We start from the raw sequence: 57671 nt of genomic DNA, 5'->3' as shown, positions 1-57671 counted from the left end.
GGCGATAAATCGGTCATTCCTGTACTGAAACAAATGGCCAAAGGGCAGCAGGGGGCGTTGCCAAAACGCCCTTCGGCGTTGGGCCAGCTTCATGCTTTGTGGACCTTAGAGGGCCTAAACGCCATTGACAAAGAAGTGATTTACACCGCCATGAAAGACCCTGACCCACAAATCAGACGGGCGGCCATCTGGATTGGCGAAATGTATCAAAAACAAAACGACGAGGAGTATATCGCAAAACTAAGCGAGCTTGCTTCCGACGCCGATTATGATGTCAAAACGCAGTTGATTCTGTCGTTGGGAGCGAGCAAAAACGAAAGTGCGAAGCGCATTGTGAAAGGTATTTTGGAACAACACGCCGACAAACAAATGTTGGTCAGCGCCAAAGCGAGCATTGATAAAAACGAAGACATTAAAACCTACGGTAGCCGATTGGGGCGGTTGTCGGTGGGCGACCGGAAATTAGTGATGGAAGGATCCCAAATCTACAAGGCTATGTGCGCGGTATGCCACGGGAATGACGGAAAAGGCTTGTCTTCCAATATCGCCCCACCGCTGCTGGGGGCCAAGCACCTAATTGCTGATAAAGAAACCTCCATCCGAATTTTGCTCCACGGCCTGAAAGGTCCGATTGAGGGGAAAGCGTACCCAACCGAAATGCCCGCAATGAAAGACAACACCGATGAGTGGATTGCGGCGGTACTGAGTTATGCCCGGCATGAGTTTGGGGCCAATCGCCCAAGAGAGTATCGAGGCTTTCCCTATCCAGCGGTCTATCCAGCCGATGTTAAGAAAATGCGAGAGCAACATGCTATATTCAATGAAGCGTGGACGATTGAAGGGTTGGAAAAACTTGCTCCTCCACTGCCCGTCAACCGGTAGATGTGTATTGCGTGACAGTGCCCTCGGCGGTGCGCGCACCGCCAAGCTCCTTTGCTTCAATTTATGCCTTTGAGTGAGTATTTTAAACGCTTTTTATGCTTAGTAGAATAATTTTCTCAATAACGGTATCCATTCCAAATGACCCTACATTCGGATTCTATTCTTCAGGTTCACGGTCTTTCCAAATCGTTTTCGGGTGTCAAAGCGCTTGATGAGGTGCAGTTAAACCTGCGCAGGGGAGAGGTTCATGCGTTGATGGGAGAAAACGGGGCGGGTAAGTCGACCTTCATGAAAATTCTGATTGGCCTGCTTACGCCCGACGATGGTGAGATTTTGTTTGAAGGAAACGTGTTGAAAAACAACGATGTCAACAATATCCTGAAACAAGGAATTTCGATGATTCATCAGGAAATTCTGATTGTCCCTGAGTTGACCGTTGCCCAAAATATTTTTCTGGGACGAGAGTCTACCCAATGGTTTTCGAGCTGGTTAAACGACCGTGACATCAATCAGCAAGCAGAAACCCTGTTGCAGCAAATAGGGCTAGAGGTAAGTCCCAAGACTAAAATGAAATACCTCAGCGTGGCCGAAATGCAGATGGTAGAAATTGCCAAAGCCATTTCGAACAACGCCAAGGTCATCATCATGGATGAGCCCACATCTGCGATTTCGGACAAGGAAGTAGCAACGCTGTTTACCATCATCAAAGACCTGAAAGCCAAAGGCGTATCGGTAATTTACATCTCGCACAAAATGGATGAAATCTACCAAATCGCGGATACGATTACGGTGTTGAGAGATGGGAAATACATCGGCACCAAATCAGCCGCCGAACTTGACCGTAAAAGCCTGATAACGATGATGGTCGGGCGGGAAATCAACACACTTTTTCCCGAGAAATCTTCCTCAAAAGGAGAAGTAGTTTTATCCGTAAAAAATCTTAGTCAGCGCGGTAAATTCGACAATATTAGTTTTGATGTACACGCTGGAGAAGTGGTCGGCATCGCAGGATTGATGGGCGCTGGTCGGACAGAAATAGCGCGGGCTATATTTGGATTGGATACATTCAGCAGCGGCGAAATTGTACTCAAAGGCCATAAAATAAACATTAAATCGCCGCGCGACGCCATCAAGAATGGCATTGGGTACGTGAGCGAAGACCGAAAAGGCGTAGGATTTATACCCGCACTGTCGGTCAAACATAACATTACATTGGCGAGCCTGTCTAATCATACCAAATGGGGGATGATTCAGGACAAAAGCGAAAGCGCAGTAGCCACTCAGATGATAAACGACCTGAAAATCAAAGCGTCGGGTATGGACCAAAAAGTAACTCATTTGAGCGGCGGTAATCAACAAAAAGTGGTCATTGGGAAAGTATTGCTTGCCACTCCCGAAATCGTCATCTTGGATGAGCCCACTCGGGGAATTGATATTGGGGCCAAATTTGAAATTTATAAGTTAATCAACGAGTTGACAATCAAGGGAATAGCCGTTTTGGTGATTTCGTCAGAACTGCCCGAGATACTCGGCATGAGCGACCGCATTGTCGTATTATCAAAAGGAAAACAAACGGCCCTGCTCTCTAAAGAAGAAGCTACGCAAGAAACGATAATGAAATACGCAATGCAGCATTAACCCTTTGGGTAAAACCTTTGTGTTCTTTGCGGTTAAGTTTTGTTAGCCGCTCCAGCGGCCCAGCGCAATGGACGCAAGGATTTATAAAAACCGTGGCGGAGGTTGCTCACAACCGTCGCCCTTACGGACGAAATAGGAACGAGAACCCAAATACTTTAGAATGAATAATTATTTTACGCAATTAGGGAATTCCACCAAACAACGGGCCCGTGGCATGGGGCAATACGGGATTTTTATCGCTTTTGTGGTGATTTGTCTCATCCTGTCGCTCATTACTCCCAAATTCTTGACTGTTTCCAACTGGACCATCATTGTCACGCAGGTGTCTATCAATGCGTTGCTGGCATTTGGGGTTACGTTTGTCATCATCACGGGCGGGATTGACCTTTCGCTGGGTTCAATGGTGGCCGTAACGGGGATTGTGGCATCGTTATTGGCCCATCCCGACGACTACCCCGTCATTGTGCCCGTTCTGGCGGGTTTGTTGGCGGGCGTTTTCATGGGAGCGTTCAACGGAACCATCATCACCAAAAGTAAAGTGCCGCCGTTTATTGTTACGCTCGGCACCATGACCATCGGGCGGGGCTTGGCCCTGATTCTGAGCAAGGGTCGTCCTGTTTCCAATCTTTCCGACTCTTTTAATTTTATTGGTGGAGGAAGTATTTTTGGGGTTCCCTTTCCCATCATCGTGCTTATTGTGGCGTTTGTGGTGTGTTCGGTAGTTTTGAAAAAGACGATTTTGGGACGTTACATTTATGCCGTTGGGGGTAACGAACAGGCCGCAAAAGCATCGGGAATTCGAGTAAATAAAGTCAAAATGGCCGTTTATACGATATGTGGCGGATTGGCGGCTTTAGCGGGCATTTTGCTGACCTCCCGAATCACCACTGGACAGCCAAACGCGGGTGCCAGTTTTGAACTTGACGCCATTGCGGCCGCCATCATCGGTGGCACAAGTACCTCAGGAGGAACAGGAACCATGACGGGGACTCTCATCGGTGCTTTGCTGATTGGCGTGATTAGCAACGGGTTAGACTTGCTCAATGTCACTTCCTATTACCAGCAAGTCGTGATGGGGGCTATCATTATCGGAGCCGTGGTACTAGATGGTTGGAATCAGTCGGCCGCGCAGCGATAATTAAGCTGGCAGTCTCTTCTAACTCCTTGCTTTAGCTTGGGCAGTGAAAATAAAACGCTGTCCAAAAGGGCTTTAGCCCTGACTGTTTTGTAGTAACAAACTGAACTATATTAACTAAAAATGAAAAGAATATACCTTGGATTGATTGCTTTGGCGACGTTGGCAGGATGTAACCAAACAAGTGAAAAAGAGAGCGGCGAAAAGAAAATGGTCATTGGCGTTACGATGCTGAGTATGCAGAATGAGTTCATTGTCAATGTCAGCGATGAAATGGATAAAAAGGCGCAGGAGTTGGGTATTGAACTAATCACCGTCGATGCCGAGCGTTCGGCGTTGAAACAGATTGAGCAAGTCGAGAGCTTCATTGCTCAAAAAGTAGACGCTATAGTGATGAATCCTTGCGAAGTGGAGGCCAGTTCGCCTGCGGTGACCAAAGCCTTGGCGGCCAAGATTCCCATTATCAATGTTAATTCAGAAACCAGCACAAAACCTTCGGCATTTGTGGGTTCTGACGACGTGGAGTCGGGCCGAATTGCCATGAAATTTATCGCCGAAAAACTGAGCGGTAAAGGAAACGTGGTCATGATGCACGGCTACATGGGACAAGCCGCGCAAATCAAACGCGAGCAGGGCGCGCGTGAAATTTTGAAACAATACCCTGACCTAAAACTGATTGCGCATCAAACGGGCGAATGGGACCGCGCTAAGTCAATGTCGCTGATGGAAAACTGGATTCAATCTTATGGCAAAGATATTAATGCCGTATTTGCCCAAAACGATGAAATGGGCATGGGAGCTGTCAATGCCCTGACGGCGGCAGGCATGAAAGATAAAGTGATTGTTGTCAGTATTGATGCGATTCCTGATGCATTGCAAGCGGTAAAAAAGGGCACTTTGGACGCGACCGTTTTTCAAAATGCGCAACAACAGGGTGCCAAAGCCATAGAAACTGCCGTGAAGCTATACAAAGGAGAACCCGTTGAAAAAGAGGTGCTTATTCCTTTTCAGTTGGTTACCAAAGACAACGTAGCAACCTTTATTAAATAAGAAAATTAAGGAAGATTTTTTTTAAGTTATTGCCCTTATTTACTTTAAAAAAACACTTCTTTTAGAAGTTTTCGAAAAACTTTGTATCACAAAAATATCCAATTCACTAGGGGCAGGTATTTCGGTTTTAAGTAAAAAAAACTTAAAATAATTAGTGTAATATATTGATATTCAGCTTAGTGTGGAAGAGTTCGCTTTTCTACATTGAGCTTTTTTATTTTAGGTACGCTCCAATGGGGTTTTAAATCCAATTTGAGTGACGACAACTTCTTCCTCATTCGTTCCCAACTGGCTTCAAAGTAGTATAACACTAGGATAATTTCAGGGTATGTTTTGACTTTGGCAGGATGGCATAGGATAGTTCTTTTAGCGGACTTTTAAATATTTGTACAATAAAGGGGATTTATATTTCTATTTTATGAATCCTTTTTACTATTATCTATCTACTTAACATTTAAATTATTTTCAAATGAAAAGAAAATTTATTCTATCTAAGAGTAAATTCCGGACGCTTTATTCCCTGCTGGCGCTGGTTTTACTTTTTACATCTTCCTCGTTTGCGCAACAATCAATTACGGGTAAAGTAACTTCTGCCGACGGAGAAACGTTGGTTGGGGTGAACGTAAGCGTTAAAGGAACCACGAGAGGTACCACAACCGACGCAAACGGTACGTACAAAATTGAGGCGGCGAGCAGTGCAACGTTGGTATTCAGTTACATTGGCTATCTGACCAAAGAGGTTGTTGTGGGAAACCAACAGACCATTAATGTAAGTTTAGCCGTTAATGACAAAACCCTCAGTGAGATTGTTGTAGTGGGTTATGGTAGCCAGGTAAAGAAGGAAGTGACTGGTGCCGTGCAGACGATTACAGCTAAAGAAATAAAAGACTTGCCAGTTTCTCAAATTGCCCAGAAGCTTCAGGGGCAAGTGGCTGGGGTACAAATTAACCAAACGACAGGCCGGCCAGGACAAGGGATGAACGTCCGTATCAGAGGTCAACTTTCGGTATCGGGCGGTAGTGAGCCACTCTACGTCGTGGATGGTTTTCCAATCACGGGTAACATCGGTGCGCTGAACCCTGATGAAATTGAAGATATTTCTATATTGAAAGATGCTGCTTCTACTTCGCTGTATGGTTCGCGGGCAGCCAACGGGGTAGTGCTAATTACCACCAAAAGAGGCAAGTCAGGTCAAACTAACGTGAGTTTTAACGTATTCACGGGTACACAAGTAGTGCCAAAGAAAGGACGTTTTGAAATGATGGATGCGGTTGAGTTTGCCCAGTTTAAAAAAGAATACTACGAAGATGCCAAACAGCCCGTTCCTGCCGAATTCCAAAACCCTTCTATTTATGAGGGCAAAAACAACGACTGGTACGATGCCGTGCTTCGTCGTGCTCCCCTGCAAAGCTACAACTTGACCGTGACTTCAAACAAAGACCGGGTAAGCACTTCATTGGTAGCAGGGGTATTCAACCAAGAGGGGATTGTAATCAATACTAAATACCAACGCTATTCACTTCGTTTGAACAGTGAATACAAAGTTTCGGACAAAGTAACGATTGGGTTGAACATCGCTCCCCAGTATGTGTTTGACAATACGCCACGTACAGACGGTGACCGTGGTACAGGTATTTTGTTTAACGCCATCCACACATGGCCAGTGATGCCTATTCGCGACGATAAAGGAGAACTCACGTTATTCAACCGTTTTCCTTCTAGTACGGGTAATATCTTTGCCTATCCTAACTGGGTGCGGGCGGCAAATGAGTTGGTCAACGAAACCAAGCAAACCAATATTCTCTCAAACGCCTACATTTCATACAGCCCAATTAAGGGTTTAACTTTAAAATCAACGTTCAACGTCGAGTTGTTGAATCAGAAGTTCTTCTTCTTTAACCCTTCTACGGCTACCAGTGCCATCAATACTGCGGTACCTGTTACGGCGGTTTCGATACGAGAAGCCACCGACAATTTGGGCTGGTTGAACGAGAACTTGGCTACGTATGTCAAATCATTCAACAACCACAACTTTGAGCTATTGGCAGGTTATACCAACCAAAGTTTCCGGAGTGAATCAAGCCGTATTCAGGCAGATACTTATTCAGACGACCGCCTTCCAACGATACAGGGTGCCATTAACATCGCCCGTGGTGGAACTAGTAGCAACGTGCAAGAATGGACATTGACTTCATTGCTTTCGCGTTTGGCGTACAACTACAAAGGCAAATACCTCCTCACAGCCTCTATCCGTCGCGACGGTTCTTCTCGCTTTGGTTCTAACAACCGTTGGGGTACTTTCCCTTCATTATCAGCTGGTTGGGTAGTGTCAGATGAAGATTTTATGAAGAATTTTAGCAAAGTCTCTTTTGCAAAATTGAGAGCGAGTTTAGGGGTGACTGGTAACAACAACATCGGTAACTACACACAGTACGCGTTGATTAACAATACGGTGAATGCCGTTTTTGGAAATAACGTAGCTCCTGGTGCCGCTGTAACATCCCTTGCCAACCCCAATCTTGGCTGGGAAACAACCCGTCAGTTGGATATTGGTTTTGACCTTGGTTTCCTCAATGACCGTTTCCAATTTACTTACGACTATTACACTAAAAATACCACCAACTTGTTGTTTGCTGTCCAAATCCCCCAAGAATCAGGCTTTACCAACTTCAACGACAACATTGGTGAGATTAAATTCTGGGGACACGAGTTCTCGCTTAACACTCGCATCGTTGACCGTGGTAAGTTGAAGTGGAGTGTGAACTCAAACATCTCGTTCAACCGTAACAAAGTGTTAGCCCTTGCCGATGGTATTGACCGTGTGTATGGTTTACACCATATTACAAAGGTAGGTGAGCCGTTTGGACAATTCTATGGCCACCTTGCCAATGGGGTATATATGAATGCTGAAGACCTCAAAAACTCTCCTGTTGTGCCTGGGCGTTCATTTGTTGGTACAATTAAACTCGTGGATGTCAACGGCGATGGTGTAATTACTAACGGTGGAGATAGAGATGACCGTACGATCTTGGGTAATCCATTCCCTAAATTTACTTACGGAATAACCACAAACTTAACATACGGTAACTTTGACTTTAGCGTAATAGGCTCGGGCTCGCAGGGCAACCAATTGTGGGTACGTCACTTGTACAGTACTGCCAACCTTGATGGGGTGTTTAACCTGCACAGAGAAGTAAAATATCGCTTCCGCTCTGAAGCCAATCCTGGCAAAGGGTTCTACGGAACAACCGTGGGTGGTGGTACTGCAACAGGTATAGAGCGTGACTGGCAAAACAGTCGCTTTGTAGCGGATGCTTCGTTCTTTACCATCAAGAATATTACGGTAGGTTATACCATCAATAAGCGCAATAAGCTTTTCCGCTCGGCACGTGTGTATGCTTCTATTCAGCAGGCGTTGGTGTTTACTAAATACTGGGGTGGCTCAAACCCCGAGACTAGCGCGCAGCAAAACGGACAAGGTGATGGTGGAAACCTGAGCCCAGGGGTTGATTTGTTCAACTATCCAGTACCACGTACGTCGACGATTGGGGTAAACTTTAATTTCTAGCAAAGTAGATTTAGTTGATTTGGAGGGTGTAAATCCGTTTACACTGTGGTTGCACTCCTCCAAATCGCATAAAATCAACTTAAAAACACTGAATAAAACATGAAAAAATCAATCATATTTTCTATTGCGTTAAGTCTAGGGGCATTTAGTTGTAGTGACGACTTTCTGACCGTTACGCCAGAAACGGCGTTGAGTTCAGTTACTTTCTTTAAGACAGAATCTGACTTCATACAGGCCGTCAATAGTGCTTACGTGCCTCTACGCACGCTTCACAACATCAACTCGCATTTGCTTACCGAGCAACATTCGGATAATGCGCGCTACGTACGTAACGTTTTGTTTGGTGCAACTGAAAACCAATCTAACTTGGCGGATTTTAACGTTCCTACGGCCAATGGAATCACTACAAACGGTAACGTTTTGACGGCGTATCGTCAAAATTACTTGATGATAGCCCGTGCTAACCAAGTATTGGCGTTGATTGATGCTGCTACAATCCCAGATGCGACCAAAAAGAATGTAAAAGGACAGGCATTGTTTCTGAGAGCGTTGGGCTATCTGGATTTGGTACGTTATTTCAATAAAGCGCCGTTGCAATTAACGCCCGTAGGTAACCGTTCGGAAGCCGCCGCCGCTCTCGGTACAGCCGACCAGTTGTACGCTCAAATCATTAAGGATGCCACCGATGCCGTGGGTTTATTGCCCGCAAAATCAGTTCAGGAAGCAGGCCGTGCCACATCGGGAGCCGCTCGTGCGTTGTTGGCCAACGTCTACATGATTCAGAAAAAATGGGCTGATGCCGAAACCCAGCTTCGGGCCATTGTATCAAGCGGTGAGTATAGCTTGATGCCCAACTATGCCGATGCGTTTTCTAACAGTACCAGCAACAAAAACACCAGAGAATCGGTCTTTGAAGTGCAGTATTTGGAAGGCTCGGCAGGGCTCAACGGAAACTTTTTGTACAGTATGCTTCCTTTTCCTATCGCGGCCAATGAGTTGGTAACGATTACAGGAACCTCTAATCCCCAGCCTTTATCTGGCGAAGGCAACAATATCCCTACGCCCGATTTGATAGAGGCCTATGAAACAGGTGATAAGCGTAAAGATGCCACGATTGGCTACATCACATTGGGAGGGGCACTGCATGCCAACAAAACTTTTCCTTACATCAAAAAGTACGCAAGACCACACGCATTGCACAATAACCACGGCATGAACTGGCCCATTTATCGCTATTCTGAAGTGCTGTTGTTCTTGGCAGAAGCATTGATTGAGCAAAACAAATTGGCGGATGCAGCTCCATTCCTCAATCAAGTTCGTACGCGTGCGGGATTGGCCAATACGACTGCCACTACCCAAGCTGCCCTGCGCGATGCCGTATATCAGGAGCGCCGAGTTGAGTTGGCTTTCGAATCAAAGCGTCTGCATGATTTAGTCCGTACGGGCCGCCTTGAAACCGTGATCAAAGCCTACGGCGACCGGGTCAAAGCTGATAAATTTAGATATTATTTCCCATCTGAAGGCTTTGTGCCAAGCGACGCTTTCACTAACATCACCCCTTACTACGGTCTTCCTGCTGCCGAGGCAGACTTAAGTCCTAATTTCTAACGTATACCCCAAAACGAGCCGGTTTCTTCAATAGAGACTGGCTCATTTTTGATTTTTACCGTGATGAAATTAGAAAAGGATGGCCCATTTTGTGAACGATAGGGTAAAACATACTGACCGATTAGCTTTTGTTACAATAGAAAAATTCATACTAATTACATTTAAAAGCATACACTTTTATGTATCCTAAACACCAGTCTATCCCTAAATTGTTGGCAGTGGGAGCCTTATTCGTACTGGGAGCTTCCTTTACGATTTTAAATAAAACCGAGCCCGCCGTCAATGGCCGGGACAACCCCAAAACGGAGAAATTAAAACTTCAACCTGGCTTTAAAGCCGAACACCTTTACAGTCCTTCCGACAATAAACAGGGCTCGTGGGTTGCGATGACTTTCGACAACAAAGGTCGAATGATTACATCAGACCAATACGGAACATTATACCGGTTAGAACTTCCGCCTATTGGAACGGAGGGAAAACCAAAAGTGGAAGCCTTAAAAATTGAAAAAGGAGCTGCTACTGATACGGTAGGTATGGGATATGCCAATGGCTTGCTGTATGCTTTCAATAGCTTGTATGTAATGATTAACAACAGCAAGAACAATAAAATTTTTACGCGCAAAAGTGGTCTCTATCGCTTACAAGATACCGACAATGATGACCAATACGATAAAGTTACACTGTTGAAAGAACTTGCGGGCGATGGCGAACACGGTCCTCACAGTATTCTTTTATCCCCCGACAAACAGTCTCTTTATGTGATTTCAGGAAACCATACGGATGTGCCTAAAATGGATGCGCACCGTTTGCCTACGACCTGGCAAGAAGATAACTTATTCCCACTTATCAAAGACCCTCGCGGCCACGCCAACGACCGCATGGCTCCAGGGGGGTGGATTGCCAACGTGGACCCAGAAGGTAAACGTTGGGAGCTGATCAGTGCGGGTTATCGCAACGCTTTTGATATGGCCTTCAACGAAGTGGGTGATTTATTTGTGTATGATGCCGATATGGAATGGGACTTCGGCCTTCCTTGGTATCGCCCTACACGCATTTGCCACGCAACAAGTGCAAGTGAATTTGGCTGGAGAACAGGGAATAGCAAGTGGTCACCTACTTGGCCTGACAACCTCCCACCTATCATGAACATAGGCCAAGGCTCGCCCACTAACCTTATCTATTTGAGGGATGCCAAATTTCCCGCTAAATACAAAAAAACGTTATTAGCATTTGACTGGAGTTTTGGTATCATGCATGCGATTCACCTCAAGCCTTCAGGCTCAACCTACACATCAGAGCATGAAGAATTCCTGTCGGGTATTCCATTGCCATTGACCGATGGTGTGGTTGGCCCAGATGGTGCATTGTACTTCATGACAGGCGGTCGTCGCCTTGAGTCTGACGTGTATCGTGTCTATTATGCGGGCTCAGAAAGTACCGCTCCCACCGCTCCCATTACGCTAACCAAGGAAAATGAACTCCGTCGTAGCTTAGAGAAATTCCATGGTGATCCAAACCCTCAGGCTGTTGCTACCGCTTGGCCTTATCTGAAACACCCTGACCGTTTCATTCGTTATGCGGCTCGTTTGGCGGTAGAACATCAGCCAGTAGCTGAATGGAAAGACAAGGCTTTGAATGAAAAAGACCCCATCACTTCTATTAATGCTATAATCGCGTTAGCACGTCAGACGAAGCCAGAACTTAAAGGGGTAATGCTCAATTCGTTGTTGAATATCAACTTTAAATCTCTTACTGAGCCTCAACAAATCGACTTACTTCGGGCTTATGAGTTGGTATTCTTGCGTACAGGCGCGCCAGATGCCGCTACGAATTCAAAAATTGTAGCCGCGTTGAATCCATCTTTCCCCGCCAATGTGAATAGTTCGGATTTAAATCGTGCATTAAGCAAAATCCTAATTTACTTAGAGGCTCCTGGTATAATCCCTAAAACGTTGGCTTTATTGGAAGCAAAAGAGCAACCCACCAACCTTACTGCTGGCGGAAATACCGCAACTGCTTCTGCGGAGTTGATCATGCGTAACCCGCAGTATGGTTTGGACATTGCTGATATGTTGAAAAGCATGCCACCTGCTCAACAAACTTACTATGCCAACATGTTGAGCTTGGCAAGCAAAAACTGGACGCCCGAGTTGCATGAGCGTTATTTCAAATGGTTCTACAATGCCTTTAGTTACAAAGGAGGCCGTAGCTACGTTGGTTTCATTGACCGGGCCCGCAAGTTAGCTTTGAAGCACGTTCCTGAAAATAAGGTTGCTTATTACGACAAACTTTCGGGGGGTGAGTTGCTGAGCAAAAATGGCAATGACTTGGTCAAACTGACTTATCCCAAAGGTCCAGGCAGAAACTGGAAACTGGAGAATGCACTTCCGTTGGTGGAAGCGGGATTGTCGGGCCGGAACTTTGAACAAGGCAAAAACATGTACAACGCCATCACCTGCAACCGTTGCCACAGTATGCGTGGAGAAGGCGGAAGTATCGGTCCTGATTTGACGCAGTTAGCCACTCGTTTTTCCGCAAAAGATATGTTGGAGGCCATTATAGAGCCTAACAAAACCATTTCTGACCAATATGCTGCAACGCACTTTACGCTCAAAAACGGACAAACGGTCGTTGGGCGATTGACCAACGAAGACGCCAATAACTACTATGTTTCTCAGAACCCATACGAGCCTGAGACTGTCATGAAGTTGGCGAAAAAGAACGTGGCATCGCACAAGTATTCACCAGTTTCTATCATGTATGGTAACTTAATCAATAGCCTTAGCGAAGAAGAATTGAAGGATTTGATGGCTTATTTGATGGCCGGAGGAAACGAAAAGAGCCCGATGTTTTCGGCAAAACAATAAGGCAGAACTAGGCGAAAAATAAATAAAAACAGTTTGATAAGAAAAGATGGCACATTGATGTGCCATCTTTTTTTTGTAGCAACCTTTGCTTGTAAGTATCCCAAAGACTATGGGAGGTACTTTGAAGATTCGGTCACACTTGTAAAAATGTACGATGCTGGTAGAAGGATTAAACAGGTAGTGCCGCAATCAGTCAGAAATGCACTACAAACGGATTACGGCTATAAACCAGACGCTCACTATGTCAGGATTGAAAACCATTACAAAAAGCCCAAATTCGTTTTAAACAAACCCCTCTTTTGGTTGCTGATTTATTGAGTCCTGATTTTGGCGAACGATGTAAATTTGATTTATTCACCACATACGAAAGTATTATGCAAAGTGTCTACCAAATACCAACGGATAAAAAAGACCTTTCAGCTTCTAATCTCTATTTGCTTGCTCTCAAACAGGCCGAAGGACGTTTTGGCTTCAATGCTGAAGACTTGATTTTGTTATTGCTCAAAACAATTCCTGAAGATGTATTGACAAAAGAAGACAGGAAGAAACGTCGGGCAAAGATTCGTGAAGATTTCGCAAAGTTGCCCTCTACTGCTTCGGGAAAAAGTGCCTTTGATGTATCAGAACTACTTCGTAAGAATTTAGAGCTTCAGGGCACAATGTAAAACGCTTTCAAAAAGAGGCTACTCCCCTTAATATTCAAGATGTTGAAGAATTAGTTAAAGCAATTGTTAACGTCGGCCTGTCAAGGATTTTAGGTACATGCCCAAAGTTTCGTTGTTTATTCCGATAAGCCAACGGAGATATTTTTGAGTTGAGTGTCGGTTGACAATCCATTGTTTATAGGGACTTAATTTAATCCATTTGCTCGTGGAATTGCCTAAAATAATAATTGGTTCTGCATTTATAGTACTGATGTTTTTAGGAACGTCGTACGGTTCAAAAGGAAGTGTTCCGTCAATCTCTGCATTTATTTCTCCGATTCTTTTTGCATACCTGTCCGTACCAACCGTATTTATTATGTACTCCCAACCTTCTATTTCGGCTACTACCTCAAATTCACCTTTAAAATCCAAGCTTTCTCTAAAACACATAATACCGCCCTCGGTATGAAACGGCCCCTTTACGAATCCACCCCTATCAGCGTTAACTACTCTGTTATTCCGTTGCAAATCTTTTACTGTTTCACCTGTAATAAACTGTTTACCGTCATGCTCATAATAAGATATATCACTCATATTCAAAGGTGTTTTAGGTTTTTGTTTTATTATCGCCGTTACCGTCGTTTTGAGAGGGAAACAAAAAAACTTCTTGACTCAGGCACAATCAAATCCGTTATTAAAGGTGGCATGGTTTAATTCGACACTTTGAGATAATTAAGAATTGTTTCAGTATAGTTTCAATGAACAATCAAAAAAGGCTTGCAAGTATCTGTTAGACAGTAACTTACAAGCCTTTAAGAGTACCCAGGGCCGGAGTCGAACCGGCACGGGTGTGACCCCATTGGTGTTTGAGACCAACGCGTCTACCGATTCCGCCACCTGGGCATCTGATTGGAAACGGGACTGCAAAAGTAGCGTCTACAGATTAATATGCAAATTTTCGAATGATTTTTTTTGATAAAAATATCGTTACTCATAACGTAATGCTTCTATAGGGTCTAAGCGTGAGGCTTTTATGGCTGGATAAATTCCTGAAATAATTCCTACAATGATGCAGACCAATATGCCCATAAACATCCAAAACCACGGGACAATAAAACTCGCATTGGCACTGATTAGTTTTGCAATCAGGTTTCCGATGCCGATTCCGAGGATTAAGCCGCCGATTCCGCCCAAAATACATACCACAATGGCTTCAATCAAAAATTGAATCCTGATGAGGCGCGGTGTGGCTCCCAATGATTTTCGAATCCCTATTTCGCGCGTACGCTCCGTAACCGATACCAGCATGATGTTCATTAAAGCAATGGCGGCACCCAATAACGTGATGATGCCGATGCCAAACCCTCCCATGCGTAAATAGCCCGAAATATCAGCGAAATTCTTGGCGATGGCATCAGCGCTTTCAATTTCAAACGAATCAGCTTTACCAATACGGTCTTTTCGGATGCGGCGCATAATACCGCGCGCTTCTTCAATAATGAGCTCTTGTGCTTCGCCGCTGTTGACGGAGGTAGTGATGTCGAAGGTGAGCTGCTGATTGGCGGCCAGTGCCCTTCCGTTTTCTAGCGGTATTAAAAGGATGCGGTCGTCGCCGCCGCCAGTGAGCGAGCCTTTTTTGTCAAGAACGCCCACCACCCTGTACTGATTGCCCCGAACTACCACCTCCTGATTGATGGGGTCAATTTTGCCTTCAAACAATTTTTGCGCAATTTCTGAGCCGAGAATGACCACGTTGAGCCCATTGTCTAAGTCGGTTTGCGAGAGGTTACGACCACCGATCAACTTATAGCCTTTGATGGTCAAATAATTTTCATCAATGCCTACGATGCGGGTATTAGGATTGGTTTTTTGGGAGCGGAACTTTACCTGCGCTGCTCCGCCTACGTTTGAAGAAATGGAAACGGTGGCGTTGTATGTATCCCTAATTTCTTTTTTGTACTGAAGCGCTTGCCGGTAGTTGATTGCGGGAAAATCTTTTTCGCTACGCCCAGCAGAACGTCGGCGGAAGGGTCGAGGTCCCATGATGTCAAAGGTATTGGCACCCAAATCTGCGAAACTGTTGTTAACTGAGCTTTGCATGCCATCAATAGCGGTCAAAATGCCCACCAAAGAGGTGATTCCAATGGCGATGATAAGGGCAGTCAGCACGGTTCGAAGGATGTTGGATTGAATCGAACGGAGGCCTTCGCGGATGTTTTCCAGGAGGTTCATTTTTTATAAGTCAAAAGTAGCAACGAGCACTAAAAAGCCAGCGGCAAAAAATATTTTCATGTAGGCTTCCGAATTAAGGCTGCTCTCCACTTTTCTGCACGTTTTTTGTAGTATATTCGTTTATACAAAAGTCAACATCAAAAAGTAAATCCACAAACCGATGAAACGGTGCATCCTACCACTTATCATTTTTTTTGGCTTAGTTCAGGGAGCATGGGCTTCTAAAGTCTTTATTCCGATGGATGAAGCCCAAAAAAATCACTTGAAAGCTTACGGATTGGCTTATTGGGTACTCCGTTCGTACGATACAGAAATCGATTGGTTGCTCAATTACCGGGGCGGGAGTTTTATGCTGGATTGGAATCAGCGCGTAGTCAATGAGTTGGTCATCAGGGGAATAAGTTACGATGTTATCTCTGATGCACAAAGTGCGGCCATTTTGAACGAAGTGGCACAGCCCGATGCAAATATGGACAACGTAAAACTCCATAAAGCACCCAAAGTGGCGGTTTATTCGCCCAAAACAAAACAACCTTGGGATGATGCCGTAACGCTCGTGATGACCTACGCCGAAATCCCCTACGAAATTGTGTACGATGACGATGTAATGCAGGGTAAACTGGCCGAATATGATTGGCTTCACCTTCATCACGAAGATTTTACGGGCCAATACGGAAAGTTTTTTCATTTCAGGGATTATCCTTGGTACCGTGCCCAAAAACGCGAAGCTGAAGATATTGCTGCCAAATGGGGCTTCTCAAAAGTGTCTAAACTCAAATTGGCGGTGGCCAAAAAAGTGCAGGAGTATGTAGCAGGAGGAGGGTATATGTTTGCCATGTGCAATGCCACTGATACCTATGATGTGGCCTTGGCGTCCCAAAATACTGACATCGCCGACGTACTTTACGACGGAGATGGGACTGACCCTGGAGCGCAGAAAAAACTGGATTTTACGCAAACATTTGCCTTCCAGAACTTTCAAGTGGTGACTAATCCGTACGAAATTGAATTTTCGACCGTCGACAGTCAACCCAATGACCGGGGCTTGACCGAGGCCAATGATTATTTTACGTTGTTTCAATTTTCGGCAAAGTGGGACCCCGTACCTACCATGCTAACCCAAAACCACCAGCAAATTATTAAAGGGTTTATGGGACAAACAACGGCGTTTAAAAAGCAATTTATTAAGCCCGAAGTCATTATTTTGGCGGAAAATCGCGCGGCAAGTGAGGCCAGATACATTCACAGTACGTTTGGCAAAGGTTTTTTCACCTTTTACGGTGGTCATGACCCCGAAGATTATCGTCACGAAATCAATGAGGAGCCGACAGACTTAAACCTTCACCCCAATTCGGCGGGCTATCGGTTGATTCTGAATAATATTCTGTTCCCAGCGGCCAAGAAGAAAAAGCTGAAAACTTAGTTTGCAGTAATTAGTTTACGGTAGGCAGTTTACAGTTATCAAAATTAAATTTTGCTGTAAGTTGCCTACCGTTTTTTTTACTGCTTACTGCCAACTGTTTACTTTTTTCCAAAAGCCATGCGCATTTTGATTTCTGTAAGTTTGCGCTTGGTATCCAACGGAAAATCGCTTTTCATCATCCAATCATAATAAGCGGGTTCTTGCGTAAGCACGTCCACCACGCGTTTACCGCTGTGTTTTCCGAAATTGATAATCTCTTCTCCTTTGGCATTAAAGGCCATTCGGTTGGCAAAATCTACGATTTTTGACGCCGTCAGATTGTGGAGGGCTTCCATATCGTTCTGAATCGGCTCATATAATTCACCGTTTTCATTCTTAATCTTAACGCCTTCGTAGCGGGCGACTTGTGCGCACAGTACCTCAAAAGTGGCCATGGTATCTGCATAAGCGCTGTGGGCGTTTTGCAAATCTTTGTTACAATAAAATTTATAGGCAGCCGCCAGATTGCGCGGCTCCATCATGTGAAAAATCCGTTGGGCATCCACGAGTTTTCGGTTCTTGATGTCAAAGTCTACGTCGGCCCGCAGAAATTCCTCCACCAGCATAGGCACATCAAAACGGTTGGAGTTGAACCCAGCCAAATCGCAACCTGTCAGAAATTGTGCCAGCGTTTTGGCAAAGTTCTTGAACGTAGGGCAATCCTTTACATCTTCATCATAAATGCCATGAATCAGACTAGATTCAATCGGAATCGGGATGCCCGGGTTCACGCGAAAGGTCTTGCTTTCTATCTCACCGTTGAGCAAGGCTTTGACCACGCTGATTTCTACAATGCGGTCTTTTTGGATGTTGATACCGGTGGTTTCTAAGTCGAAAACCGCCAGAGGCTTTTTGAGTTTGAGGTTGTGTGCCATTCAAGAATTGGAATTGAACCGCAAAATTAGCATTTATTCCACTGGAATGCCCTCTTTTTCTGAGTAAGACGGAATATTGAACGTAATTCCGTCAAAGATTTCAATGTCTTTGTGTTCATAAATGACCTTGACTACAATCATCCTTTATCCATTAACCACTGAAAAACGGAGGAGTACAGAGTAAGTAAATTGCCTCCGTGTCTCTCCCTTTCTCAGTAGTTAAAAAAATGTTGCCTCAAAACTTGGTTTTTATTTTTCTTTCTCTCACTTTTGTAGTGTACTATTTGTCTAGTGCACTAATAAAAACAATATAGCCATGATACAATTCAATCATGTTCATTTTGGATACGGGTCTCAAAAGTTGTTTACTGAGCTCTCATTGAACCTCGAAGCGGGGCATATTTATGGGCTTTTGGGCGAGAACGGCGCTGGCAAAACCACGCTTTTAAAAATGATTGCGGGTCTGGTTTTTCCTAAAGGCGGGACGGTAGTTACGCTTGGCCACGAGCCGCGCAAACGGCAGCCTTCGCTGATGCATCAGTTGTATTTTGTGGCCGAAGATGCGTTTGTGCCCGACACTACAGCCCGCCGGTTGGCGGATACCTACGGGGTATTCTATCCCTTGTTTAACGATGCACAGTTTTTTAATTATCTCCAACAATTTGGGGTGAATCCTGATCAAAAACTGGAAAAAGTATCTTTTGGGCAACGAAAAAAAGCCCTCATCAGCTTTGCCTTGGCTACCAATGTGCCGGTGCTGTTGATGGACGAGCCCACCAATGGCCTAGACATCCCGTCAAAAAGCACCTTTCGGAAGTTGGTGGCTGGGGCGGCTTCCGATGAGCGCTGTATCATTATTTCTACACATCAAGTACGCGATTTAGAAAGTTTGATTGATACGGTATTGGTATTGCACAATGGTAAAATTAAGTACCGAGAAGACCTCAATGTACTCGCTGAAGAGAGTACTTCTCAGCCTGATTTAGAAGCATTGTTTCAGGATATAATTCAAAAATAACAGCCATGAACAACACATTTGACAGTCGTCGTTTTGGGTGGTATGCCCGCAAAGAATTTCGTGAAAATTGGAAAGCGTATGCGTTGGGTTTAGTAGCAGTGTTGGCTGTACTTTGGTATTTTATTTATCAGGAATGGGGGTATTTGCACAGCCCCTTTTTTGACAAAGGCGATTATAAAGTAAATATATTTCGTTCTTTGGCAATCATGATTGGGTTGATGACTTGGGTTGCAGGGAGTTATACGTTAAAAGCCTTTTCTGAGCAAAAGCGGGCGTTTGCGACTTTGACATTACCCGTTTCTTCCTTTGAGCAATTATTATATGCGTGGATAATGACTGTCCCCTTTTCGATAGGTGCTTGTTATGTTCTTTGGAAAATTGCTTGGTCAATGGCATTGCCTTATTTTCTGAAGGATACCCCAGGCCTGGCGTTTGAAAAGGATTCTGTGTTTTTGGTCACAAATCCCTACTTTTCAGTTTTCTATTTTGGTGGTTCAGCGGCCTTTATGTGGGGTGCAGTTAGCCTTGGGCGGTTAAATTTTTTGAAAACATTGGGCATTTTAATTGGTATCATCCTTTTGATATTTGAGTGGGGGCAAGGCATGTTTTTTAAAGCCATTTTTCCCAATGCTTACGGGTTTCGCACCTCTGGCCCAGTCCCTTGGGTAAGACCTATCTTAACGATAGAGTCGACGAAAGGTGTTTTTGCCTATGATATTCATTCTTCCTTTGAAGGTATACATCAAGTTTGGTGGGTGTTGTGTGTGCCCTTATTGCTTTACATTATTACCTTCCTGAAAATCAAAGAAAAAGAAGTTTAACAGCCATGAACAACACATTTAACATTCGTCGTTTTGGGTGGTATGCCCGCGTAGAATTCCGTGAAAATTGGAAAGCGTATGCGCTTTTTCCGCTTATTATTTTAGTTATACAATTGGGGGCTATTTATCAGTTATGTGGGCCTTTACGTGATTACGCTTACTATAAACAACTCACAGGATATATGTTGCGTCCATATCCGTCGCTCTTATTTTCGGCGGGTATAACACTTTGGTTAGTAGGTAGTTTTAGCTTTCGATACCTTGCTACTCCTCAGAAATCTTTGTTTGCACTTACCTTGCCTGTTTCCGCATTTGAGCGTTTTTGCTTTGCATGGATTATTACCGTCCCTGTCAGCTTATTGTTGGTGTATTTATTTTGGCATTTCAGTTGGGGAATAGCGACTCCGATTATCAAAGTGATATATCCAAAAGCATTTGTGGAATACAATAAATATTACGGCGTAGGTATTTATAGCTCGGTTTTTATTTTTGTTTATACCGCCGCTTTTATGCTTGGGGCAGTGGTTTTCGGACGATTTAGTTTACTTAAAACCTTGAGTTTCGTACTTGGAATAAGCGTGGTATTGTATTTTATAAAACTCAATTTACTACAGATACTTATTCCCGATACAACGAAAATGTTTTTTTCACCAGCTCCGTATTGGGGTACATTTTTAAATATTGAGACTGCTTCTGGGTTATATCTTTCGCCCCGGTCCACGATGCAACTTCCGTATTTTGTTTGGTGGGTATACTGTTTGCCGATGGTCTTGTGGGTAATTACGTTTTTGAAACTCAAAGAAAAAGAAATTTAAGTATCATGAATTTTCATAATCAAACTGCCATCTATTTGCAAATCGCCGAGTACATAGGTGAGCAAATACTGGTGCAAAACTGGAAGCCTGATGATAAAGTGCCTTCAATCAGGGAGTTGGCGGTGCAGTTGGAGGTAAACCCCAATACTGTTCAGCGTACCTACGATTTTCTACAAACCCGTGAAGTGATTCATACGAAGCGTGGCCTTGGTTACTTCGTTACGCCAGCCGCCGAACAGAACTATTTGGATTGGCGACGAGAGACTTTTATTCAAAACGAATTGCCGATTTTTTTCAAGCAGATGCGCTTGCTCAGAATGGATTTTGACGAACTCGAAAAACGATACGAAGCTCTTTTGGCACCGTAATATAAAATGCTGAAAACATGAAACTTTCCAACGGAATTCTCATCACTGCCCTCGTCGTTACGATTCTTTTACAGGTATTGCTTGCCTTTGGGTATGGTGAAGCGTATAAACTTGAATTGCTGAATCAATCTCGTATTCAGCCTTTTGGAGCTAATTTTGCCAACAATTTTTTTACAACAATTGTGACAGACAGAGTTGAATTTACGCTCCAAAACCACCCAACGCAGCAGGGATACAAAGTACGGTACAGCGACGAGGATGATATGAAGCTCATTGAATTCAGAGCGCAGAATGACACACTCTATATCACCAATCTGAAACGGACGATGAATGTTTCGTTTGACTTGTATTTTGTAAAAACCCCCAATATTATTTGCCGAAACAGTTCTGTAGTCATGAAGTCTGTTAGTGCTGATACGTTAGATATAATGATTCGATCGCTAAGCTTTCTTTTTATGGAAGGATGCAACATACAGCAGCTTAAAGCAGAAGCACGTAACAAGTCTAGCCTTATGATCAAAGCTAGGTCAACGATCAGGAATCTGGACCTAACGTTGAAAGATGAAGCAACGCTTTATGAAGAAGAATCCCAGATTAACAATGTCAACTACGGCGAAATTGGCGATAAAACACATGTCAGCTTTAACGCAAGACCCTATAAATTGCGGAAATAAAAATTTACTTCACCTATTTTATCATGAAATTATCTAATATTCTGTTTGCAATTTTTTGCGCTGGTACATTGGCTGTGCAGGTACTGGTCAACTTGGGTTTCAAAAAAGGCTACGAAGAACACCTTTTGTTTGTGAAAAATCAGGTATTTCCCATCAACGATTTTCCTCTTGAAAACATCAAAGTTGTCATTGCCAAAGGGGTTCGTTTTACGTTGTATCTCACCAAAAATCAGCAAGGGTTCAAACAGGATGTTCGGCCTGAGGGGATTACTTTTAAGGCCCAAGGGGATACACTTTTTATTTCTTCAAAAGACGGGAAACACCATGAGCGAAACTACTTTGAAACCTACTTTCACAGGGTTCCAAACCTTATTCTTTTGAATGCCAATGCAAATATTATTGCCAATTCTGAGGAAGAGCTAAACACCCGTATTGAAAAAAACAGTCAACTTTTGGTAGAGCAAAGCAGTTTTAGAAAAATCAATGCCGAAGTGAAAGATAAATCTACGCTGAGTTTTAAGGCTGATGCAACGGTAGATTTATTGGAAGTGAAACTGACCGACAGCGCTGTTTTACGGGATAATAATGCCAAAATAACCCAGATTGTCCCAACTTATATTTCTAATAAAGCATCCTTGTCTTTTTCTGGAAAAGCGCTAAGAGCTCTACATTCTTTGCCGTCCAACGCCTTTTGATTCACGCAAAGGCGCAGGGGCGCAAAGAACCAACCTGTACGGCCTTCTCCCCTTAGTGCCTTTGTGTGATTACTATATAATTTGCCGAAAAAATAGTACATTTCCTGCAAAATAAACCATTGACGGAAATGACCTTCGATTACATCATCATCGGTGCGGGCTCGGCGGGATGCGTGCTGGCCAATCGCCTTTCCGAAGACCCCGACAATCACGTATTGTTGCTGGAAGCGGGCGGCCCCGACAAAAAAATGGAAATTCATATTCCAGCCGCTTACTCCAAACTCAACCGCACGAACGTGGATTGGGGTTTTGAAACCGAGCCACAGCCGCAAGTGTTGAACCGTAAGATGTACCTTCCAAGGGGCAAAACGCTGGGAGGGAGCAGTTCAACCAATGCCATGGCCTACGTACGCGGCAACCGTGCTGATTATGATGAATGGGCTGCGCTGGGCAACCAAGGTTGGGACTATGACTCGGTGTTGCCTTATTTTAAAAAGTCAGAACACAACGAACAAATTGATAATCAATATCATGGCAAAGGTGGTCTGCTCAATGTGACTTATGCGCAGGTTTTTCGTACGCCCGTAGCCGATGCGTTTGTGAAAGCCTGTGTTGAAAAAGGTATTCCTGAAAATCATGATTGCAATGGGGCCGAACAAACAGGGGCGGGGTTGCTTCAGTTTACCATCAAAGAGCAAAAACGATGCAGTACCGCAGTGGCGTTTCTGCGGCCCATTTTGCACCGTCCTAACCTCAAAATCATTACGCAAGCGCACACCCAACGGATTTTGATTGAAAATGACCGCGCAGTAGGGGTCGAATTTTTGACTGCCAAAAACACAACCGAAAAAGCCTATGCCGACAAAGAGGTTATTCTCTCGGCAGGGGCTTTTCAGTCGCCGCAACTGTTGATGCTTTCTGGAATAGGCGAAAGCGAAGCCTTGAAGCGCCACAGGATTGAGGTGAAAAAGAACATGCCGGGTGTGGGCAAAAACCTTCAGGATCATTTGTTTACGGGCGTAAGTGCGCTTTCGACCGTACCGACCGCCAACGATGCCCTCAAGCCCCTAAACCAAATCAAAGGTTTAATCAACTATTTGTTGTTTAAAAAAGGGCCGTTGACCATCAGCCCACTTGAAGCGGCTGCATTTATGAAAATCAATGAGGGCACCGACCCTGTCGACCTACAACTTCATTTTGCCCCCGTCCATTTTGGTAATGATGGAAAAGCGGATTTTTATAACCCTGATACGTTTCCGCACGTAAGCGGTTATACGGTATTGCCAACGCTTTTAAAACCCAAAAGTATAGGATACGTAGGGCTGCGTTCGGCCAATCCCCTTGATGCACCGCTCATTGATCCACGTTTTTTGACCGCAGAAGAGGACTTGCATACGCTGTTGAAAGGAACCAAAAAAGCGTTAGAAATCATGGAGGCCACGGCCTTTGCGGGGTGTCGGAAGGAAATAATTCTGCCGCTTCATCGTAGTTCAGATGATGAATTGATATTACACATCAAAACCGTTTTGGAAACAGTATACCATCCCGTCGGTACCTGTAAAATGGGCACGGACGAAATGGCCGTGGTAGACCCTCAGTTGCGGGTCAAAGGAATTGAAGGGCTTCGCGTGGCTGATGCGTCTATTATGCCACGCATCATTGCGGGAAATACCAACGCGACTTGCATCATGATTGGGGAAAAAGCCGCCGATATGATTTTGGGAACAAATGCCGTAAAAGGACGAACAATTATTGGTGAATTAAGGGATTAATTATTGAGACTTTAGTCAATTCGTTGTTTGCAATACTCCTAAACAACAAAACCGCAAAGTTCTTTTGCGGTTTTGTTGTTTAATATTTTACATTTTTCGGTTTAGAATGAAGGCTATGCCACGACAGCTTCGCGGGCCAATTCAACCAAATCTTTATCGTTTACTTCTTTTTTGATGTCTGCCACGTCAAGGAACCGCTTGTAAAGTTCGTCCAATACGGGTTTCTCAAATACAAACCCCAACAACTCCAGACGGTGCTTAAGTGCGTGACGTCCGCTTCGGGCGGTCAGAACGATCATGGACTTGTCGACACCCACATCGGTGGGGCTCATGATTTCGTAGTTGAGTGTATGTTTCAGAAAACCATCCTGGTGAATACCCGACGAGTGGGCAAAGGCGTTACGACCTACAATGGCTTTATTGGCCTGTACGGGCATACGCATCATTTTGGAGACCAATTGGCTTGTTGGGTAGAGTAATTCGGCATTGATGCCTGTGTCGTAACCCAATTCTTTGTGTACTCTAAGCGCCATGACTACTTCTTCCAATGAGGTATTTCCGGCGCGCTCTCCAATGCCGTTCATGGTAACTTCTACCTGACGGGCACCGTTCATCACACCCGCCAAGGTATTGGCGGTGGCCAAGCCGAGGTCGTTATGGCAGTGAATAGAGATCGTTGCCTGATGGGCGTTGGAAGCGTGTTCAAAAATATACTTGATACGCTCGCCGTATTGGTGCGGCAAACAATAACCCGTCGTATCGGGTATATTGACCACCGTTGCCCCTGCTTTGATGACCGATTCTACCAGATGGGCCAAAAACGCCAAGTCGGCCCGACCGGCATCTTCGCAGTAAAATTCTACATCCTCTGCGTAGCTTTTGGCGAGCTTCACAGCACCTATTGCCTGCTCAACGATCTTTTCGCGCGTGCTGTTGAATTTATGTTGAATGTGAATATCCGACGAGCCGAGTCCGGTGTGGATACGTTTGTACTTTGCGTAGGCGAGTGCTTCCCCCGCGGCGTCAATATCACCTTTTACTGCGCGGGATAAGGCACAAATAACGGGTCCGCGAACGGCCTTTGAAATTTCTACGACTGAGCGAAAATCGCCGGGGCTCGAAATCGGAAAACCCGCTTCGATTACGTCAACACCCAGCTTTTCGAGTTCCTTGGCGACAACAATCTTTTCATCGGTGGTCAATTGGCAACCCGGCACTTGCTCGCCGTCGCGCAATGTAGTGTCGAAAATTTGAACTCTCTGGCTCATTGTTAGTAAAGAGGGATTGATTATTGAGTTGTACTTTTTGGGTTAAACTTCGCCAAAATTAATCTAATTTCATAAAAAACCCTTTCTCGGAGGAGAAAGGGTTTGTATTTCACAAAATATCCCCTTCTCACACCGTTTTGGTGAGTGGAAGTCGGTTGAGTGAAATAATATATTTTATGGTCATTTTGTGTTGCGAATTTTCGCTGAACGCGTATTTCTTCTACAAAAGTAGCGGAATAATTTTTTCATCCAAAAAGTTTTTCAAAAAATATCCACATGATTTGTGGAAAAAAAATACCCTGAAGTGCTGTTTTACTTTTCGATAGATTTATGATAAATAATTAGCTTTGCAGAGCACATGAAAAAAATCAGATGAAAAATCATTTTTTGGGAATCCTTTATTTTGTGTTATGTATGCAAACTTCTTTTGCCCAAACAGCTGATTTTAATTGGCAAGGCCACCGTGGTAGCCGGGGACTGATGCCCGAAAATACCATCCCTGCGTTTTTGAAAGCCCTTGATTTAAAGGTGAATACGCTTGAGTTAGACGTTGTTGTCTCCAAAGACCGCCAAGTAGTAGTCTCGCATGATCCGTACTTTCACCCCGATTTTTCTATTGACCCCTACGGAAAGCCCGTCCCAAGAGGGGAGAAAATAAATCTGTACGAGCTGAGTTATGATGAAATAAAACGGTACGACGTGGGAAGCAACGGCAACCCGAATTTTCCGAAACAAACAAAGCTGAAAGTGTACAAGCCACTCCTGCGCGAGATGATCGAGGCCGTTGAAACCTACCGAATCAAAAATAACCTGCCGCCGTTTTGGTATAATATTGAAATCAAAAGTGAAGAAAAAGAATATGATAAATCGCAGCCTCAACCAGCCGTTTTTTCGGATTTAGTGTACCACGAAATCAGTAAATTGTTGCCTGCTGACCGAGTGATTTTGCAAAGTTTTGATTTCAATGTATTGAAGCATTGGAAGAAACAAATTGACGCGGGCGTTTATCAAAAAGTGACTTTGGCCGCTTTGGTGAGCAATTTGAGGGGAATTGAAAAAAATTTGGAGGATTTGGGCTTTACGCCCGATGTATACAGTCCTTATTTTCAATTATTAAGCAAGGAAAAAGTACAACAACTTCATGCGCTTGGCATGAAAGTAATTCCCTGGACCGTGAATACAGCCGAAGAAATGAAGCGGATAAAAGCCATGGGAGTGGATGGAATCATTACGGATTATCCTGACCGGATTCCAAACTGACAAACGGGATATATTTGGGGATGAAGTGATTCATTCAGTTCTTTTCTTTATGTTTGACACAACAAATCAGATTGTTACGTGCCACTTCTGAACGATATACTCCTTTTTTTTATGAAACGCCGTGCCGAACGCATCGAGCATTTCAAAGCACATCCTATTGAAGTCCAACATCAGGTTTTTCATGAACTGATTGAAGCCGCGCGTTATACCGACTGGGGAATTAAATACCGTTATGATAGTATTCAAAACATCAAACAGTACCAGGAACGTGTTCCGATTTCGACGTATGAGGATTTTTATCCGTCTATCGAGCGTGTATTGCGTGGCGAGCAGAACGTGCTTTGGCCGTCGGATGTAGAGTGGTTTTCCAAATCATCGGGCACGACCAATTCACGGAGTAAATATTTGCCAATTACGCCAGAGTCGTTGGAAGACTGCCACTACCGAGGAGGCAAAGATGTGATGACACTCTATGCCCAAAATCGCCCCAATTCCCTCGTATTTGAGGGAAAGGGACTTTCTATCGGGGGGAGCTTACACGCAAATCCGTTCCACGAAGAAGCCGGTATGGTGGGGGATGTGTCGGCGGTGATTATGCGCAATTTGCCCACTTGGGCCGAGTACCTGCGTACACCGCCTATTGAAGTGGCCTTGATGGATAAATGGGAGGAAAAACTGGTAAAAATGGCCGACCTCTGTGCGCAAGAAAACGTAACCAGTATATTGGGCGTTCCTACTTGGACCATTGTGCTGCTGGACCGTATTATGGAAGAGCGGGGCGCAAAAAACATGTTAGAGGTGTGGCCCAATTTTGAGGTTTTTATCCACGGAGCAGTGGCCTTTCAGCCGTATCGCGAGTTGTTTATGAAGAAATATTTCCCGAGCGACAAGGTGACGTATATGGAAACCTACAACGCGTCGGAAGGTTTTTTTGCGCTTCAGGATGACTTGGCTCACCCTGGAGAAATGCTGCTGATGCTTGATTACGGGATTTTTTATGAATTTGTACCCGTAGAAGAATGGGATAAACCCCATCCGCGTGCTTTTACCCTCGAAGAAGTAGAATTGGATAAAAATTATGCTCTGATTATCTCTACCAACAGCGGGCTGTGGCGGTACCAGATTGGCGACACCATTAAATTTACCTCCAAAAGCCCGTTCAGAATCAAAATAAGCGGTCGTACCAAGCATTTTATCAATGCCTTTGGAGAAGAACTCATCATCGAAAATGCGGATTCGGCCATCACGTATGCTTGTGAGCAAACAGGGGCCGTTATCAATGATTATACCGCTGGTCCTGTTTATATGAACGACGGCACGAAAGGGCGCCACGAGTGGATTATCGAATTCAGTCGGATGCCTTCCGACTGGGAGGGCTTTTGTGCATTGCTAGATTCCCGCCTTCGCGAATCAAATTCGGATTATGATGCCAAACGCTATATGGATTTGGCGTTATTGACACCTTTGGTTCACAGCGTACCTTCGGGGACGTTCTATCAATGGATGGGAAAACGTGGCAAATTGGGTGGTCAAAACAAAGTGCCGCGCCTGAGCAATTCCCGCGAATACCTCGAAGGGATTCTGGAAATGATTTATGAAACCAAGTAGCGGCGGGACATCAGTTCAACCGAAAAATGTAAAACCGAGAAACTGTAAAATATAAAACGTAGGGGCGGGGCCGCAGCGGCGGGCCGCTTGCTTCTGTTGAATATGGAAACAAAAATTCGTCCAGTACAGAAACAAAAAAAGGCATAGTTGAAACGAAAAATAACCGCTTATGTAAATGTTTCAACAAAACGCTTAGATTTGGACAAACTTTGCATCCGTTAACTAAAATGTAAACATTACCATGTCAAAAACCACAATAATTGTCGTCGTTGTTATTCTTCTTTTTGGTGCATACGGTTGTAGTACCTACAATGGCCTCGTGGGTAAGGATGAAACCGTCAACAGTGCCTGGGCCAAAGTTCAGACGCAATATCAACGTCGTGCTGATTTGATTCCTAACTTGGTCAATACCGTAAAAGGAGCCGCAGATTTTGAAAAAAGTACCCTTTCTGCCGTTATGGAAGCCCGCTCAAAGGCTACTTCCATTAACTTGACGGCTGATCAGCTTACGCCCGAAAATATTCAGAAATTTCAGGCCGCTCAAGACCAATTGAGTGGAACGCTGTCGCGCCTTTTGGCCGTTTCCGAAAACTATCCCAATCTGAAAGCAAATCAAAACTTTCTGGATTTGCAGGCGCAGTTGGAAGGCACCGAAAATCGCATCAGCATAGCCCGTAATGATTTTAATGATGTAGTGAAAGAATACAACCAATCGGTGCGTACTTTCCCCGCTGCGTTGTTTGCAGGCATGTTTGGATTCCAGCAAAAAGGCTATTTTGAGGCATCTCAGTCCTCGCAGACAGCCCCAACGGTAAAATTCTAACTGGTAGGGAGTAATGAGTATTAAGTATATTTTTTCTACTTAATACTCATTACTATTTACTCAATACTTAATCATGCAAAACCTCCCTTTTTCCAAAACTGACCAAGAGCGAATTGTCGCGGCTATCCGTAATGCTGAAATGGCAACTTCGGGAGAAGTACGTGTTCATATTGAGCAATCTTGTCCCGAAACCGACGTGATGGAACGGGCTAAGCAGGTGTTTGCGCAATTGGGAATGCATAAAACGGCGTTGAAAAACGGCGTTTTGTTCTATCTAGCTTTTGGCGACCGCAAATTTGCCGTACTGGGAGATAAAGAAATTGACAAACGGGTTCCTGCAGGATTTTGGGATGCTATCCGCGACCAAATGCGTGCCCATTTTGTAAAAGAGGCTTTTTCGGAAGGGCTCAGTGCTGGAATAGAACAAGCGGGGCAACAACTTAAAAAGTACTTTCCTCGCCAGGATAACGACACCAATGAGCTTTCAGATGATATTTCTTTTGGATAAACTTCAAGGTATGTTTTGAATTAAGAAATGATTAAATCCCTAACCCTTAGCTCCATAACGTTAATTACCCCAATGCGTCAACTCCTTTTTATTCTATATTTTTCGTTTTTAACCGTCGGTCTTTGGGCACAGGATATTCCTGAACCCATGTCGCCGAAGCGATTGGTCAATGATTATGTGGGTATGCTCAACGGGACCGAGCTTAATACCCTTGAACAAAAACTTCGGACTTACAATGACTCAACTTCTACCCAAATTACGGTGGTGGTAGTGAAAACGACGGGCGATTATCCCGCTGGCGATTATGCTTTTGAATTGGGCCGCCGCTGGGGGGTAGGACAAAAGGACAAAGACAATGGAATAGTGCTGCTATGGGCTACGCAAGACCGCAAGATTTTTATTGCTACGGGCCGGGGCATAGAGGGGGCTATTCCAGACGTGATTGCCAAACGAATCATTCGGGAAGTAATTACGCCTGAATTTAAGGCTGAAATGTACTATCGCGGCCTAGACCGTGGTACTGATGAAATTATTAAATACGCTACTGGTGAGTTCAAAGCCGACCCCTCTGACGGCGAAGATGGATTTCCGTTGGGGGTGATTATCTTCTTGATTATCGTTTTTGTCATTATCATCATTATCTTCTCTCGTTCCAATCGCGGCGGTGGTGGAATGGGTAACCGTGGCGGCGGCTGGATTCCATACACAACTTACTCTGGCTGGGGAAGCTCCTCCGGAAATTGGGGTGGTGGTAGCAGTGGCGGCGGTAGCAGCTTTGGCGGATTTGGCGGCGGTGATTTCGGCGGCGGTGGTGCTGGCGGAGATTATTAATCCATTGAATGGAAAAATAGGCGCGAAATTTGATAGATATTCGGAAAAACACTAAAATTGAGCAGTGAGGTAAAAATTAAATTTACCGTCAAAAAGCTGTTTTTCTTACGTTCCTTTTTTCTTTTTGGGTGCCAAACTATATGAAAGTACGTCCTTCTGCTTTGATTATTGAGAACAACCACGTTTTATTATTGCGCTACAATTACAGTGGACACGATGTTTTTGCGTTACCTGGCGGAAATCCCGACCCAGGCGAAACGCTGACGCAAGCCGTTGAAAGAGAGCTGAGTGAAGAACTTGGTATTGAAACCGAAATCGAAGAAATGCTCATGGCGGGAGAAGTGTTGCTATCACCCGTTAAAGAAGATGTGCTTCATTGTATTTTTAGGGCCCAAATAGTAGGAGGAATTCCCATCCTTAATCCTGCCCAAACAACAGCCCTTGAAGTAGTGTGGCAACCCGTTGCTGCTTTGGCTCAGCTTAATCTTTATCCTAACGTTGGTTCTTACATCGCTTCCATGACGGGCGGATACGTTGGAAAAATAGATCAGTCTTTTTTCGGATAAGCGTACGAACCCCCAACCATCCCGACCAAACTGGCCGATATTCCGTAGAGCAGGGCAGGAAAAGTAGTGTGCCACACAAATTCACACACAATCCAAACGCTCAATCCCAGAATCATTGAAGCCAAACTTCCAACAGCGCTGGCTCGTTTCCAGTGCAATCCAAACGTCAGCGGTACAAAGAGCGAAACCAAGCTGAAAGCGGAGGATTCACTCACCAATTCGAAAATATCCTGCCTTGATTGGGCCATCCAAATGCACGCAAGTGTCACCAAAATTACGCCGATTCGCATCGTGGTCAGGAGCTGTCGGTCGTTAAGTTTGGGAAAGTAGGGTTTGACGATATTTTCTCCCAATACCGCCGCGGGGGCTAGAATGGCCCCGCTGCTTGTGCTCAACAAGGCTGAAATCAACGCTCCAAAAAACAAAATCTGTATCCAAAGGGGAGTATGTTTTAACACCATATTGGGAATAATCAATGCGGTGTTTTCCTGCATAAGTTCAGGATACAGCGTTTTGGCCGCCAACGCAATAAATAGCGGTAACAAGGCTACCGTCAGGTACATACATCCTGCCAATATCGAAGATTTTACAGCCGTATCGGCATCTTTAGAGGCCATTACACGTTGAAAAATATCCTGCTGTGGAATGGAGCCAAGGCCGATGGTAATCCAAGCCGCCAAGTATTCGGCGTAGCTTTGAAATGTTACTTCTTTGGGCGTAAACCGAAAAAAATCGGCTGGTTGTTGGCTCGTTACGGGCGAGATTCCACCCGTTTTGGTAAATAGAATAACAGCCAAAATAATAAGCCCTATAATGAGAATGATGTTGTGTAAAAAATCCGTGATTGATACCGACCACATTCCACCCATAAAGGTATAAACCATGACCAAGAGTGCTCCCACCCAAATACCAGTGCTCAAAGGCAAACCAAAAATAACCTGACCTACGATGCCCATTGCCACAAACTGGGCGGCAATCCAGCCAAAATACGAAGGGATAATCATGACGGCCGATACAAACTCGGAAGTGCGCCCAAAACGCACCAGAAAGAAATCACAAAAGGTGATGATGTTCCAGCGATAAAATGTTCGGGCAAAGAAAACACCGACCAACACTAAACACAACGCTGCCCCAAACGGCTCTTCCATAACGGCCAGAAAACCTCCTTCCAAAAATTCTGAAGGGGCGCCCATCATGGTTTCGGAACCAAACCACGTGGCAAATGTGACCATTGTTGCCATCACCAAGGGGAGCTTACGGCCTGCCAGTACAAAGTCTTCGGTGGTATGAATGCGGCGAGAAGCCCATACGCCTACTGCTATATTGAGGGATAGATAAAGACAAATAGCAAAAATGAGCATGTAAAGAATGGGTTTGGAGGTTGCCAAAAATAAAGGGTTTTACGAACTTTGGCAAAGTTCATTTATACATTACGCTTTTCGATCAACCCTTTCTCGTAATTAGTTCTTCAATTAATCAAAAAAACAATATGCATCGCGAATTAGACGGTTGGCACAGTCCAGCACTTAATAAACACATGGAAATTGCCACTTACGGGCATTATGGGTTTGCGCTTTTGATGATTCCTACGGCGGCATCAGATTACCTTGAATACGAGCGATGTCGGCTCATCGATAGCATTGGTAAGTCTATCAATGAAGGAAAAGTGAAGGTGTTTTCGGTCAATAGCATCAATACCGAAAGCTGGATGAACCCGCACATGAATGGCCGTGATAAAGGCATTCGTCACCAACAATTCAACGAATACATTTACAATGAAGTAATTCCGTACATCAAAAGTAAAGTTGGGCCTGATACTCCCATTATTGCGGCGGGGGCATCTTTTGGAGCCCTTCATTCGGCCAATCTTTATTTTCGTCGGCCCGACCTCCTCAATGGGGTGATTGCGATGAGTGGTTGTTATGACCTGACCGCCTATACCAAAGGGCATTACGACGACAATGTGTATTTTAATTCACCAGTACATTATTTACGCAATCTCAAAGACGAGGCGTATCTGTCTAAATACCGCTCTGAAGGGCATATTCATATCGTAACGGGCTCGGGGAGTTATGAGGACCCAGATTCTTCGCGTTATTTGTCCGACATTCTTCATTCAAAAGGCGTCAATCATGAATTGGATGTGTGGGGGCAGGATATTCCGCACGATTGGCCTTCGTGGCAAAAAATGCTGCCATACTATTTAGAAACAAGATTTTGAGCTAACTTTAGGCAGTGAAAACTCTCACCCGCCGCGTTCCTTAAAATAAATGCAACATCCCGATTTCATCGTGCGTAATTTATTCTACTCTGATAAACTCTATAGCATCTAATGAAAAGGGCATTGATATTGATTAGTCTTTTGGTTTTTATCAAAGCCCGGATGCTGGGGCAGCAAGTAGACTGCGGCAACATCGGTTTTGAGTCAGGGACTACCTTGGGGTGGGAATTGACCAACGGCGTTGTACGGATTTCAAACGCAAAACTCGCCTATCAAAACGAAACGACGGGTTCGATAAACGCAAGACACTATATTACAAGCATCAGCGACGGATTTGACCCTAAGATTACCAACGAAAAAATTCCGATGGTGGCTCCGGGAAGTATGCATTCTATTCGTATTGGCACCAACTATTCTATGGGTGGCGGCTCGTTTGACCGTATCAAAACGTCTTTTCTCGTCACCCCCGAAAATACGCTTTTTCAATATCAGTTTGCACTTGTGCTGCAAAATGATAATCGACACGTTGACGCCCAAAAATCAGGATTTGACATTAATATCACTGATAGTAACGGTGAGCCTCTTTCTTGTAATTCTTTTGGGGTTCAGTTGCAAAACGCAGGTACAAGCGAAGGATTCAAAACCCAAGGCGACATTGAATATAAAAACTGGACCACGGGAGCCATTGATTTGCGCAATTATATAGGGCGAATCATTAAGATTGAAGTAACCGCCCACGGCTGCACGGGTAGGGAGCATTTTGGGTATGCGTATTTTGATGCCCAATGTGTAAAATCAGAGGTAAAAGTAAACACGCTTTGCCCTGATGCACAGGGATACATGACATTGAACGCGCCCGATGGATTTGGGAGCTATCTCTGGAGTAACGGCGAAAAGACGGCGAATGCGCGCGTAAAAGCCAATTTGGGAGAAGTGTATACGGTCAAAATTTCCCCGTTGGATAAACTGGACGAAAGCTGCCAATTGCAACTGGATTACAAGATAAAATACTACAAAGCCGATACCTCCATCTCGCGAACGATTTGTGAGGGGGAAGAAGTCAAAGTAGATGGTGAAAGCTTTAAAACGACGGGTATTCACGTAAAAAAAATTCTACGGACCAACGTATGCGATAGCACCGTGCGGCTGAATCTGACGGTGATTCCTGCGGCTAATCATACCCAAACCGTGGCCATTTGCCTTGGGCAAAGCCTAAGAGTTGGGGATTCGGTATACACAAAACCAGGTACGTATCTGACGGCGGTGGCGCGGCCTTCAGGCTGCGACAGCATGGTAACTACCCGTTTGATTGTTGAAGAAATGCAGGTTCAAATCATAGGAAATTCGTCTATTACCCAAGGCGACAGCACACGGCTCGAGGTACAGGTAGAGCCGGTAGGCGCATTCAGTGTGCAGTGGAGTCCGCCGTTGGGGCTTGCGTGTGCTAGTTGCCCTTCCACTTGGGTACATCCTTTGAAATCAACTCAATATACGGTGGCGATCAAGAACGCAAGCCAGGCGTGTCAGCAATCCGAAAAAGTTAATGTATTTGTCTTACCCTGTAATATTTACATTCCCGATATTTTTTCACCTAACAATGACCAACAAAACGATGTCTTTTACGTGTATGGTAACTCTTGCGTTAAACAAATAAAAGAAATGGCGATTTATAACCGTTGGGGTGAAATCGTTTTTCGGAATGAAAATTTTACCTTTGCCGACCCCAAGCAGGGGTGGGATGGACGTTATTTAGGTGAAATTGCGGAAGGGGGAGTTTACGTTTATAAAATCGCCGTTGCCTTCACAAACGGTGAAACCAGCCACTATACAGGCTCAGTTTTGTTGGTGCGATGACCTCTTCCTCCGTTCCTTCTCTTACAGGTTTACGCGCTTTTGCGGCTTTGTTGGTTTATATTCATCACTATAATCCGTTTCCTGAATCCTCTTTTTTATATCAATTGGCGCGTGAAGGTTACGTGGGTGTGACGGTATTTTTTGTACTCAGTGGTTTTCTAATTACGTGGAATTACGTCGACAAGCTAAGCGCTACTGCCCAACGACAACGCTTTTATCTTCTGCGTTTTGCTCGAATTATGCCCCTTTACTGGCTGTTATTGACGGGGCTTTATGGGCTTCAGTGGTTTACAAAAGGAAATGAAACGGCTTCTTTTTTTGCGCAATTTTCTAATTTTTTATTTCTTAAAGGGCTGATTTCATCGTTGGTTTTTAGCGGTATTCCCCAAAGTTGGTCGTTGAGCGTTGAACTATGTTTTTACCTCCTTGCGCCGTGGTGGATTTCTCTGGTGGCTAGGCGTCGGTGGTTGGTATTGGCTTTGTTGTATTCTTCCTTTATTTTGGGGCTGTTTGTGTTGTACAAAAATCACCTGTCGTTTGGGAGTTTCTATACAATTTTTGGTCGTTTCTTTGAATTTGGCGTTGGGATTTATGCGGCGCTGTGGCTACGAAAAAATCAGAGCCCACCAGTCTTTCGGTTCAAAACCATCATAGCGGTTGGGGGAGTAATTGGGGTGGTAATCGGCTACGTCTTAGCGGTTTATTATGGGCAATTCTCGGTTTTTTATACCGAGTGGCTTCTCTATAATCTTTTGCTACCAGGTGTTCTTGGTTTTGGGTTAGTTGGGCTTTCTACCGAAAAAACCTTCATTAACCGCGTATTATCCTATTCATTTACTCAGACTTTGGGTAAATCCTCTTACGCATTTTATCTGATTCATATTGGGCCTGTCGCAGTAGTGCTACAACGTTATGTTTCCAACAACGGCTTGTTGTTGTTGATTTTGCTGTGGATTGTGGCGTATGGACTGTACCGATGGGTAGAAAGGCCTTTATACTTCTTGATTATTGACGCAAAAGCGCAGAGAAGCTAAACTTTGCTCCTTAGCGCCTTTGCGTGAAACAATGCATTACCGCAACAACACCAACTTACCTGTTGTTTTCACTCCTTCGCCCAAAGTAAGTTCTTTGCCGTCTTTTTTGACCGTAACTCGGTATAGATAGGTGCCCATCGCCAATCCTGCGGTGGTGTTCCAAATCCATTCGTTGGCTCCTATGCGAGGCGTAAGACTTACCTCTTTGACAATCCGACCCTCTATATCAGCAACGACAATGGTGGCTTCGGTAGGAGCTTCTTTTCCCGAAATCGTAAATGCAAAACGTAGAAAATCTTGAAAAGGATTCGGGTTGGCCTCAACGCTTATAATCCTTTGTTCATTAATGACCCTAAAGGTAATTTGATACAGGCCTGTACGGTTGTTGGTGGCATCAGCTCCCTGTACTTGCAACGTGTACAGTCCGTCGGGAAGCGTGCCAGGGCGGTATTCGATACGTACTACATTTTGGTTGTTGGCGGGCGTGAATCTAAGGCCAGGATTCGTAAAACTGATGCGCTGAAACGTACTTTGACCCGGGCGCTGGAGAAACACATCAATACCAACCGTGTCGCGCTTAAACAGAAACTTATTTTCATCTTTAAGCTGCACCACAATCAGTGGATTGGCCGAAACTACTTCTCCGTCTTTGATGCGCTGGTCGTCGAAGGCTACATCCAGTACAGGCGCCAATCGGTCTGCAATTACGGTGTAAGGAAGATTGACGACATTGTTGGCATAGCTTTGTTCGGGTTGCCGTCGCGGGTTAAAATTGACCAGTAAACGATTATCACCGCCACGGCCCAAGGTCGGGAGCGATACCGTAAAAGAGGTTTCCTGATTGGGGGCGAGTTTAGCCAGTTTTTTTTCGGTGATTTGAGGTGTGCCGCTGGGGCCGAAAATCGTTTGCTGTACCACCACGGAATCTTGAAACGCTACGTTGGAGACGTTTTTGAAAGCTACATTCACCGTCAATATTTCTCCTTCCTGTCGCTCAATCACGCCGCTGAGATTAGAAGTAGCGCTCCCCTCGGCAACGGGCGTATACATGACGAGCCAATTGCGAAGCTGGGCGGGAGTAGTAATATTGACGTCAGGATTTGTTAACCGCAAGCGTAACCGTAAGAAAGGATAACGGCGAGCGTCGATGGTTTTTAAGTCCAATGACTTATTGGCTGATTGATTGACCAACAAGGGTGTTTCTTTTCCGTTCAAATCCACACCTAGCACCGTTAGGGTTGATTGTTGGGTATTGACAATGGATTGTTGGTTGGTAAGTGAAGCCCAACTACTGGCTGGACCAATGAGTGAGGATGTAATTTGTCCCGTTGATTTGGTGCTTTTTAAGGTAAACCCATCCAAGGTCAGTGTCTTAATGCTAGGGGCTATATCGTTGGGGTCGGTGGACAACTCTAGGGCGGGTTTGTTGGCTCCCTTTTGAAGAATGAGCAGATTTGGGCTACGCAAAATAGTTTCGTTGACCCCCAAAGCTTTCAATTTAGCGATTTCGGAGGAGGGCCATTGGTCAAAACGAACAGCACCGACCGACATAAGGACAATCCAATCGCCGTTGGGGACTGCATCAATCCATTTGCTGAACAGTTGATTGTTAATGATTTCGGGCTGACGAAGCGTGTTCATGACGTAAGGCGGGTTGCCGCAATTTCGGCTTGGCATGACCGAATACGCCTGAAGATTGTCGCGGTGCAGGGCCGTTACGACGATATTTGCTTCGGCATTGGCTCCTTGAAAGGTGCTACAATTGCTTTGGGCCACAAATAAAATGTCGCTGATAGTGAGCTGATTCACCTGATGCCCCTGATTAAACCCACCTACCGAACTTCCTGCCACCACCGCCTTTATGGGCACCGCAATGGGAGTGTAGTTCCAGGTGGGTTGTGACGTTAGAGAAATGTTAATGTCGAGTGGGGTAGCTTTGGTAAACTGTACGGCTTGCCGCTGAGTCCAGCCTTCGCCCGCGTTTTGGATATAAGTGAAAGAACTTTCACTCCATACGTTGTCACTTCCGGCGGGGCGGTCGGCATAGCGGATACGCCAAAAATAAGTGAGGCTGTCGCGAGAAAGTAACGCTACTTTCCAACTAGGCAGTAGGGTTGCTGTGACATTTTGTGAGCGTTTAAAAGGGCTATCAAAACGAGCGGTGGTGTCAAGTTCAATGGTATAATTTCGGCTGGCGTTATCGATGTGTTGTGCCAACAACTGTACTGTCGGTATTCCGTTTTCTGCGGAAGAAACAATGGCATATTCTGCGGGTATCAGAGGGTACGCACCAGCTACGGGCAGAGCGATTTCGACGGCTGCCATATTATTCGACTTGTTCATTTCGACAAGTGTATTGGTAGGGTCCAACGTCACTTCAAAACGATTGAGTCCATTTTGGTTACGGTCGCTTGGGATGTGAAACAGCAAGGTGTCCTGATAAGTCACGGAGGGAAAAGTAGCCTCAAATACTTGCACGGCTCCGTCGCGGGTAGTACGGGTGAGGCGAACGGGAAGTTTTTCGTTACGGTAAAGTCCCAAATTTGAAACCACTACCCGTACTTCCAATGAATCGCTCAAAGGCCCAATTGCGCTTCCGTTTTTACCTTTTACGCTGATTCCCTGACTTATTACGGCATAATCGGGTTGTTTGGTTGGAAACAATACTACGGCGGGGTCGCCTTGCAAGGTCATTTGTTGTGCATCTGCCTGATAAATAGGGTCATTGGGGAGTTTGGCTAATGTTTTGCGCATGATTTGTTGGTGCACTTCCCCAAACGGGCGGCTCAGATTGGTGCTGTCGCCGAGAAGGGTTTCATAAAAAGTGCTGGCAAAGTCACGGAGCGAGTGAACAAAGGCATAGTTGGAATGGGCCAAAAATAGAATGGCGCCTCGGTCTTTGGCTCCTACCCAATCAATGGGAAAAGTATTGGAACCGAAGGTGAAATTACCCAATACACAGCCATTGGCATAGACCAACGGATAGCGTCCTTTGTTGCGAAATCCTAGTACATCATCCGAGACATGTCCAATGTTGATATCAGTTACCTGCAAACTGGAATGGCCAAAAAGCGTAATGATGCCTGCTCCTTCGTTGACTTCATTGGCGATACCAACGTACTCAACTGCTTCGTCTGTTTTTTTGGTGATGGTAGTGACACGCGCCCCCAAATATTGGCGTTGGGCTTTTTGTTTAAAGCCATTCATGATTTGCAAAAATTGACCTTGCTCGAACAATGTAGTACCGCCGCTGAGGTGAAGTACATTTTTGCGCCAAAGAGCGTTCATGGGCGTAGCTTCATGTTCACGTACTTTTTCCAAATAATTCAGTACGGTTAGTGGGCTATCGGTCCAAAGTCGCCCCGTGGGAATGGCGGCAAGGAGTTGGGGTTGCCCTTTGAGTCCATGAGAAAAAAGATTATCGGACCCTGGCCAACCAAACGACGGTACCATATCGACTTGACTGCGAGTAGGTTTGGTGCGATTAAAGTCTACCTGCTCGGTGCGGCCAATAATGAATAAAAAGCGAGGGTTGCCTTTGTCGGCCATAAACTGGATAAAACGGCGAATAGCCAACGGACTGAATTCACCGTAGTTAAATTGATTCACTAAGAAATCAGTATCCACGGTCAGGGTGTCATAACGCCCACCTGCGATGGATGATCGATAGCCGCCGAATTGTTTGGCTGCACTTGCCAGATTGCGATGCGTGACGATGAGATAATTGGCTTTGGTAGCGTCTATATTCCGAAAACCAACGCGTTGAATACTTGGTACGGAGAGAACCGTGCGCGTAGCAAAAAGCGTTTTGGCGGTGTTTGTCCCGCGAACAACGGCCTTCAGGGTAGAATTTTCAAGTGTGGTGCCGATGCGAACGATGTTCTTTTTATCCGTGATGTCAAACAAACGAACTTCGTTTACAGAGTTGGGGATTTCAAGGTAAGATTTGCCAACGGCACTTGGGTTAAGGTAAAAATATTTCTGGGTTTTATTCTGTAAATCAAAACGTTGTGGATAGCGCAAGCGGTAATACGTGATGCTGTATACATCTTCTGCTTGCTCAGGAAAAGTGCCGCGTGAGGTGGTGGAAATAGAAATTCGGTTACTGTCGAGCGATACATCCGAAAACGCAATTTCTCTTTGTACTAAGAGTGCATTTTGGTGGTTAAACCGTACGGTATCCACCAACCGATTGGCTACGGGGCTGCTTCCTACCTTAATTTCCACAAAATGCAGGCGATGGTCGCGCCCCATCAAATGAAGTTCGAGTTGGGGTTTAAAACTGGTACGAACGGGGTGTTCTAGTTGAATTCGTTTGGAAACGACCGCGTTTTTGTAAAGTTCAGGACCTGACCAGCCTTCACCAAAGTCATAATACGAATGTTGAGCGCCCTGCGATGTCCCCAACGGGTACATCAGCCCTTCCGACATACCTACGTAGTTATAGCTTGCAATGTTAGAAATCAACAAATCTTCGCGGTGAAATGCCTCTGGCGTTAGGTTGGAGGTATTTTGTTCCTGATACGAAGCCATGCGCTTTCCGGGCTGCCCATCCAAACGCCAAGTGATAAAATAAGCCGTGGTGTCGGTGTACAAATTGTAGATTTTGTGGGGTTGGGCACTGTGCGGAATGTACAGCAAAGAGTCTTGGGTTCCGTCGTTTCCTTCTCCGTAAAACTCCAGATAATCAGCTTCATCCCATTTTCCATCGGCCTCTCCCTGTATCCAAATGGCCTGCTCTTCACCCCGGAAAAACAGCTGCATCGAAATTGGATTGGTTGTTCCTACTGGAAACCCCGCTTGGCGTAATTCGGCCGTTGAAATTTTATAAATGCCTTTTTGCGCAATCGGAATCTTAAAATACGTTTGCTGATGATTGATCCATTCGTTGCCATAGGTGGTTTGGGCGTGGGTGGATAAAACGAAATGGGTGAAAAAGAATATGCTGATAACAGCCGCTAACCTAACTCGCATCTGATTGTATGTTACGGATTTACCTCTGCCGGTAGAAACGGATGCAATTTACTCCAGAAATAGTAAAAATCCTGTAAGTGGAGAGGAGGATTTTAGAGATGTTAACGAAAGGTGATAGAAGAGATGTGTTGAGGTTTGACTTCATCGAAGTCAAACCTCAACAGGTTCCTTTGCTAAGAATAAAACTAAATGATAAAAAATAATTTGTTATGCTTGCAGAGTATTTTTTGCAAAAAAAATGTTTGTTTTGTAGTAAATAATTTCAAATTGAGAAACAACCTTAAACCATGAACGCATATATTGTAGCCGGATACCGCTCGGCGGTGGGCAAAGCCCCCAAAGGTACTTTCCGTTTTACACGCCCCGATGACCTCGGAGCCGAAGTAATCAAACACATGATGGCACAATTGCCAGCGTTGGACCCTGCTCGCGTGGACGACCTCATCGTAGGCAATGCCGTGCCTGAAGCGGAGCAGGGAATGCAGATTGCCCGCTATATTTCGCTATTGGCCTTGCCCAAAAGCGTGCCCGGTTTTACCATCAACCGTTATTGTGGCTCAGGAGTAGAAGCCATTGCCCTTGCGGCGGCCAAAATCCACGCTGGTTTTGCCGATTGTATTGTGGCGGGTGGGGTAGAGTCTATGTCGATGGTGCCCACAACGGGTTGGAAAATGGCGCTTAACTATGAAATCGCCAAAGAACACGCCGATTACTATATTGGTATGGGACTGACGGCAGAGCAGGTGGCCAATCAATTTAAAATCAGTCGAGAAGACCAAGATGCTTTTGCGTTGGCATCGCACCAAAAAGCACTTGCCGCGCAGGCAGCGGGCAAATTTGATAGTCAGATTGTGCCAATTACCGTCAAAGAGACTTATTTTGACGTCAATAGTGGCAAAAAGAAAAACAAAGAATACGTAGTCACCCAAGATGAAGGGCCTCGTGCAGATACCACCTTGGAAGCACTGGCGCGCTTGAAGCCCGTTTTTGCGGCGGGTGGTAGTGTTACGGCAGGAAATTCATCCCAAACTTCCGACGGAGCTGCTTTTGTGGTCGTGATGTCAGAAAAGATGGTCAATGAGCTGAATCTCAAACCCGTGGCCCGTATGATGTCGTACGCATCGGCGGGTGTGGAGCCGCGTATTATGGGCATTGGGCCCGTGGCGGCGATTCCTATTGCGCTCAAACAAGCTGGATTGCAGCTGGCGGATATTGACCAAATTGAGTTAAACGAAGCCTTTGCAGCACAATCATTGGCGGTCATTCGAGAGTTGGGCATTGACCCGACCAAGTTAAATCCAAATGGCGGAGCCATTGCGTTGGGGCACGCGTTGGGTTCAACGGGTGCGCGTTTGTCGGTGCAGTTGTTCAATGAAATGCGCCTCCGCAATCAAAAATACGGCATGGTTACGGCCTGCGTGGGCGGTGGACAAGGCGTAGCAGGAATTTATGAATTCCTGAATTAAGGTATTCAGTCTTATAAAGTTTTAGACTGAATACCAATTTTTCAGTCTAAAACTTTCCAAGGCTGACCTTGTGATTGTATTAGTCATTTACCGCAATCACTGAGATTTCTACGTTGACATCTTTTGGCAAACGTGCCACTTCGACGGTCTCGCGGGCGGGGTACTGATCCGTAAAAAATTGACCGTATACTTCGTTGACTTTAGTGAAGTTGTTCATATCCTTCAAAAAAATTCCCGTCTTAACGACATTGGAGAAGTCGAGTCCTGCCTCATTCAAAATGGCTTTGATGTTGAGCATTACCTGACGAGCTTCGTCTTCAATCGTTCCGTTGACCAACGCGCCCGTGGCAGGGTCAATGGGGATTTGGCCAGAAACATACAGTGTATCTCCAACCATTACAGCCTGGGAATAAGGGCCAATCGGCGCGGGAGCGGCGTTGGTAAAGATTATTTTTTTGGGCATGACTTTTGGGTTTGAAATGAAAGACAATAGATGTTAGACGTCCAATTCACGCAAATACATCTGGATGGTATTTTCTAGCCCATAATAAAGGGCGTCGCAAATGAGAGCGTGGCCGATGGAGACTTCATCCAAATGCGGAATTTGTTCTTTTAAATAACGTAAATTTTCGAGGCTCAAATCGTGGCCTGCGTTCAATCCCAGCCCCACTTCCTGCGCTACTTTGGCGGCTTTTACGTAAGGAGCTACGGCTTTTTCGCGATTTTCGGGGTATTCCGTGGCGTATGGCTCGGTGTATAGTTCAACGCGGTCAGCGCCGCAAATTTTGGCCCCTTCTACCATTGCCTCGATAGGGTCTACAAACACAGAAACCCGAATGCCAGCACCTTTGAAAATCTGTACCAAGTCGGTAAGGCGGTCGCGGTGCGTGATGGTATCCCAACCTGCGTTGGAGGTGATAGCCCCTAGCGCGTCGGGAACGAGCGTCACTTGGGCGGGGCGGGTGGCGAGTACGAGTTCAATGAATTTAAGCTCGGTAGGATTTCCTTCAATGTTGAACTCTGTCGTTACCACTTGTTTCAAATCCAGTACGTCTTGGTAACGAATGTGGCGTTCGTCGGGACGGGGGTGTACCGTAATGCCTTGAGCACCAAATGCTTCGCAATCGAGGGCGGTTTTGACAACGTTGGGATTGTTGCCTCCGCGTGAATTGCGCAGAGTGGCTATTTTGTTGATATTTACGCTGAGGCGAGTCATTTTTGATCGAATATTTTAGTGTCGTTGGGCGTTGAAATGAGGGAGTAAAGCCGTATTTTAAAGTATGCTTATGCCCGTTATTCTAACTTTCAACGCATCATAATGGTTTCAAAAGTATTCGGAAATAGTCTTTTACACAATTTTTGGGACAGAATCTTGTTATTCTCACTTTTTGTCTATATTTCGACAAATTATTACCACGTTAAACACTTTATCAATCTTGAAAGAAACCTATCAAAAATGGTATTCGCCCACGTTGGGCCGGGATATTGAAATGCTCGTGATAGGGCATTGGGGGTATCCCATTCTCCTGTTCCCGACGTCGATGGGCAGGTACTACCAAAACAAAGAGTTTGGGCTAACTGATTCGGTACGAGGGTTTGTTGACGCAGGGAAAATAAAACTGTACCTAATCGACGGAATCGACGAAGATAGTTGGTACGCCAAGCATTTACCGCCGGCGGTCCGGGCGCATAACCATTCCGTCTATGACCGTTTTTTGAACGACGAACTGGTGCCTTCGATTCGCCGTGAAGCCAATGTGGATAAAATCGCGGTGGCAGGATGTAGCTTTGGGGGCTATCATGCACTCAATTTTGCTTTCAAACACCCCGATAAAGTGGCTTATATGATTAGCATGAGCGGGGCTTTTGACATCCGTAATTTTGTAGAAGGCCACCACGATGATACCGTTTACTTCAATAATCCCGTTGATTTTATCCACAACGAAGAAGCATGGAAGTTCCATCATATGAAAATTGTGCTAGGGACTTCGGAATGGGATATTTGCCTTGATGCCAATATCCAGATGTCTAATCTTCTGAAAAACAAAGGGATTCCGCACTGGTTGGACATTCGAGGCTGGGACAAACACGATTGGCCACTTTGGAACAGGATGTTTCCCGAATACGTGTCTCAAATGGGGCTATAAATCAGTCTATCTTGCAAATAATTGTCATCTAAAAATCACACTAACCGCGCCGGGGCATCCGGTGATTCATTTATGAAAAAAATAGGAATACTTCATGGAATGGAAAATACATTCCCCCAAGCTTTTGTTGAACGGGTCAACCAATTAGATGGTAAAAATATTATTGCAGAGCCAGTACTAATTGATCGGGTAGTACAGGGAGAAGCCACTGACTACGCCGTCATTATCGACCGTATTTCGCAGGATGTGCCTTTTTATCGGGCGTTTCTTAAAAATGCCGCGCTTTGCGGCACCGCGGTTATCAACAACCCGTTTTGGTGGAGTGCCGATGAGAAGTTTTTTAATAATGCGCTAGCCGTGAAACTAGGTGTGCCAGTGCCAAATACGGTATTGATGCCTTCCAAAGAACGTCCGACCGATACTTCAGAAACTTCATTTCGTAACCTGAAAATGCCGATGGCCTGGGGAGAAATGTTTGAATACGTGGGTTTTCCAGCCTACATGAAACCCCACGCGGGCGGAGGGTGGAAAAGCGTCTATAAAATCCATGATATGGATGATTTGTGGAACAAACACGCCGAAACCGAACAGTTGGTGATGATGCTGCAAAGTGAGGTTACCTTTGAAGATTATTATCGTTGCTATTGTTTGGGTGGTAAATACGTCCACATCATGCCGTATGAGCCGCGCAATCCTCACCACCTTCGCTACGCTACGCAGCCCAAAACCACGGGTGAGGCCCATAAAAAACTCATTGCTACGATTACTGATTATGTATTGCGTCTCAACAAAGCCCTCGGGTATGATTTTAATACCGTAGAATTTGCCGTACATGATGGCATTCCGTACGCCATTGATTTTTGTAATCCTGCGCCCGATGCCGACATTCATTCCGTAGGACAGGAAAACTTTGATTGGATTGTTGAAAACGCCGCTAAAATGGCCATCGAAAAAGCAAAAGCGCATAAAGAAGGCAAAACCAACCTTACGTGGGGTAGTTTTGTGCGCACTTCGGCCATGAATTTGCCGATTGCAAATTTGGCCAAGGGCGATGTCGAACCCACCGAAGAGGCTCCCAAAAAAGCTGCGCCCAAAAAGGCAAAAGACGAAGAACCAGCTAAAAAAGCGCCCAAGAAAAAATAAGTTTATTGTTTGCTGTTGGTACGGCGGTGCTAGGCTCATCGGCGTACCAACCGCAAACGGCATCCTGTAAACTCATCTGCTATGCCCCTTTTTACACTCGGAATTGAGGAAGAATTTCAGACAATAGACCCTGAAACTCGTGGGCTGCGCTCCCACATGTCGAAGATTGTAGAGGATGGTAAAATCATTCTTAAAGAGCGCGTTACGGCCGAAATGCACCAGTCGGTCGTGGAAGTAGGAACCAATATTTGTACCAATATTCAGGAGGCGCGTCAGGAGGTGACGTACTTGCGGAAGATGATCATTGATTTGGCAGCGCAGCAAAATCTTAAGATTGCGGCGGCGGGTACGCACCCTTTTTCTGATTGGCAGGATGAGCTGATTACGCCCAATCCGCGCTACGATAAGCTTATCGAAGAAATGCGTGACGTGGCGCGTGGCAACTTGATTTTTGGGTTGCATGTTCACATTGGTATTCCTGACCGGGACACGGGGGTCAAACTTATCAATTCATTGACGTACTTTTTGCCGCATATTTATGCACTTTCTACCAATTCGCCTTTTTGGTGCGGACGCAATACGGGTTTTAAATCGTATCGCTCAAAAGTATTTGACAAGTTTCCTCGAACGGGTATTCCCGAATATTTTGAAACGGCGCACGATTACGACGATTACGTAAACCTGCTCGTTAAAACGGGGTGCATCGACAACGGCAAAAAGATTTGGTGGGACCTGCGCCTGCATCCTTTCTATAATACCATCGAATACCGCGTCTGTGATATTCCGATGCGGGCCGATGAAACCATCTGTTTGGCGGCGCTCATGCAGGCGTTGGTGGTGAAGATTTATAAGTTGATGAGCAAAAACCTCAACTTTCAGCATTATCGCAAAATCCTTATCAACGAAAACAAGTGGCGGGCGGCTCGTTACGGAATTCACGGCAAACTCATTGATTTTGGCCGTAAAGAAGAAGTTCCTTATTATAACTTGGCGCAAGAGCTGCTTGAGTTTGTGGATGATGTGGTTGACGACCTCGGTAGTCGAAAAGAGGTAGAATACATTCACAAAATTCTGGAAATGGGTACTGGAGCCGACCGTCAGTTGGCGGTATGGGAAGCCACGCAGGATTTTACTCGGGTAGTGGATTACATTGTGCAAGAAACTGCCTATGGATTGTAATGAAGGAATTGGCCTTCAGAATGAGAGAATAAAAAGTTTTCGGCCATTCGGGTTCTTTTTTGAAAAAAATCCGAATGGCCGAAATAATTATAAGCTGGTCAAAAAAGCCATCGTATCTACCCCATCGGCGTAGTCATACAAAGACGGTTTTTGAGCTTCCCCCAATGGAAGACTTGACGGGAAGTGACCTTCTTTGGACACAATGCACTGGATCTTTTCAGAATGAGCTTCCAATTTTGATTTTAGGTCGTGGGCATTGGCGTAATATTCAAAAAACAGCACCGAAATAGGCGAAACCAACGATTCGGTTTCCCGGAGCATCAAAAAACCATTGTCGAGGTGCGGCTCCCGGTTGACGAGATACACCGATTTGTTGTATTCATAATTATTAAAATACTTATGATGGTTTCTAAAAAAGTCGAGTTGCGGCTCGATGGCTTCATAAAATTTAGAAAAATCATAGCCTGTGGGAACAAAGATTTTGGAGACATTGCGGCAGCCGAGGCCAAAATAGGAGTAAACATCTCTTCCCAATCCCATCAATTCTTCGTTTGTTTCTTCGCCCGTCAAAATTCCGACCGATGTACGGTTGCGACGAATAAGGTGCGGTTTCTTGGAAAAATAGTATTCAAAATAGCGGGAGGTGTTGTCGCTGCCCGTGGCAATGTAGGCATCAGCGGCGTTTAAACGTTCGGCAAGGGTGATGCGTTGAGCCAAGGCGGGTGCTATTTCAGTCAATTTTTCAATCAAAAACAGCATCAAGACGCGGTCGTCGGTGCTGAGTTTGGCCATAAGGTGATGACCGCTGAGGAGTACGCTCAGTAAATCATGAAAACCAACGGCGGGAATATTTCCAGCCATGACCACCCCGATTTTTTTGGGGACAAAATCAGGCTGCCATGACTGTAATTGATAGGTACTGAGCCAAGTTCGAAGTTTTTCTTCGTTGAGGTATTCTTCTCCGATGGCCTTCAGTGCATGGGTAACAAAGTCAGGAATGAACCAATGATTTTGTGAATATGCCTTAAAGACAACGTCTTCTATGGCATTGGAGGTGAGGATTTTGCCCAGCTCAACAAAGGGTGCTATGTGTTCGGTGCTATTATTCATTGAAATATTTATGGGAAAAGTACAAAAAATCAAAGAATTATGATTTTTATGACCCAACCGAAACTTTAAATAATTAAATTTGTTTTTTGATTACAAGTGCAAATATCCCAAAACTAAACGATACAGTGCAATTATGGCAATCATGATTACTGACGAATGCATCAACTGCGGTGCATGCGAGCCGGAATGTCCGAATACTGCAATATACGAAGGTGGCGTAGAATGGACATACGCAGGTGGTACTCATTTGGAAGAAGTTGACTATGGTGATGGTACCGTTGTAGACGCCAAAGTAAAACAAGCACCTATTTCAAACGAATTTTACTACATTGTTACTGATAAGTGTACTGAATGTATGGGTTTTCATGAGGAGCCGCAATGCGCCGCTGTTTGTCCCGTAGATTGTTGTGTGGCCGATCCAGAAAATGTAGAGGATGAAGAAACATTGCTTGCCAAGAAAGCGTGGATGCACGGTGAATAACCCAATGTCTTTTAAATAAGAGGAAAGTTCCTTCAATCTAAGCCCCTGAGATTTCTCAGGGGCTTTTTTTGTGCGCTTTATGCCGATTTTGATTTAATAATTTAAGGATGTTTCGAATGGCCAAGTTGAAATAAAATATAATTATTCAAATGTTTTGTTTACATATTGTTGAAGTAGTGGGCAAATAATATTTTGAGATTATTTAATAATGCAGAATAAAACTAAAAGTTGTATTTTTTTAATAATAAATTAAATTTATCAATAATATTAAGTATAAAACTGCGGAAATATTAAATTTTTATGAAAAATTACTTAAAAAACGAACCAAAAATTTGGATTTTTATAAAAATAAGTCAAAGTTTGTATCGGAAAACAAAACCACTCAATACCCACCTTAAACAAAATAATATTATGAAAAAATTTAATTTACTTGTTTTATGTTTGTTTGCAACCTTTTTGGCTTTTCCTAAGGGAAATGCAGGTGGAAAAACAGATGGTAAGAAAGAAGAAAGTAAATCAGAAACTAAAGTAGAAACCAAAACAGAAGGAGAAGAAGAGAAAAAAGGCACTTTTACTTTTTCGGGTTATATTGATTCCTACTACATTGGCAATTTCAACAAGCCAGCTTCACGTTCAAACTTGGGTGCTTATTATGCTCGGGCATTTGATCAAAAATCAGGACAGTTCTCTTTGGGTTTGGTGCAAACCAAAATGCAGTATAGCAATGATAAGTCGGATGTGGTGGTAGATTTGGCATTCGGACCAAACGCCGACCTGGGAAACTACGGTAACGTACTGGGTGCTTTGGGCAGCAACACAAACACGGCTTTAGCCATTAAGCAAGCTTACTTTAACTGGAAAGCTTCAAGCAAGTTTACGCTTACGGCGGGTCAGTTTGGTACCCACATCGGTTATGAAGTAATTGATGCGCCTGTTAACTTCAACTATTCATTGTCAAATCTTTTCAATAACGGCCCATTCTACCACATTGGAGTAAAAGCTAACTATGCTTTTTCTGATAAAGTATCGTTGATGTTGGGTCTTGTCAACAACGTTGACAATTTGAATGATAACAACCGCAAAAAAGGTCTTATCTCTCAATTGTTTATCAATCCTGCTAAAGGCTGGAACGTATACCTTAACTTCATCAACAGCAATGAAGCCAGCCCTGATGACAACGGAAACACTCCTGATGCGCACTACAGAGTGTTAGATTTGACCACTTCTTATCAGGCTACTGACAAGCTCTTGGTTGGATTGAACGCTGCTTACGGTTCACAAAAAGGTGATTATCAAGGTGCAGGTGGCCCAACTACAGCGCAAACATGGGGCGGTGCTGCGGGTTACTTCAACGTTGCGGCCAGCGATATATTCAGTATCGGAGCGCGTTATGAGTATTTTGACAATAGTAGCGGTGTTCGTGCCCTGCTTAACAAAAAAGGAGAAGGTACTTCTGTAAATTCATTGACTTTGACTGGTAACTTCACTTTGGCCGATGGTCACTTGCTCATAAAACCTGAGTTCCGTTTGGATGCTTACAAGAAGGTGAGCGGCACTAGCGAAGCAAAAAATCAGCAATTTGAGGATGAAAACGGTGATTTTACCAAGAGTTCACAATCAACCCTTGGATTGGCTTTCATCTATAAGTTTTAGTACACTCGGTAAACCGTAACAGGTAGTCAGTATAGATTGTCGGTCAATCTGCTGACTACCCGCTACCAATTCCTACTTAATAAAACGTACAACCAAAACCAGTCAAGTAACTTTATGAAAAAGTACATCCCACTCGTAATTTTGTTGGGCGTGAGCCTTTTGGGGATTCTGATGCCTGCCATCCCTACCCAAATTGTGACCGAAGGTCTCAACTCAGGCGACATCGCCTGGATGCTCGTTGCCACGGCATTCGTTCTCCTAATGACTCCCGGCTTAGCGTATTTCTACGGAGGTATGGTTAACCACAAAAACGTAATTTCGACCATGTTGCAGAGCTTTATTGCCATGGGCGTAATCAGCATTGTTTGGGTGGTTGTTGGTTTCAGCCTTGCATTCGGTGATTCAATCGGAGGTTGGGTTGGAAATCCGCTGACATTCTTTATGTTCAAAGGTGTATTGGATGGCAAGCCTTGGTCACTGGCTCCTACCATTCCATTGGCATTGTTTGCATTTTTCCAGTTGAAATTCGCCGTTATTACTCCTGCGCTCGTTACGGGTTCGTTGGCTGAGCGTATCAAATTTCGCTCTTACATCCTTTTCATGGTGCTTTTCAGCATTTTCGTTTATGCACCTTTGGCGCACTGGACTTGGCACCCTGATGGTTTCCTTTTCAAATTAGGCGTATTAGATTTTGCGGGTGGTACCGTTGTTCACATGTCGGCTGGTTGGGCTGCTTTGGCGGGTGCTTTGTACTTGAAGCGTCGTCGGTCACACGTAGAAGCTAATTTCTTACCTCCAGCCAATATTCCTTATGTATTGTTAGGTACAGGTTTGCTTTGGTTCGGATGGTTTGGTTTCAACGCTGGTTCGGCGGTAGGGTCAGGTCCATTGGCCGTTTCAGCCTTGGCTGCTACCAACACCGCTGCTGCTGCTGCTGGTTTGGCTTGGGTTCTTTTTGATACTGCCAAAGGCAAAAAACCTTCCGCTTTAGGATTTTCAATCGGTGCGGTAGTTGGTTTAGTGGCCATTACCCCTGCTTGTGGTTTCGTAACCATTCCTCAGTCTATCTTTATCGGTGCTATTTCTTCAATGGTATCAAACTATTTGGCACACCTTCGTACCAAAACTACCTTGGATGACACGCTTGATGTATTCCCTTGCCACGGTGTAGGCGGTATGATGGGTATGTTGATGACAGGTATCTTTGCTTCTAAGGGTGTAAACTCGGCCGTTGTTGATGAAGGTTTGGCATATGGCACGTTTACGTTGTTCAAAAATCACTTGATTGCTTTGGTATTGGTTTCCGTCTTTGCGTTCGTGATGTCATACGTTATCCTGAAAGTAACTGACCTTATTGAGCCACTTCGTGTATCTGAAGAAGACGAAAAAGTTGGTTTGGACATCAGCCAGCACGATGAGTTTTTAGTTGAAGCTTAGTAATTCTCGCGGTTCATATCATCTAAATAATGACAATGAACAAGGGATGAATAAATATACCAACAAGACCACAGAGGGTTAGCCCTATTGACTGTGGTTTTGTTGTACTCGTTGAAGCTATCGGCTCTGCTGGTAGCTTCATTTTTTTTGTTCTTTTGCCTAGAAGGTGTATTTTGATTCTTATCAGTTGTTTTTGATATAACTCCTGATTTTTGGCACGAAAACAATCAAATGCCGCAAAAATACTACAATATCTATTTTTTATCCTTAAACATTCCTGTACGCTTTTTAGCCATTCCTAAAAGTTTCATTCCTTTTTATTTCTTCTAAATCGGCCGAGATATTGATAATAGAGAACATAACAACGAACCCAAATTTTGGTGTCGTTCTTAAATAATCTCTTAAACAAATTCAATTATCTATGGCCACGTTTTACAAAAACTCGCGCTTTGTTGTCATGCTGGCAGGGCTGCTGCTTGCCTTTACAACCGTGTTTGCCCAACAGCAAACCCTCGAAAACAACCAAATTTGTATGGACCCCATCGCTGGTCGTGGGGCGTTTATCAATGCCGTGAATACTGGCTTGTGCGTTGGCTGTACTGCTGCAAGCGGTGCCAACATCATCGATGGCAACTTAACCAACTTTGCTACGTTAACCACGGGAATCAGCTTGCTAGGCTCTGGTTCGGCGGTTTCGGTAAAAGATTCTCTCCAGTATTATCCCTCTGGCAACACCGTTGGTTTTGTGGTGGGAAGTGGCAGTACCCTTTTGGACGTAAATCTCCTCAACAACATCCAAATCAGAACTTACCGCAACGGAACCCTTGTGGAAACGGCCACGTTCAACAGCGGTTCGGGACTTTTGAAGGCAACGGCCTTTGGAGGAACCACGGGTAAGCAAATCCTGAGCTTCACTACAACGGGCGATTTTGACGAAGTGCAACTTTTTGCGGCAAGTGGTCTCTTAGGTTTGCTTTCTTCTTTGGATGTATACTACGCATTTGAAGGGCCTGCTTCTTGCCCACTAGACTGCGTCAATGCATTGGTAGGTGCTGATGCTTCGGGAGTTACTACAGGTTCTACAACGACTGGTCTAGGAGTATGTCTTGGGGGGGGAGTATCCAATCCTAACAACGCAATTGATGCTGATTCGACAAATGCGGCCCAGATAAGTCTGGTAGCTGGGATTAATTGTGCACGTTATTTGCAGGTTGCCTTGGCTAATACAGCCAGTCCTACTCCTGGAGATGTATACGCGGGTTTTGTGGTACAACAGGGGTCGGGTCTTTTGGATGTCAATGTATTGGGTAATATTACCATCACTACTTATTTAGGTAGTAACACAACTCCACTTCAGACAATCTCAGGAGGCTCTTTGCTTACGGCTTCATTATTGGGCGGTACGCGTGTACAACTTGGGTTCAAAGTAACGCAGCCCTTTGATAAAATCAGAATTTCAGGTGGCGGCTTATTATCAGTAGCTTATGATCTAAATGTCTACTATGCCTTTGTGAAAACAGACAGCGATGCCGATGGTATGTTGGATTGTATGGATAAATGCGCTGGAAATGACTTGCTAGACACCGACGGCGACGGTATTCCTAACTTCTGCGACCAAAATATGGCTGACTTGAACGTGTTAAAAACCGTAAACAACGACAGCGTAGCCGCAGGTACCGATGTTACATTTACCGTTACCGTAAATCGCCAGGCTGATTCAACAGGATTTGAGGCACCTACGGGCTTAAAAATCAAAGATTTACTTCCAGTGGGCCTTACCTACGTAAGCCATACGGCACCAACGGGAACTTTTTATGATCCAATCACTGGAATTTGGAATGTGGGTAGTGCGTTGAGCGGAGCTACTACGAGCCTTGCCTTGAGCATTACGGCAAGTGCGGATTCTAGCGGTGTTTTATCAAATATTGCAGAAGTGCTTTCCGTCAATGAAGGTGACCCAGATTCAACCCCAGGCAACGGCACTGCTGGGGCTGGAGATGACGACATTGCGAGTGCTTGCGTATCTGTACCCGTTTTTTTGTGCCCTGGCTCATCCATTTCATTGTCGGCCCCTTCAGGTTCTACTGCTTATCAGTGGTATCGTAATGGTACATTGATTCCTGGAGCTACTGATTCTACTTATGTTGTTACGGAGTCTGGAAGTTATACTTTCACGAGCTCGTCGGTGGGTGTCTGTGTTTCGGGTAACTGTTGCCCAGTGGTTGTTATTTACAGAACATTGGTGGCCAATGCAGGGGCAGATCCCGCTCCAGTTTGCGAAGGTACCACAGTTGAGTTGACTGGAAGCGGCGCTGGCGTAGGAGGAACTTACCTTTGGAGCACAGGAGCCACTACGGCTACTATTTCAGTAACACCAACGACCACCACAACTTACTACTTGACCGTTACTTCGGTAGATGGATGTGTGGATACTGATACCGTAGTAGTGACTGTAAATCCAAAACCTTTGCTTGGCTCAGTAATCGCATTGTGTAACAACGCAGGTACAACCGACAATCCTACTGACGATACCTTCACCTTTACCCTGAACCCTGAAGGTGGTAGCAATACAACGTATACTGTTAGCGGCGCTGTAACAGCTGGTCCGTTCAACTACGGAACGCCTCAAGTTTTTGGACCTTTCCTTGCTAGTTCAGGCAACAGAGTAATTACCATTACGGATGCAAATACATGCTCGACAACCATAACAGTGGTAGCTCCAGTAGGTGGCTGTTCAAACTGTCCTCCAACTCCTGTCTGCGTACCTGTAACGGTGAAAAAGCTTCAATAGCTTAAAGAAGTTGTTTGATACAACAAGAACTGCACTATTTAATTTCTAAGTATAAAATAGCCTTCTATCCCAAGAAGGCTATTTTTTTTATACCAATAAAATTATTTTATTTGTAATATAATCCATAACGTAGTATATATTCGTATATATTGTCGAGCATTGTTTTGTTACAAACATAATCATCCTTACTGATGATTTACAGTTTACATCTTTTGGTCGTTTTTATTAGCTTAATCTGTATGTGCCTGTGTATCAGGACAAACACGGGTGTTCATTTGCGTTATTTGGGTGGTTTGTTCCTGCTTATTTCAATTGCTGAATTTTTACAGTTTACCATACCAGAACAACTTCGGGCATCCTCTTTTTTTTTGGTAGTGCCCGAAACATTGAGGTTGGTCATTCCGGTGATGGTGGTGGGATATGTTCGGGCATCGCTTGGATTCAAGAATCATCTTTATTCTAAGTGGCTTTTGATTCCCGCTTTTTTACATTTAAAGGTGTTTTCTTATTTATACGCAGCGGGTGAGGTCTCGGCTTCCGATTTTACCAATGGGGCATTTCAGATGAGTGCTTCGGTGGCTGTAGGAATTTTCAGTGCCCTGGCTGGATTGTTTCTTTTTCAGTTTTTGTCAAAAAATTATGCCCGTTTGTCCCGTTCTATGCATCCAACCACCTCAATTTGGTTGAAAAGTATCGTTGGGTTCTTATTGTTTCAATCCTTAATGGCATTTTCGGGGGTAGGAATTCGGTCTTTTTGGGGTGAGAATTCAGCTCAGTTTAAGATTTATGAATTGTTTGGGCAAATAAGTCTTCTGATTTGGTGTTTGGGCACGATTTTTTTAATGATAAAATCACCTTTTGTATTGGAGGAGTTTGTGCCCGATGTTCACGTCTCTTATTGGGAGGAGGAGCGCATGTTGGGTCCAGAAACTAAAGTGGATAACCAAAACCATTATGAGCAAATTTCTTCTAAAAAGGAAATACCCGCAGATATACGGATAAAATATATAGAAAAAATTCGGGAAGAATTGGAAGTAAATGAGTTGTTTCTTGATTCTAAGCTGACACTTGGTAGCTTAGCCAAGAAAATAGACATCAGTCCCCACCAACTTTCTTATATCATCAACAGTGAATGGAAAATGAATTTCAATGAGTTTGTTAATTCATATAGGATTAACAAAGCTCAAACACTTTTAAAAGATATTGAATATCAAAGTGCCACCATTTTTGCCATTGGAATAGACTCTGGGTTTAATTCTGAATCATCCTTCTATACAGCATTCAAAAAAGCGACGGGGCATTCCCCAAAACGATACAGAGAGACATTAAAATTGACTTCAGAATTATAATTTAGGAGTGTTTTAGCGAAAAAAGAGCCTTTATTTGTTCGACATAATTTATCTGACCTAAAGAATAGGATAAATTAAGTGGCAAAATTGATTTGTTAAATTCGTATTCCAATTTTATGGAGATCAAATTAAGTCTTAAACCATCTAAGCAATGGATGGCAGAAGTTGCTGAGCAATTTGGCGTAGAGGCAGAATCTCCCACTGAATTTTACCATACAGACGGAAATTCTTTTATTAAATTAGACGCCATGCTTTTTGACAGGGAAGTGTCGGTTTTACTTGGAGAGTTATGTTGGTATAAACCACTGAATACATTAAAGGAGTCGCTTGGTACAAATGATTATTGGACTCTTACGTTTGTACAATCGGAGGATGCGCACACGCATTATTTGTTGGATAACAAAACAAGGCAGAAAACGCAGATGCAAAAATCAATGGTATTGTACAGTTCTAAAATGACGGTAGATACGCATTGGCCCGTTGGGAAACACTCCCGATTTGTGGCAATCAGTTTTCATCGCGATTGGCTGTATGATAAACTTGGCATTAATGCTACTGGTCAGGAAAACTATTCGCCTTTTATCAAATTATTGACTTCTGAGGCAGGAGTTTATTTGCAGGGGGCTTCTTTTTTTGACCAAACAGTGACGCTGGATAAACTTTTTGATGACACCTCTTCATTTACCAGAAGACTAGTGGCTCAGGCTCAATGCTATAAATTAATTGCTGATTTTATCGCTCAAGTAGGCCGTAGTGAGTCTACATTTCAACAAAATAGAATCAATCAACATGATTTGAAGCAAATAGAGGAGATTGAAAGCCGCTACTTTATGGTCAACAAACCACTTCCAAATCTCGAATTTTTGGCAAGTGAGGCAAATATGAGCTTGTCAAAATTTAAGAAATGTTTTAAGCAGGTGTATGGTTTTCCTCCGTATGAGTACCATCTTAATCAAAAATTGGAAGTAGCAAAAAATCAGCTGCTAGAGAATAAATGGACGATTTCGGAGATTGCATCTAACTTGGGATATACCAGCGCGGCTAACTTTGATAAAGCATTTAAGAAAAAGTACATGGTGAGTCCAACTAAAATGTTAAAAAAAAACAATTCAATTTAATATCCACTTCTTTCTACATTAACTAATATTATATGGTTTGGGTAATGATTCAAAGGTTCGAAGACCTTCAAGCTGATGAAAAAAATCTTCGCAGGCTTACAGGATTGAGAAAAAATGAGTTTAAAATGCTCTACAATCCTTTCCATGAAGTATGGCAGTCTTATTTTTCAGAGTATACTTTTGACGGCAGCCCGCGCTTGCGGCGTCAAATTTCTACCCGGAAAAACAGCCTCTTTAGCGATACACAGGATGCATTGCTTTTTGTGCTGATTTATTTAAAGGGTGGGGTGCCTCAGGAACAATTAGCGGCCAGTTTTGGCATGGACCAACCCAAGGTCAGCAAATATCTTTCGCTTACCCAGCGGATACTGCTTAAGGCGATTGAAAAAAATCCCAGCATCATCTCTCGACGCAAGCAAAAGAAATTGTGGGAGGCAATCGCTGCCAGAATGAACAATCAGGTAGCCGAGCCCGCCTATTGATTGAGATAGTGCTCGTTCTGATTTAAGATTATTTAATAAACGCTCAATTTTGTTGCGCGATAGTGTTCAAGAATAGCTATTTTTGAACACTATCGCGCTTTTTTTGCTAAAATAACCCGTTTATGCCTTCCAAAAACGCAATTACTACTTCATTATTTGACCTATTTAAAGTGGGGCCTGGGCCGTCGAGTTCGCATACGATAGGCCCTATGAAGGCGGCGTATCTTTTTTTACAACAACTGAT

The 57671-nt window shown here is 44.4% G+C and carries 46 protein-coding genes and 1 tRNA gene (2 of these 47 cut by a window edge); 37 read left to right on the top strand and 10 right to left on the bottom strand.

What is annotated here, in order from left to right:
* The 8 genes from GVN20_RS20755 to GVN20_RS20720 all read left to right on the top strand — a co-directional run.
* On the top strand, positions 1-882 hold the 3' portion of the coding sequence (locus GVN20_RS20755; protein ID WP_166560192.1) for a HEAT repeat domain-containing protein. Its footprint begins 1431 nt before the window's first position; 882 of the gene's 2313 nt are visible here — the last part of the coding sequence; the start codon falls outside the window, past its left edge; its stop codon occupies positions 880-882.
* 138 nt (positions 883-1020) lie between these two features.
* Positions 1021-2520: a sugar ABC transporter ATP-binding protein gene (locus GVN20_RS20750; protein ID WP_166560191.1), complete on the top strand. Its 1500-nt coding sequence runs from the start codon at positions 1021-1023 to the stop codon at positions 2518-2520.
* Positions 2521-2680: 160 nt separating this feature from the next.
* Complete coding sequence (locus tag GVN20_RS20745; protein WP_166560190.1) at positions 2681-3658, top strand: ABC transporter permease; 978 nt, start codon at positions 2681-2683, stop codon at positions 3656-3658.
* Between the two features lie 120 nt (positions 3659-3778).
* Entirely contained in the window at positions 3779-4705 is a 927-nt protein-coding gene (locus GVN20_RS20740; protein ID WP_166560189.1) for a sugar ABC transporter substrate-binding protein, read from the top strand.
* A gap of 469 nt (positions 4706-5174) precedes the next feature.
* The gene (locus GVN20_RS20735; RefSeq protein ID WP_166560188.1) at positions 5175-8273 is read left to right on the top strand and encodes a TonB-dependent receptor; all 3099 of its coding nucleotides are present in this window, start codon (positions 5175-5177) and stop codon (positions 8271-8273) included.
* A 99-nt stretch (positions 8274-8372) separates the two neighbouring features.
* On the top strand, positions 8373-9881 hold the full coding sequence (locus GVN20_RS20730; RefSeq protein WP_166560187.1) for a RagB/SusD family nutrient uptake outer membrane protein: 1509 nt from the start codon (positions 8373-8375) through the stop codon (positions 9879-9881).
* 179 nt (positions 9882-10060) lie between these two features.
* Entirely contained in the window at positions 10061-12748 is a 2688-nt protein-coding gene (locus tag GVN20_RS20725; RefSeq protein ID WP_166560186.1) for a c-type cytochrome, read from the top strand.
* 299 nt (positions 12749-13047) lie between these two features.
* Positions 13048-13413, top strand: coding sequence for a hypothetical protein (locus tag GVN20_RS20720; RefSeq protein ID WP_166560185.1), 366 nt, complete (start codon positions 13048-13050; stop codon positions 13411-13413).
* A 66-nt stretch (positions 13414-13479) separates the two neighbouring features.
* Here the strand turns inward: GVN20_RS20720 and GVN20_RS20715 are convergent, their stop codons facing one another.
* From GVN20_RS20715 to GVN20_RS20705, 3 genes are all read right to left on the bottom strand, one after another.
* Positions 13480-13986, bottom strand: coding sequence for a hypothetical protein (locus GVN20_RS20715; RefSeq protein WP_166560184.1), 507 nt, complete (start codon positions 13984-13986; stop codon positions 13480-13482).
* A 225-nt stretch (positions 13987-14211) separates the two neighbouring features.
* A tRNA-Leu gene (locus GVN20_RS20710) sits at positions 14212-14295 on the bottom strand.
* 84 nt (positions 14296-14379) lie between these two features.
* Positions 14380-15624, bottom strand: a complete 1245-nt coding sequence (locus tag GVN20_RS20705; RefSeq protein ID WP_166560183.1) for an ABC transporter permease — start codon at positions 15622-15624, stop codon at positions 14380-14382.
* A gap of 160 nt (positions 15625-15784) precedes the next feature.
* On the opposite strand from GVN20_RS20705, the gene GVN20_RS20700 reads away from it, so the two are divergent.
* A complete protein-coding gene (locus GVN20_RS20700) occupies positions 15785-17047 on the top strand; it encodes an asparagine synthetase B (RefSeq protein ID WP_166560182.1) in 1263 nt (420 codons plus the stop codon).
* A gap of 98 nt (positions 17048-17145) precedes the next feature.
* On the opposite strand, the gene GVN20_RS20695 is transcribed toward GVN20_RS20700, so the two are convergent.
* Complete coding sequence (locus GVN20_RS20695; protein ID WP_166560181.1) at positions 17146-17961, bottom strand: 3'-5' exonuclease; 816 nt, start codon at positions 17959-17961, stop codon at positions 17146-17148.
* Positions 17962-18277: 316 nt separating this feature from the next.
* Between GVN20_RS20695 and GVN20_RS20685 the strand changes: the two genes are divergently transcribed.
* The 7 genes from GVN20_RS20685 (at position 18278) to GVN20_RS20655 (ending at position 24124) form a co-directional block, all read left to right on the top strand.
* Positions 18278-18979, top strand: a complete 702-nt coding sequence (locus GVN20_RS20685; RefSeq protein WP_166560180.1) for an ATP-binding cassette domain-containing protein — start codon at positions 18278-18280, stop codon at positions 18977-18979.
* 5 nt (positions 18980-18984) lie between these two features.
* A complete protein-coding gene (locus tag GVN20_RS20680; RefSeq protein ID WP_166560179.1) occupies positions 18985-19800 on the top strand; it encodes a hypothetical protein in 816 nt (271 codons plus the stop codon).
* Between the two features lie 5 nt (positions 19801-19805).
* Positions 19806-20615, top strand: coding sequence for a hypothetical protein (locus tag GVN20_RS20675; RefSeq protein ID WP_166560178.1), 810 nt, complete (start codon positions 19806-19808; stop codon positions 20613-20615).
* A 5-nt stretch (positions 20616-20620) separates the two neighbouring features.
* A complete protein-coding gene (locus tag GVN20_RS20670; RefSeq protein ID WP_166560177.1) occupies positions 20621-20983 on the top strand; it encodes a GntR family transcriptional regulator in 363 nt (120 codons plus the stop codon).
* Between the two features lie 17 nt (positions 20984-21000).
* Positions 21001-21657, top strand: a complete 657-nt coding sequence (locus tag GVN20_RS20665) for a hypothetical protein (RefSeq protein ID WP_166560176.1) — start codon at positions 21001-21003, stop codon at positions 21655-21657.
* Positions 21658-21680: 23 nt separating this feature from the next.
* Positions 21681-22352, top strand: a complete 672-nt coding sequence (locus GVN20_RS20660) for a hypothetical protein (RefSeq protein ID WP_166560175.1) — start codon at positions 21681-21683, stop codon at positions 22350-22352.
* A gap of 128 nt (positions 22353-22480) precedes the next feature.
* A complete protein-coding gene (locus tag GVN20_RS20655; protein ID WP_166560174.1) occupies positions 22481-24124 on the top strand; it encodes a GMC family oxidoreductase in 1644 nt (547 codons plus the stop codon).
* 113 nt (positions 24125-24237) lie between these two features.
* Here GVN20_RS20655 and GVN20_RS20650 read toward each other — a convergent pair whose 3' ends face one another.
* Positions 24238-25392, bottom strand: coding sequence for a 2-isopropylmalate synthase (locus GVN20_RS20650; protein ID WP_166560173.1), 1155 nt, complete (start codon positions 25390-25392; stop codon positions 24238-24240).
* Between the two features lie 414 nt (positions 25393-25806).
* On the opposite strand from GVN20_RS20650, the gene GVN20_RS20645 reads away from it, so the two are divergent.
* The 6 genes from GVN20_RS20645 (at position 25807) to GVN20_RS20620 (ending at position 30988) form a co-directional block, all read left to right on the top strand.
* Complete coding sequence (locus GVN20_RS20645; protein ID WP_166560257.1) at positions 25807-26652, top strand: glycerophosphodiester phosphodiesterase family protein; 846 nt, start codon at positions 25807-25809, stop codon at positions 26650-26652.
* A gap of 111 nt (positions 26653-26763) precedes the next feature.
* Positions 26764-28260 (top strand): GH3 auxin-responsive promoter family protein, encoded by a 1497-nt coding sequence (locus tag GVN20_RS20640; RefSeq protein ID WP_206023336.1) that lies wholly within the window; start codon positions 26764-26766, stop codon positions 28258-28260.
* Positions 28261-28501: 241 nt separating this feature from the next.
* On the top strand, positions 28502-29083 hold the full coding sequence (locus GVN20_RS20635) for a LemA family protein (protein ID WP_114069078.1): 582 nt from the start codon (positions 28502-28504) through the stop codon (positions 29081-29083).
* Between the two features lie 73 nt (positions 29084-29156).
* The gene (locus tag GVN20_RS20630) at positions 29157-29591 is read left to right on the top strand and encodes a TPM domain-containing protein (protein WP_166560171.1); all 435 of its coding nucleotides are present in this window, start codon (positions 29157-29159) and stop codon (positions 29589-29591) included.
* A 72-nt stretch (positions 29592-29663) separates the two neighbouring features.
* A complete protein-coding gene (locus tag GVN20_RS20625; protein WP_166560170.1) occupies positions 29664-30422 on the top strand; it encodes a YgcG family protein in 759 nt (252 codons plus the stop codon).
* Between the two features lie 140 nt (positions 30423-30562).
* Positions 30563-30988, top strand: a complete 426-nt coding sequence (locus GVN20_RS20620; RefSeq protein ID WP_166560169.1) for an NUDIX hydrolase — start codon at positions 30563-30565, stop codon at positions 30986-30988.
* Here the strand turns inward: GVN20_RS20620 and GVN20_RS20615 are convergent.
* Positions 30970-32349 (bottom strand): sodium:solute symporter family protein, encoded by a 1380-nt coding sequence (locus GVN20_RS20615; RefSeq protein ID WP_166560168.1) that lies wholly within the window; start codon positions 32347-32349, stop codon positions 30970-30972. The genes GVN20_RS20620 and GVN20_RS20615 overlap by 19 nt on opposite strands.
* 128 nt (positions 32350-32477) lie before the next feature.
* Here GVN20_RS20615 and GVN20_RS20610 point away from each other — a divergent pair, with 128 nt between their 5' ends.
* The 3 genes from GVN20_RS20610 to GVN20_RS20600 all read left to right on the top strand — a co-directional run bounded on the left by GVN20_RS20610 (position 32478) and on the right by GVN20_RS20600 (position 36097).
* Positions 32478-33209 carry an esterase family protein gene (locus GVN20_RS20610; RefSeq protein ID WP_166560167.1) on the top strand — a complete coding sequence of 244 codons (732 nt, stop codon included), beginning with the start codon at positions 32478-32480 and terminating at the stop codon, positions 33207-33209.
* Between the two features lie 111 nt (positions 33210-33320).
* Positions 33321-35063: a gliding motility-associated C-terminal domain-containing protein gene (locus GVN20_RS20605; protein WP_166560166.1), complete on the top strand. Its 1743-nt coding sequence runs from the start codon at positions 33321-33323 to the stop codon at positions 35061-35063.
* The gene (locus GVN20_RS20600) at positions 35060-36097 is read left to right on the top strand and encodes an acyltransferase (protein ID WP_166560165.1); all 1038 of its coding nucleotides are present in this window, start codon (positions 35060-35062) and stop codon (positions 36095-36097) included. The genes GVN20_RS20605 and GVN20_RS20600 overlap by 4 nt, the downstream gene beginning before the upstream one ends.
* 36 nt (positions 36098-36133) lie before the next feature.
* On the opposite strand, the gene GVN20_RS20595 is transcribed toward GVN20_RS20600, so the two are convergent.
* Positions 36134-41071, bottom strand: a complete 4938-nt coding sequence (locus tag GVN20_RS20595) for a C25 family cysteine peptidase (protein ID WP_166560164.1) — start codon at positions 41069-41071, stop codon at positions 36134-36136.
* A gap of 287 nt (positions 41072-41358) precedes the next feature.
* Here GVN20_RS20595 and GVN20_RS20590 point away from each other — a divergent pair, with 287 nt between their 5' ends.
* Positions 41359-42537: an acetyl-CoA C-acyltransferase gene (locus GVN20_RS20590; protein ID WP_166560163.1), complete on the top strand. Its 1179-nt coding sequence runs from the start codon at positions 41359-41361 to the stop codon at positions 42535-42537.
* 79 nt (positions 42538-42616) lie between these two features.
* On the opposite strand, the gene GVN20_RS20585 is transcribed toward GVN20_RS20590, so the two are convergent.
* A complete protein-coding gene (locus GVN20_RS20585; protein WP_166560162.1) occupies positions 42617-43000 on the bottom strand; it encodes a RidA family protein in 384 nt (127 codons plus the stop codon).
* A 33-nt stretch (positions 43001-43033) separates the two neighbouring features.
* Positions 43034-43753, bottom strand: a complete 720-nt coding sequence (locus tag GVN20_RS20580) for a pyridoxine 5'-phosphate synthase (RefSeq protein WP_166560161.1) — start codon at positions 43751-43753, stop codon at positions 43034-43036.
* A 220-nt stretch (positions 43754-43973) separates the two neighbouring features.
* Between GVN20_RS20580 and GVN20_RS20575 the strand changes: the two genes are divergently transcribed.
* The 3 genes from GVN20_RS20575 to GVN20_RS20565 all read left to right on the top strand — a co-directional run bounded on the left by GVN20_RS20575 (position 43974) and on the right by GVN20_RS20565 (position 47006).
* Positions 43974-44684, top strand: coding sequence for an esterase family protein (locus GVN20_RS20575; RefSeq protein ID WP_166560160.1), 711 nt, complete (start codon positions 43974-43976; stop codon positions 44682-44684).
* 72 nt (positions 44685-44756) lie between these two features.
* The gene (locus GVN20_RS20570) at positions 44757-45827 is read left to right on the top strand and encodes a RimK family alpha-L-glutamate ligase (RefSeq protein ID WP_166560159.1); all 1071 of its coding nucleotides are present in this window, start codon (positions 44757-44759) and stop codon (positions 45825-45827) included.
* A gap of 81 nt (positions 45828-45908) precedes the next feature.
* Positions 45909-47006 carry a carboxylate-amine ligase gene (locus GVN20_RS20565; protein ID WP_114069089.1) on the top strand — a complete coding sequence of 366 codons (1098 nt, stop codon included), beginning with the start codon at positions 45909-45911 and terminating at the stop codon, positions 47004-47006.
* An 87-nt stretch (positions 47007-47093) separates the two neighbouring features.
* Here GVN20_RS20565 and GVN20_RS20560 read toward each other — a convergent pair whose 3' ends face one another.
* Positions 47094-48116, bottom strand: coding sequence for an acyl-CoA reductase (locus GVN20_RS20560; protein WP_166560158.1), 1023 nt, complete (start codon positions 48114-48116; stop codon positions 47094-47096).
* A gap of 133 nt (positions 48117-48249) precedes the next feature.
* Between GVN20_RS20560 and GVN20_RS20555 the strand changes: the two genes are divergently transcribed.
* The 8 genes from GVN20_RS20555 to GVN20_RS20520 all read left to right on the top strand — a co-directional run.
* Positions 48250-48597, top strand: a complete 348-nt coding sequence (locus GVN20_RS20555) for a 4Fe-4S binding protein (RefSeq protein ID WP_166560157.1) — start codon at positions 48250-48252, stop codon at positions 48595-48597.
* A gap of 411 nt (positions 48598-49008) precedes the next feature.
* On the top strand, positions 49009-50250 hold the full coding sequence (locus tag GVN20_RS20550) for a porin (protein WP_229599138.1): 1242 nt from the start codon (positions 49009-49011) through the stop codon (positions 50248-50250).
* Positions 50251-50364: 114 nt separating this feature from the next.
* Positions 50365-51687: an ammonium transporter gene (locus tag GVN20_RS20545; RefSeq protein WP_166560155.1), complete on the top strand. Its 1323-nt coding sequence runs from the start codon at positions 50365-50367 to the stop codon at positions 51685-51687.
* Positions 51688-52108: 421 nt separating this feature from the next.
* Positions 52109-54478 carry a DUF11 domain-containing protein gene (locus GVN20_RS20540; RefSeq protein WP_166560154.1) on the top strand — a complete coding sequence of 790 codons (2370 nt, stop codon included), beginning with the start codon at positions 52109-52111 and terminating at the stop codon, positions 54476-54478.
* 191 nt (positions 54479-54669) lie between these two features.
* Positions 54670-55827 (top strand): AraC family transcriptional regulator, encoded by a 1158-nt coding sequence (locus tag GVN20_RS20535; protein ID WP_166560153.1) that lies wholly within the window; start codon positions 54670-54672, stop codon positions 55825-55827.
* 116 nt (positions 55828-55943) lie between these two features.
* Complete coding sequence (locus tag GVN20_RS20530) at positions 55944-56945, top strand: AraC family transcriptional regulator (protein WP_166560152.1); 1002 nt, start codon at positions 55944-55946, stop codon at positions 56943-56945.
* A 44-nt stretch (positions 56946-56989) separates the two neighbouring features.
* On the top strand, positions 56990-57427 hold the full coding sequence (locus GVN20_RS20525) for a transposase family protein (protein ID WP_166560151.1): 438 nt from the start codon (positions 56990-56992) through the stop codon (positions 57425-57427).
* Positions 57428-57549: 122 nt separating this feature from the next.
* A protein-coding gene (locus GVN20_RS20520) for an L-serine ammonia-lyase (RefSeq protein WP_166560150.1) crosses the window boundary here: on the top strand, positions 57550-57671 show its 5' end (the start). The gene runs 1261 nt beyond the window's last position; only the first 122 of its 1383 coding nucleotides appear in the window; its start codon is at positions 57550-57552; the stop codon falls past the right edge of the window.

The organism is Runella sp. CRIBMP, assembly GCF_009905605.1.
In the GTDB taxonomy this organism is placed as follows: domain Bacteria; phylum Bacteroidota; class Bacteroidia; order Cytophagales; family Spirosomataceae; genus Runella.
The sequence above is the reverse complement of the archived record's forward strand: the minus strand, read 5'-3'. Positions and strand labels throughout refer to the sequence as shown.

Coding starts and splice junctions, on each gene's coding strand:
- GVN20_RS20620 (WP_166560169.1), top strand. CDS start 30,563: ATGAAAGTACGTCCTTCTGCTTTGATTATTGAGAACAACCACGTTTTA.
- GVN20_RS20630 (WP_166560171.1), top strand. CDS start 29,157: ATGCAAAACCTCCCTTTTTCCAAAACTGACCAAGAGCGAATTGTCGCG.
- GVN20_RS20590 (WP_166560163.1), top strand. CDS start 41,359: ATGAACGCATATATTGTAGCCGGATACCGCTCGGCGGTGGGCAAAGCC.
- GVN20_RS20695 (WP_166560181.1), bottom strand. CDS start 17,961: ATGGCACACAACCTCAAACTCAAAAAGCCTCTGGCGGTTTTCGACTTA.
- GVN20_RS20675 (WP_166560178.1), top strand. CDS start 19,806: ATGAACAACACATTTAACATTCGTCGTTTTGGGTGGTATGCCCGCGTA.
- GVN20_RS20610 (WP_166560167.1), top strand. CDS start 32,478: ATGCATCGCGAATTAGACGGTTGGCACAGTCCAGCACTTAATAAACAC.
- GVN20_RS20550 (WP_229599138.1), top strand. CDS start 49,009: ATGAAAAAATTTAATTTACTTGTTTTATGTTTGTTTGCAACCTTTTTG.
- GVN20_RS20740 (WP_166560189.1), top strand. CDS start 3,779: ATGAAAAGAATATACCTTGGATTGATTGCTTTGGCGACGTTGGCAGGA.
- GVN20_RS20655 (WP_166560174.1), top strand. CDS start 22,481: ATGACCTTCGATTACATCATCATCGGTGCGGGCTCGGCGGGATGCGTG.
- GVN20_RS20580 (WP_166560161.1), bottom strand. CDS start 43,753: ATGACTCGCCTCAGCGTAAATATCAACAAAATAGCCACTCTGCGCAAT.
- GVN20_RS20715 (WP_166560184.1), bottom strand. CDS start 13,986: ATGAGTGATATATCTTATTATGAGCATGACGGTAAACAGTTTATTACA.
- GVN20_RS20660 (WP_166560175.1), top strand. CDS start 21,681: ATGAAATTATCTAATATTCTGTTTGCAATTTTTTGCGCTGGTACATTG.
- GVN20_RS20685 (WP_166560180.1), top strand. CDS start 18,278: ATGATACAATTCAATCATGTTCATTTTGGATACGGGTCTCAAAAGTTG.
- GVN20_RS20735 (WP_166560188.1), top strand. CDS start 5,175: ATGAAAAGAAAATTTATTCTATCTAAGAGTAAATTCCGGACGCTTTAT.
- GVN20_RS20600 (WP_166560165.1), top strand. CDS start 35,060: ATGACCTCTTCCTCCGTTCCTTCTCTTACAGGTTTACGCGCTTTTGCG.
- GVN20_RS20700 (WP_166560182.1), top strand. CDS start 15,785: ATGAAACGGTGCATCCTACCACTTATCATTTTTTTTGGCTTAGTTCAG.
- GVN20_RS20565 (WP_114069089.1), top strand. CDS start 45,909: ATGCCCCTTTTTACACTCGGAATTGAGGAAGAATTTCAGACAATAGAC.
- GVN20_RS20645 (WP_166560257.1), top strand. CDS start 25,807: ATGCAAACTTCTTTTGCCCAAACAGCTGATTTTAATTGGCAAGGCCAC.
- GVN20_RS20570 (WP_166560159.1), top strand. CDS start 44,757: ATGAAAAAAATAGGAATACTTCATGGAATGGAAAATACATTCCCCCAA.
- GVN20_RS20730 (WP_166560187.1), top strand. CDS start 8,373: ATGAAAAAATCAATCATATTTTCTATTGCGTTAAGTCTAGGGGCATTT.
- GVN20_RS20640 (WP_206023336.1), top strand. CDS start 26,764: ATGAAACGCCGTGCCGAACGCATCGAGCATTTCAAAGCACATCCTATT.
- GVN20_RS20705 (WP_166560183.1), bottom strand. CDS start 15,624: ATGAACCTCCTGGAAAACATCCGCGAAGGCCTCCGTTCGATTCAATCC.
- GVN20_RS20555 (WP_166560157.1), top strand. CDS start 48,250: ATGGCAATCATGATTACTGACGAATGCATCAACTGCGGTGCATGCGAG.
- GVN20_RS20650 (WP_166560173.1), bottom strand. CDS start 25,392: ATGAGCCAGAGAGTTCAAATTTTCGACACTACATTGCGCGACGGCGAG.
- GVN20_RS20585 (WP_166560162.1), bottom strand. CDS start 43,000: ATGCCCAAAAAAATAATCTTTACCAACGCCGCTCCCGCGCCGATTGGC.
- GVN20_RS20625 (WP_166560170.1), top strand. CDS start 29,664: ATGCGTCAACTCCTTTTTATTCTATATTTTTCGTTTTTAACCGTCGGT.
- GVN20_RS20605 (WP_166560166.1), top strand. CDS start 33,321: ATGAAAAGGGCATTGATATTGATTAGTCTTTTGGTTTTTATCAAAGCC.
- GVN20_RS20635 (WP_114069078.1), top strand. CDS start 28,502: ATGTCAAAAACCACAATAATTGTCGTCGTTGTTATTCTTCTTTTTGGT.
- GVN20_RS20745 (WP_166560190.1), top strand. CDS start 2,681: ATGAATAATTATTTTACGCAATTAGGGAATTCCACCAAACAACGGGCC.
- GVN20_RS20665 (WP_166560176.1), top strand. CDS start 21,001: ATGAAACTTTCCAACGGAATTCTCATCACTGCCCTCGTCGTTACGATT.
- GVN20_RS20535 (WP_166560153.1), top strand. CDS start 54,670: ATGATTTACAGTTTACATCTTTTGGTCGTTTTTATTAGCTTAATCTGT.
- GVN20_RS20545 (WP_166560155.1), top strand. CDS start 50,365: ATGAAAAAGTACATCCCACTCGTAATTTTGTTGGGCGTGAGCCTTTTG.
- GVN20_RS20540 (WP_166560154.1), top strand. CDS start 52,109: ATGGCCACGTTTTACAAAAACTCGCGCTTTGTTGTCATGCTGGCAGGG.
- GVN20_RS20750 (WP_166560191.1), top strand. CDS start 1,021: ATGACCCTACATTCGGATTCTATTCTTCAGGTTCACGGTCTTTCCAAA.
- GVN20_RS20615 (WP_166560168.1), bottom strand. CDS start 32,349: ATGCTCATTTTTGCTATTTGTCTTTATCTATCCCTCAATATAGCAGTA.
- GVN20_RS20725 (WP_166560186.1), top strand. CDS start 10,061: ATGTATCCTAAACACCAGTCTATCCCTAAATTGTTGGCAGTGGGAGCC.
- GVN20_RS20525 (WP_166560151.1), top strand. CDS start 56,990: ATGATTCAAAGGTTCGAAGACCTTCAAGCTGATGAAAAAAATCTTCGC.
- GVN20_RS20680 (WP_166560179.1), top strand. CDS start 18,985: ATGAACAACACATTTGACAGTCGTCGTTTTGGGTGGTATGCCCGCAAA.
- GVN20_RS20595 (WP_166560164.1), bottom strand. CDS start 41,071: ATGCGAGTTAGGTTAGCGGCTGTTATCAGCATATTCTTTTTCACCCAT.
- GVN20_RS20670 (WP_166560177.1), top strand. CDS start 20,621: ATGAATTTTCATAATCAAACTGCCATCTATTTGCAAATCGCCGAGTAC.
- GVN20_RS20560 (WP_166560158.1), bottom strand. CDS start 48,116: ATGAATAATAGCACCGAACACATAGCACCCTTTGTTGAGCTGGGCAAA.
- GVN20_RS20530 (WP_166560152.1), top strand. CDS start 55,944: ATGGAGATCAAATTAAGTCTTAAACCATCTAAGCAATGGATGGCAGAA.